Annotated in this window: 44 protein-coding genes; 23 read left to right on the top strand and 21 right to left on the bottom strand. The window is 68.4% G+C overall.

Annotation, left to right across the window (positions count from 1 at the left end):
- Positions 1-96: 96 nt before the first annotated feature.
- From aroC to fabI, 5 genes are all read left to right on the top strand, one after another.
- Complete coding sequence (gene aroC, locus KK7_RS0111570; protein ID WP_010544812.1) at positions 97-1167, top strand: chorismate synthase; 1071 nt, start codon at positions 97-99, stop codon at positions 1165-1167.
- Between the two features lie 124 nt (positions 1168-1291).
- On the top strand, positions 1292-1621 hold the full coding sequence (locus KK7_RS22570; protein ID WP_086011764.1) for a hypothetical protein: 330 nt from the start codon (positions 1292-1294) through the stop codon (positions 1619-1621).
- Positions 1622-1789: 168 nt separating this feature from the next.
- Complete coding sequence (locus KK7_RS0111560; RefSeq protein ID WP_029623201.1) at positions 1790-2731, top strand: DnaJ C-terminal domain-containing protein; 942 nt, start codon at positions 1790-1792, stop codon at positions 2729-2731.
- Positions 2732-2736: 5 nt separating this feature from the next.
- Positions 2737-3705 carry a YihY/virulence factor BrkB family protein gene (locus tag KK7_RS0111555; RefSeq protein WP_010544809.1) on the top strand — a complete coding sequence of 323 codons (969 nt, stop codon included), beginning with the start codon at positions 2737-2739 and terminating at the stop codon, positions 3703-3705.
- Positions 3702-4505 carry an enoyl-ACP reductase FabI gene (fabI, locus tag KK7_RS0111550; protein WP_010544808.1) on the top strand — a complete coding sequence of 268 codons (804 nt, stop codon included), beginning with the start codon at positions 3702-3704 and terminating at the stop codon, positions 4503-4505. The genes KK7_RS0111555 and fabI overlap by 4 nt, the downstream gene beginning before the upstream one ends.
- 42 nt (positions 4506-4547) lie before the next feature.
- On the opposite strand, the gene KK7_RS0111545 is transcribed toward fabI, so the two are convergent.
- The 3 genes from KK7_RS0111545 to sppA are packed head-to-tail and all read right to left on the bottom strand — an operon-like array spanning position 4548 to position 7419.
- A complete protein-coding gene (locus tag KK7_RS0111545; protein ID WP_010544807.1) occupies positions 4548-4910 on the bottom strand; it encodes a hypothetical protein in 363 nt (120 codons plus the stop codon).
- Between the two features lie 47 nt (positions 4911-4957).
- Positions 4958-5521 carry a GNAT family N-acetyltransferase gene (locus tag KK7_RS0111540; protein ID WP_010544806.1) on the bottom strand — a complete coding sequence of 188 codons (564 nt, stop codon included), beginning with the start codon at positions 5519-5521 and terminating at the stop codon, positions 4958-4960.
- Entirely contained in the window at positions 5518-7419 is a 1902-nt protein-coding gene (gene sppA, locus KK7_RS0111535; protein ID WP_010544805.1) for a signal peptide peptidase SppA, read from the bottom strand. The genes KK7_RS0111540 and sppA overlap by 4 nt, the downstream gene beginning before the upstream one ends.
- Before the next feature lie 205 nt (positions 7420-7624).
- Between sppA and groES the strand changes: the two genes are divergently transcribed.
- Both groES and groL read left to right on the top strand, forming a co-directional pair.
- Entirely contained in the window at positions 7625-7912 is a 288-nt protein-coding gene (groES, locus tag KK7_RS0111530; RefSeq protein ID WP_010544804.1) for a co-chaperone GroES, read from the top strand.
- 55 nt (positions 7913-7967) lie between these two features.
- Positions 7968-9602 (top strand): chaperonin GroEL, encoded by a 1635-nt coding sequence (groL, locus tag KK7_RS0111525; protein WP_010544803.1) that lies wholly within the window; start codon positions 7968-7970, stop codon positions 9600-9602.
- 75 nt (positions 9603-9677) lie between these two features.
- Here the strand turns inward: groL and KK7_RS20540 are convergent, their stop codons facing one another.
- Positions 9678-10793: an oleate hydratase gene (locus KK7_RS20540; RefSeq protein WP_010544802.1), complete on the bottom strand. Its 1116-nt coding sequence runs from the start codon at positions 10791-10793 to the stop codon at positions 9678-9680.
- Positions 10794-10919: 126 nt separating this feature from the next.
- A complete protein-coding gene (locus KK7_RS0111515) occupies positions 10920-12326 on the bottom strand; it encodes a M20/M25/M40 family metallo-hydrolase (protein WP_010544801.1) in 1407 nt (468 codons plus the stop codon).
- Positions 12327-12423: 97 nt separating this feature from the next.
- Between KK7_RS0111515 and KK7_RS0111510 the strand changes: the two genes are divergently transcribed.
- Genes KK7_RS0111510 through KK7_RS0111500 form a run of 3 tightly spaced genes read left to right on the top strand, consistent with a single transcriptional unit; the run spans position 12424 to position 17359 of the window.
- Entirely contained in the window at positions 12424-14835 is a 2412-nt protein-coding gene (locus KK7_RS0111510; protein ID WP_040598434.1) for a ligase-associated DNA damage response DEXH box helicase, read from the top strand.
- 53 nt (positions 14836-14888) lie between these two features.
- The gene (locus KK7_RS0111505) at positions 14889-15893 is read left to right on the top strand and encodes a retroviral-like aspartic protease family protein (RefSeq protein WP_029623200.1); all 1005 of its coding nucleotides are present in this window, start codon (positions 14889-14891) and stop codon (positions 15891-15893) included.
- A 32-nt stretch (positions 15894-15925) separates the two neighbouring features.
- Entirely contained in the window at positions 15926-17359 is a 1434-nt protein-coding gene (locus KK7_RS0111500; RefSeq protein WP_010544798.1) for a mannitol dehydrogenase family protein, read from the top strand.
- 62 nt (positions 17360-17421) lie between these two features.
- On the opposite strand, the gene KK7_RS0111495 is transcribed toward KK7_RS0111500, so the two are convergent.
- From KK7_RS0111495 to hflK, 5 genes are all read right to left on the bottom strand, one after another.
- Positions 17422-19368 (bottom strand): OPT family oligopeptide transporter, encoded by a 1947-nt coding sequence (locus KK7_RS0111495; protein WP_010544797.1) that lies wholly within the window; start codon positions 19366-19368, stop codon positions 17422-17424.
- A gap of 153 nt (positions 19369-19521) precedes the next feature.
- Positions 19522-21120 (bottom strand): helicase HerA-like domain-containing protein, encoded by a 1599-nt coding sequence (locus KK7_RS0111490; protein ID WP_010544796.1) that lies wholly within the window; start codon positions 21118-21120, stop codon positions 19522-19524.
- A gap of 66 nt (positions 21121-21186) precedes the next feature.
- Positions 21187-22701 carry a Do family serine endopeptidase gene (locus KK7_RS0111485; protein ID WP_010544795.1) on the bottom strand — a complete coding sequence of 505 codons (1515 nt, stop codon included), beginning with the start codon at positions 22699-22701 and terminating at the stop codon, positions 21187-21189.
- 96 nt (positions 22702-22797) lie between these two features.
- The gene (gene hflC / locus KK7_RS0111480; RefSeq protein ID WP_010544794.1) at positions 22798-23649 is read right to left on the bottom strand and encodes a protease modulator HflC; all 852 of its coding nucleotides are present in this window, start codon (positions 23647-23649) and stop codon (positions 22798-22800) included.
- Positions 23646-24722, bottom strand: coding sequence for a protease modulator HflK (hflK, locus tag KK7_RS0111475; RefSeq protein WP_010544793.1), 1077 nt, complete (start codon positions 24720-24722; stop codon positions 23646-23648). Before hflK ends, hflC begins: the two co-directional genes overlap by 4 nt.
- A 71-nt stretch (positions 24723-24793) precedes the next feature.
- On the opposite strand from hflK, the gene KK7_RS0111470 reads away from it, so the two are divergent.
- Both KK7_RS0111470 and KK7_RS0111465 read left to right on the top strand, forming a co-directional pair.
- Positions 24794-25750 (top strand): P-loop NTPase, encoded by a 957-nt coding sequence (locus KK7_RS0111470; protein ID WP_029623199.1) that lies wholly within the window; start codon positions 24794-24796, stop codon positions 25748-25750.
- Between the two features lie 3 nt (positions 25751-25753).
- On the top strand, positions 25754-26188 hold the full coding sequence (locus KK7_RS0111465) for a CoA-binding protein (protein ID WP_010544791.1): 435 nt from the start codon (positions 25754-25756) through the stop codon (positions 26186-26188).
- Here KK7_RS0111465 and KK7_RS0111460 read toward each other — a convergent pair whose 3' ends face one another.
- Both KK7_RS0111460 and KK7_RS0111455 read right to left on the bottom strand, forming a co-directional pair.
- Positions 26189-27313 carry an aminotransferase class V-fold PLP-dependent enzyme gene (locus KK7_RS0111460; protein WP_010544790.1) on the bottom strand — a complete coding sequence of 375 codons (1125 nt, stop codon included), beginning with the start codon at positions 27311-27313 and terminating at the stop codon, positions 26189-26191.
- Entirely contained in the window at positions 27310-28074 is a 765-nt protein-coding gene (locus tag KK7_RS0111455) for a tryptophan 2,3-dioxygenase (protein WP_010544789.1), read from the bottom strand. Before KK7_RS0111455 ends, KK7_RS0111460 begins: the two co-directional genes overlap by 4 nt.
- 167 nt (positions 28075-28241) lie before the next feature.
- Here KK7_RS0111455 and KK7_RS22565 point away from each other — a divergent pair, with 167 nt between their 5' ends.
- The 3 genes from KK7_RS22565 to KK7_RS0111445 all read left to right on the top strand — a co-directional run bounded on the left by KK7_RS22565 (position 28242) and on the right by KK7_RS0111445 (position 33162).
- Complete coding sequence (locus tag KK7_RS22565) at positions 28242-28826, top strand: hypothetical protein (RefSeq protein WP_138983950.1); 585 nt, start codon at positions 28242-28244, stop codon at positions 28824-28826.
- A gap of 243 nt (positions 28827-29069) precedes the next feature.
- A complete protein-coding gene (gene acnA, locus KK7_RS0111450; protein ID WP_010544788.1) occupies positions 29070-31742 on the top strand; it encodes an aconitate hydratase AcnA in 2673 nt (890 codons plus the stop codon).
- Between the two features lie 241 nt (positions 31743-31983).
- Entirely contained in the window at positions 31984-33162 is a 1179-nt protein-coding gene (locus KK7_RS0111445) for an NF038122 family metalloprotease (RefSeq protein WP_010544787.1), read from the top strand.
- Positions 33163-33221: 59 nt separating this feature from the next.
- Here the strand turns inward: KK7_RS0111445 and KK7_RS0111440 are convergent, their stop codons facing one another.
- The 6 genes from KK7_RS0111440 to KK7_RS0111415 form a co-directional block, all read right to left on the bottom strand.
- Positions 33222-33698: an FKBP-type peptidyl-prolyl cis-trans isomerase gene (locus KK7_RS0111440; protein WP_010544786.1), complete on the bottom strand. Its 477-nt coding sequence runs from the start codon at positions 33696-33698 to the stop codon at positions 33222-33224.
- Positions 33698-34564 carry an S-methyl-5'-thioadenosine phosphorylase gene (locus KK7_RS0111435; RefSeq protein ID WP_010544785.1) on the bottom strand — a complete coding sequence of 289 codons (867 nt, stop codon included), beginning with the start codon at positions 34562-34564 and terminating at the stop codon, positions 33698-33700. Before KK7_RS0111435 ends, KK7_RS0111440 begins: the two co-directional genes overlap by 1 nt.
- A complete protein-coding gene (locus tag KK7_RS0111430) occupies positions 34561-35979 on the bottom strand; it encodes an amino acid permease (protein ID WP_010544784.1) in 1419 nt (472 codons plus the stop codon). The genes KK7_RS0111435 and KK7_RS0111430 overlap by 4 nt, the downstream gene beginning before the upstream one ends.
- 188 nt (positions 35980-36167) lie before the next feature.
- Positions 36168-38201 carry a glycoside hydrolase family 97 protein gene (locus KK7_RS0111425; RefSeq protein ID WP_010544783.1) on the bottom strand — a complete coding sequence of 678 codons (2034 nt, stop codon included), beginning with the start codon at positions 38199-38201 and terminating at the stop codon, positions 36168-36170.
- 99 nt (positions 38202-38300) lie between these two features.
- Entirely contained in the window at positions 38301-39128 is an 828-nt protein-coding gene (locus KK7_RS0111420) for a glutaminyl-peptide cyclotransferase (protein WP_010544782.1), read from the bottom strand.
- Between the two features lie 61 nt (positions 39129-39189).
- The gene (locus tag KK7_RS0111415) at positions 39190-40635 is read right to left on the bottom strand and encodes a hypothetical protein (protein ID WP_010544781.1); all 1446 of its coding nucleotides are present in this window, start codon (positions 40633-40635) and stop codon (positions 39190-39192) included.
- Positions 40636-40957: 322 nt separating this feature from the next.
- On the opposite strand from KK7_RS0111415, the gene KK7_RS0111410 reads away from it, so the two are divergent.
- Genes KK7_RS0111410 through KK7_RS0111390 form a run of 5 tightly spaced genes read left to right on the top strand, consistent with a single transcriptional unit; the run spans position 40958 to position 46472 of the window.
- Positions 40958-41821 carry a glycosyltransferase family 2 protein gene (locus KK7_RS0111410; RefSeq protein WP_010544780.1) on the top strand — a complete coding sequence of 288 codons (864 nt, stop codon included), beginning with the start codon at positions 40958-40960 and terminating at the stop codon, positions 41819-41821.
- A complete protein-coding gene (locus KK7_RS0111405) occupies positions 41796-42599 on the top strand; it encodes a ChbG/HpnK family deacetylase (protein WP_010544779.1) in 804 nt (267 codons plus the stop codon). The genes KK7_RS0111410 and KK7_RS0111405 overlap by 26 nt, the downstream gene beginning before the upstream one ends.
- 22 nt (positions 42600-42621) lie before the next feature.
- Positions 42622-43179, top strand: a complete 558-nt coding sequence (locus tag KK7_RS0111400; protein WP_010544778.1) for an RNA polymerase sigma factor — start codon at positions 42622-42624, stop codon at positions 43177-43179.
- Positions 43169-44119 (top strand): FecR family protein, encoded by a 951-nt coding sequence (locus tag KK7_RS0111395; protein WP_010544777.1) that lies wholly within the window; start codon positions 43169-43171, stop codon positions 44117-44119. The genes KK7_RS0111400 and KK7_RS0111395 overlap by 11 nt, the downstream gene beginning before the upstream one ends.
- 40 nt (positions 44120-44159) lie before the next feature.
- Entirely contained in the window at positions 44160-46472 is a 2313-nt protein-coding gene (locus KK7_RS0111390; protein WP_010544776.1) for a TonB-dependent receptor, read from the top strand.
- Here the strand turns inward: KK7_RS0111390 and KK7_RS0111385 are convergent.
- Together KK7_RS0111385 and KK7_RS0111380 are read right to left on the bottom strand one after the other, a co-directional pair.
- On the bottom strand, positions 46456-47823 hold the full coding sequence (locus KK7_RS0111385; protein WP_040598447.1) for a sensor histidine kinase: 1368 nt from the start codon (positions 47821-47823) through the stop codon (positions 46456-46458). The genes KK7_RS0111390 and KK7_RS0111385 overlap by 17 nt on opposite strands.
- A gap of 48 nt (positions 47824-47871) precedes the next feature.
- Positions 47872-48552 (bottom strand): response regulator transcription factor, encoded by a 681-nt coding sequence (locus KK7_RS0111380; RefSeq protein WP_010544774.1) that lies wholly within the window; start codon positions 48550-48552, stop codon positions 47872-47874.
- Between the two features lie 179 nt (positions 48553-48731).
- On the opposite strand from KK7_RS0111380, the gene KK7_RS0111375 reads away from it, so the two are divergent.
- Genes KK7_RS0111375 through KK7_RS0111365 form a run of 3 tightly spaced genes read left to right on the top strand, consistent with a single transcriptional unit; the run spans position 48732 to position 54498 of the window.
- Positions 48732-49898, top strand: a complete 1167-nt coding sequence (locus KK7_RS0111375) for an efflux RND transporter periplasmic adaptor subunit (protein WP_010544773.1) — start codon at positions 48732-48734, stop codon at positions 49896-49898.
- Complete coding sequence (locus KK7_RS0111370) at positions 49895-53065, top strand: efflux RND transporter permease subunit (RefSeq protein ID WP_010544772.1); 3171 nt, start codon at positions 49895-49897, stop codon at positions 53063-53065. The genes KK7_RS0111375 and KK7_RS0111370 overlap by 4 nt, the downstream gene beginning before the upstream one ends.
- The gene (locus tag KK7_RS0111365; RefSeq protein ID WP_010544771.1) at positions 53065-54498 is read left to right on the top strand and encodes an efflux transporter outer membrane subunit; all 1434 of its coding nucleotides are present in this window, start codon (positions 53065-53067) and stop codon (positions 54496-54498) included. Before KK7_RS0111370 ends, KK7_RS0111365 begins: the two co-directional genes overlap by 1 nt.
- Before the next feature lie 134 nt (positions 54499-54632).
- Here KK7_RS0111365 and KK7_RS0111360 read toward each other — a convergent pair.
- The coding region (locus KK7_RS0111360; RefSeq protein ID WP_010544770.1) for a glycoside hydrolase family 2 protein at positions 54633-57671 on the bottom strand (3039 nt) is incomplete at its 5' end.

The raw sequence follows: 57671 nt of genomic DNA, 5'->3' as shown, positions 1-57671 counted from the left end.
CGCGTCGCTGGCCCCGCCTCCGCCGAACGGGTTGCAGCCGCGCGCGACACCTGCGAAACGGCCCGCGGTTTTCATCTGGGCAGGAGGCGTGCGCCGATGTCGTTCAACAGCTTCGGTCGCGTATTCCGCTTCACCACCTGGGGCGAAAGCCATGGCCCCGCGCTCGGCGCCGTGGTCGACGGCTGCCCGCCGGGGCTGAGCTTGAGCGAAGGCGACATCCAGCCCTTCCTCGATCGCCGCCGTCCCGGCCAGTCGCGCTTCACCACCCAGCGGCAGGAGCCGGACCAGGTCCGCATCCTCTCGGGCGTGTTCGAGGGCCGCACCACGGGCACGCCGATCGCGCTGCACATCGACAATGTCGACCAGCGCTCCAAGGACTATTCGGAGGTCGCCAAGGCCTATCGCCCCGGCCATGCCGATTACGCCTATGACCAGAAATACGGCTTTCGCGACTATCGCGGCGGCGGCCGTTCCTCGGCGCGCGAAACGGCGGCGCGGGTAGCCGCCGGTGCGGTCGCGCGGGCGGTGATCCCGGAAGTGACGATTACCGCCTGGGTGGAGGCGATCGGCGGCGACGCAATCGACTATACGAAGTTCAACGCGGCCGAGATCGGCAACAACCCCTTCTTCTGCCCCGACGCGGATGCCGCCCAGCGCTGGGAAGCGCTGGTCGACGCCGCGCGGAAGGATGGTTCCTCGCTCGGTGCCGTGGTCGCCTGCGAGGCGACCGGCGTCCCCGCCGGCTGGGGGGCGCCGCTCTACGCCAAGCTTGACAGCGAACTGGCTGCGGCCTGCATGTCGATCAACGCGGTCAAGGGCTTCGAGATCGGGGACGGTTTCGCGGCAGCTACCCTGCGCGGCGAAGAGAATGCCGATGCGATGCGCCCGCGCGGCGACGGCGGCGTCGATTTCCTCGCCAACCATGCCGGGGGCATCGCGGGCGGCATCGCGACGGGCCAGCCGGTGCGGATGCGGGTGGCGTTCAAGCCGACCAGCTCGATCCTGATCCCGGTCGAGACGGTCACCCGTGACGGTGAGGCAAGCGAGATCCGCACCAAGGGACGCCATGACCCCTGCGTGGGTATTCGCGGGGTGCCTGTCGTTGAAGCAATGGTCGCGCTGGTGCTTGCTGATCAGAAATTGCTGCATCGGGCACAGGTCGGCTGATCTTGCGCTCGACTCGACCCGGAGTCGTTCCTTTTAATCGTTTAATCGAAATCGGTCGGTGAGACTTCTGCGGCGCAGGGTGGTTATTCTTCCGTTGGCATGAACAACAGAAGGATGCCGTGTAATGTATATCAAGACCATTCTCGCCGCCGCCACGCTGATCGCTGCGCCGGCCGCCTTCGCCCAGCAGACGACTCCGGGTCAGACGACGCCGGGCGGATCGACGACGGACCAGAGTACGATGCCGGGCTCGACCACCCCGGGCCAGACGACGTCGCCTGCGGATCCGTCGATGAATCCGTCGACCACGACGACACCGGGCGGCACCACCGGCTCCGGCACGATGACCACGCCGGACTCGTCCTCGCCGAGCACGACCACGTCGCCGACCGAGCCGACCACGACGACGACCGAAGAATCCGGCGACAAGCCGAAGCACAAGCGTCCGCGCTAAGCTGCTGACGCCGTAGAATTCGCCCGGCCGCTCCCATCCCCTGGCGGCCGGGCGTCTTCGCGTGTGTGGCCCGACCCCTTGCACGATCCACTGCGCACGCCGATGTTTCGGCATTAACCAGCGTCCTGTAAGGGCGCCTGATCGACATTCGACGCATTGGGGAATTTGGTGGCAGATCCATACGTAACGCTCGGGGTGGCGCGCAGCGCGAGCGAGGACGAGATCAAGAAGGCCTATCGCAAGCTCGCCAAGGAGTTGCACCCCGATCGCAACAAGGACAATCCGAAGGCGTCCGAGAAGTTCAGCCAGGTCACCCAAGCCTATGACCTGCTGACCGACAAGGACAAGCGCGCCCGCTTCGACCGCGGCGAGATCGACGGCGACGGCAATCCGATCGCCCCGTTCGGCTTCGGAAGCGGCGGTGGCGGCGGCGGGTTCCAGCCGGGCGGCGGGCACTTTGATTTCAGCGGCAACGATGCCGATATCGGCGACCTGTTCGAGGGATTGTTCGGCGGCGGCAAGCGCGGCGGCGGTGGCGGCTTCAGCGGCGGGTTCGGCGGCTTTGGCGGGTTCGGGCGTCGCGCCCAGCCCAAGGGCGCCAACACCGCCTATCGGCTTGCCGTCTCGTTCGAGGATGCGGCCAAGCTGGCGCCTCAGCGCATCACCCTGCGCGACGGCAAGACCATCGATCTCAAGCTCCCCGCGGGCCTGGAGGATGGCACGCAGATGCGCCTGGCCGGCAAGGGCGAGGAAGGGCCGGGCGGCGCCGGCGACGCGATCGTCACCCTCGAGATCCAGCCGCATCGGTTCTACACCCGCGACGGCGACGACATCCGGCTCGACCTGCCGGTGACGCTGGCCGAGGCGGTGCTGGGCGCGCAGGTGCGCGTGCCGACGCCCGATGGGCCGGTGATGCTCACCGTGCCCAAGGGCTCCAGCTCCGGCAAGGTGCTGCGGCTCAAGGCGCGGGGATTTCACAAGAAAGGCGGCGGGCGCGGCGATCTGTTCGTCACGCTGATGGTGGAGCTGCCCGTCAACGACGACGCCCTTATCGAATTCGCGCAGGGATGGAAGAACGGCGGGAACCCCCGGGGGCGCATGGGCGTCTGACGCCCGTGGACGAACCGACGCGCGCCTCGATCTCGCCCCAATCGCCCGAAGGGCGCCGGCTGGGGGTCGGCGGCAAGGTGCCGCGTCGGCTGGCGGAGCTGGGCGTTACCGAGCGGATGCTCGAGATCGCCAAGCGCGTCGCGATCGGCACGTTCAACGAGGGGTTCACCTATGCCGGCAACCTCGCCTATCTCTCGCTGGTAACGCTGTTCCCCTTCTTCATCGTCGCCACCGCCCTTGCCAGCCTGGTGGGCCGCACCGGCACCGGCGTGCACGCGCTGGAGGCGTTCCTCCAGACCGTGCCGCCCGACGTCGCCAAGCTGCTGCGCGATCCGGTGATCGAGGTGCTGCAGACCCGCAGCACCGGTGGCCTGCTCTGGTTCGGCGCGCTGGTGGGCCTGTGGACCACCGCCGGCTTCATCGAGACGATCCGCGGCATCGTCCGCCAGGCGTACGGCGTTTCCCTGGACAAGCCGTTCTGGCGCTACCGGCTGGGCGCGATCGGGATGATCGTCGCAGCGGTGCTGATGGTGATGCTCGCCTTCGCCTTCCAGGTGATCCTGACCGGTGTGGAGCAGTTCCTCTACCGCATCCTGCCCTGGGCGACGGAGGCGCAGCGCTTCGCCTCGGCCGGCAAGGCGGTGCCGGCCTTCGCGCTGTTCGGCGCGCTGTATGTATTGTTCTTCGCGCTCACGCCCTCGCGCTATCGCTCGCGCCGCTATCCCAAATGGCCGGGCGCGCTGTGCACCACGACCTGGTGGCTCACCGTCACCGGCGTGCTGCCCTGGGTGCTCTCCGCCATGGGCGGCTACGGCGCCACCTATGGCAGCCTGGCGGGCGTGATGGTGTCGCTGATCTTCTTTTTCCTGGTGGGCCTTGGCCTTGTCGTAGGGGCGGAACTCAACGCCGCTCTGGCGGAAGTGCCCGATCCCGGTCTAGAGGGGGAGCAAGGACAGGAGATTCAGAAGACGTGACCGGATTGATGCAAGGGAAGCGTGGGCTCATCATGGGCCTCGCCAACGACAAGTCGCTGGCCTGGGGCATCGCCAAGGCGCTGCACGCCCAGGGCGCGGAGATGGCATTTTCCTATCAGGGCGATGCCCTGCTCAAGCGGGTGAAGCCGCTGGCCGAGCAGGTCGGCTCGGACTTCCTCATCGATTGCGACGTATCCGACATGGCGGCGCTCGACACCACGTTCGAGACGCTAGCGGCGCGCTGGCCGACGATCGACTTCGTCGTTCACGCGATCGGCTTTTCGGACAAGAGCCAGCTGCGGGGCCATTATTACGACACCACGCTCGAAAACTTCCTGATGACGATGAACATCTCGGTGTACAGCTTCACCGCGGTGGCCCAGCGTGCGCAGAAGATGATGCCGAACGGCGGCAGCCTGCTGACGCTCAGCTATTACGGCGCCGAGAAGGTGGTGCCGCACTATAACGTGATGGGCGTGGCGAAGTCTGCGCTGGAAACCTCGGTCAAGTATCTCGCGATGGACCTCGGCCCGGAGAATATCCGCGTCAACGCCATCTCGGCCGGCCCGATCCAGACGCTGGCGGCGCGCGGCATCGGCGACTTCAACTATATCCTGAAGTGGAACCAGCTGAACTCGCCGCTCCGCCGCAACGTAACGATCGAGGATGTCGGCGGCGCCGGGCTCTATCTGCTGTCGGACCTCGCCTCGGGGGTTACCGGCGAGACGCACCATGTCGATGCCGGCTACAATGTGATCGGCATGAAGGCCGAGGACGCGCCGGACATCGCGCTGGCCTGACCGGGAAGGGGCGGCCCCGCGCCGCCCGTTTCCTGGCGATCGTCACGGCGCGCCCAGCAACCAGGCGCGCGCCTCCTCTACCGTCTCGAACAGCATCGCGCCGGGCCGTACCTCCACGATCCGGCGGATCTGCATCCGTGTCAGCATGGTCGAGGCGACAAAGGCGAGCCGTCGCGCCCAGACCGACATTTCCGTATCGGCGAAGTTCTTCAGCACGAAGTCGGCCGTGGCCTGGGGCAGCACGTGCACGCCGCGCACGTCGTACAAGGTACGATGCCGGCCCGCATCCGGACCCAGCACGAGGATCGCCGCGCGCACCTCTTCGGCGATCCAGCCGACATCTTCCGGCGACGGCACGCCGGATAGCGTGACCGTCACCAGCCGCTGCGACCGGTCGACGTGCACCTCGAAGCCGACCTGGAACGGCGAGGTCGGCCCTTCCTCGCGCTGGCTCAGGCGCGCACCACGCCGATGTCGCGGAACGGGCGCGGATCGATCGGCGGACGCGCCGGCTCGTTCAGTTCGCACTGCCAGATGCCGACGTCGATCCACTGGCCGTGCTTGTAGCCTGCCTCGCGGAAGACGCCGGTGCGGCGGAACCCCACCGCTTCGTGCAGCGCGATCGAATTGTCGTTGGGCAGCGTGATCATCCCGAAGGCATGGACGAAGCCCTGCGCGCGCAGCGTATCGACCAGCGCCTCGTAGAGCAGCCGGCCGGCGCCGCGCCGCTGCGCGGTATCGGCCATGTAGATCGAGCTTTCGACGACATAGCGATAGGCCGGGCGATCGCGGAACTTGCTGGCATAGGCATAGCCGATCACGCCGCCATCGGCGCCGTCGCCATTGGTGGCGACCAGCCAGGGATAATAGCCCTCGCTCGCCCCCATCCGCGCGGCCATCGCGGCCGCATCGGGTGGCTCGATCTCGAACGAGGCGGTGCCGGTGAGCACATTGGGCGCATAGATGGCGGCGATCGCCGCGGCATCCTGGGGGGTGGCGGCACGAATACCGATCATTTTGCGGCTCCCATCACCAGCTGGAGCAGGGCGAGGTCGGCATCGCGTGCGCCGGGGACGCCCAGCGCCATGCATTCGAGGCAGCGTGCCTGCACCGATCCGGCCTGCGTCAGCCGCCTGGCATCGCCCAGCGCCTGGGCCAGCAGCACCCGACGCTCGTCGGCGATGCGGGCATAGCTGTCCTTGCCGGCGGCGGTGGTTGCCCAGTTGCCGTCGTCCTCCTCGTCGTCGCCGAACGAGGAGAGCGCCGCGGCGATCGCCGCCGCGGTGGCGTTGGGCTTCTTGGCGAGATAGACCGGGCGTACCTTGGCGGGATCGAGCCCCGCGCGCTTCGCCGCTTCGGCGATCGCGTCGTCCAGCCCGCCGAAGCGATCGACCAGGCCGATCTGGCGCGCGACGCCGCCGATCCACACCCGGCCCTGGGCGATCTCGTCCACCCGCTGCGGCGTCAGCTTGCGCGACGCGGCGACTAGCCCGACGAAGCGGCCATAGCCTGCCTCGATCGCCGATTGCAGGATCGTATCGACGGTGGCGTTGGTGCCGCCATAGATGCTCGGCTGGCCGGTGAGCGGCGTGCTCTGCACGCCGTCGGTCGTCACGCCGATCTTGGCGAGGCTGTTCTCGAAGGTCGGGATGATGCCGAAGATGCCGATCGATCCGGTGATCGTGTTGGGTTCGGCGAAGATCACGTCACCCGCGGTCGACACCCAATAGCCGCCGCTGGCCGCCAGGCCGCCCATCGAGACGACGATCGGCAGCTTCTGCGCCTTGGCCTGCAGGATCGCCTGGCGCATCTGCTCCGACGCCATCGCCGAGCCGCCGGGGGAGTCGACGCGGACGACCAGCGCCTTGAGCTTGCCGTCCTTCAGCCCGTCGAGCACCAGCTTGGCCACGGTATCGCCGCCCGCGCTGCCCGCGCCGCCCTTGCCGTCGACGATATCGCCGGCGATGGTGATCACGCCGATCGGATCGCCGCTGGTCGGAAGCGGGTGCGCCTGCAGCCAGTCTGCCAGCTTGATCGTGTTGAAATTGCCCGCCCGCGCGCCGCTCGGCGTGCCGACCATCCGGGCGACGTGCGCGCCGAAGGCGATCCGGTCGCCGAGCTGGTCGACCAGGCCATAGGCACGGTTGGCGGCGGCGATGTCGCCCCTGGCGGCGGTGATCGCCACGTCCGGCTTCATCAGGAATTCGGCGATGCGCGCCTTGGGCCGCGCCTTCTGGATGCCCTCGCGCCACTGGTCGAGCAGGCCGCTGTAGAGCGCGGTGCTGGCCTCGCGCGCCTCGGGCGACATGTCGGCGCGGATATAGGGCTCGACCGCCGACTTGAACTTGCCGACCTTGTAGACATGGACGTTGACGCCGAGCTTGTCGACCAGGCCCTTGTAATAGAGCTGGCGGCCGCCCGGCCCCATGAAGATCGATCCGCCCATCGGATGCACCCAGATCTCGCTGGCATTGGCCGCGATCTGGTAGCCGCTGTCGGTATAGGCGGTGGCATAGGCGAGCACCGGCTTGCCGGCGGCGCGGACGCGGCCGACGGCGGCGGCCACCTCGCTCACCGTCGCGGGATAGCCGCCCATGAAGCTGTCGAGATCGAGCACCACCGCCTTCACCCGCGCGTCGCCCTTTGCCGCATCGAGTGCGCGGATCACGTCGCGGGCGCTCACTTCGCGGGCGGCGCGGGCGCCGCTGAGTCCCGACAGCGGATCGGCCTCGCTCGGCTGATCGACCAGCGTGCCGTTCAGCGCCACGACCAGCGCGCCGTCGCGAATCGTCGCCGGAGTCGGCCGGTGGGAAAGCGCCGCGAACAGGACGGAGAAGAACAGGAGCAGCAGGATCAGGACGAGCAGGTCCTTGATTCCGACGAGTATCTTCCAGGCAGTACGGACCAGCTTCACCGGCGGCTCCTCAAAGCGTATTCAGCATCCGGTGCTACCGGATGCGCGGGGAGGAGGCAACGACCCGTCTTATCGGCCCAACACGCCGAAAAAAGTTCCGGTCGCACCCGTTGACGCTGCCCCCGGCGCTTCACATATGTCGACTGTTAGCACTCCGGGGGACCGAGTGCTAAACACCGAAATCCACCTGAAAGAGGATCAGGCAATGAACTTCCGTCCGTTGCACGACCGCGTGCTCGTCCGCCGCGTCGAAGCCGAGGAAAAGACCGCCGGCGGGATCATCATCCCCGACACCGCCAAGGAAAAGCCGCAGGAAGGCGAAGTCGTCGCCGTCGGCACCGGCACCAAGGCCGAAGATGGCAAGGTAACCCCGCTCGACGTGAAGTCGGGGGATCGCATCCTGTTCGGCAAGTGGTCCGGCACCGAAGTGAAGGTGAACGGCGAAGACCTGCTGATCATGAAGGAAAGCGACATCCTCGGCATCGTCGGCTGAGCACGTCGTTTTACCCTAAACTTCCTAAACTTCCGCAGATTGAAAGGGCAGTCCCATGGCAGCCAAGGACGTAAAGTTTTCGCGCGACGCACGTGAGCGCATCCTGCGCGGCGTCGACATCCTCGCCGATGCGGTGAAGGTCACGCTGGGGCCGAAGGGCCGCAACGTCGTGATCGAGAAGAGCTTCGGCGCGCCCCGCATCACCAAGGACGGTGTGTCGGTCGCCAAGGAAATCGAGCTCAAGGACAAGTTCGAGAACATGGGCGCGCAGATGGTGCGCGAAGTGGCCTCGAAGACCAACGACGCCGCCGGTGACGGCACCACCACCGCGACCGTGCTCGCCCAGGCGATCGTTCGCGAGGGCATGAAGTCGGTCGCCGCCGGCATGAACCCGATGGACCTGAAGCGCGGTATCGACCTCGCCGTCACCAAGGTCGTCGAGGACGTCAAGGCCCGCTCGAAGCCCGTCTCGGGCAGCCAGGAAGTCGCCCAGGTCGGCATCATCTCGGCCAATGGCGACCGTGAAGTCGGCGAGAAGATCGCCGAGGCGATGGAGAAGGTCGGCAAGGAAGGCGTGATCACCGTCGAAGAGGCGAAGGGTCTCGAATTCGAGCTCGACGTCGTCGAAGGCATGCAGTTCGATCGCGGCTATCTCTCGCCCTACTTCATCACCAACCCGGAGAAGATGGCGGTCGAGCTCGCGGATCCGTACATCCTGATCCACGAGAAGAAGCTGTCGAACCTGCAGTCGATGCTGCCGATCCTCGAGGCGGTCGTGCAGTCGGGTCGTCCGCTGCTGATCATCGCCGAGGACATCGAAGGCGAAGCGCTGGCGACCCTGGTCGTCAACAAGCTGCGCGGCGGCCTGAAGGTCGCAGCGGTCAAGGCACCGGGCTTCGGCGATCGTCGCAAGGCGATGCTGGAAGACATCGCCGTCCTCACCAAGGGTGAAGTGATCAGCGAAGACCTCGGCATCAAGCTCGAGACCGTCACGCTCGGCATGCTCGGCACCGCCAAGCGCGTCACCATCGACAAGGACAACACCACCATCGTCGATGGCGCCGGTGAAGCCGAGTCGATCAAGGCTCGCACCGAGCAGATCCGCCAGCAGATCGACGTCACCACCAGCGATTACGACCGTGAGAAGCTCCAGGAGCGTCTCGCCAAGCTCGCCGGCGGCGTGGCCGTGATCAAGGTCGGCGGTGCGACCGAAGTTGAGGTCAAGGAGCGCAAGGACCGCGTTGACGACGCGCTGCACGCGACCCGCGCGGCCGTTGAAGAAGGCATCGTCCCCGGCGGCGGCACGGCCCTCCTCTATGCCACGAAGGCTCTCGAAGGCCTGACCGGCGCGAACGAGGACCAGACCCGCGGCATCGACATCGTCCGCAAGTCGCTGACCGCGCTGGTTCGCCAGATCGCCAGCAACGCGGGCCAGGACGGCGCCGTCGTCTCGGGCAAGCTGCTCGACCAGAACGACACCTCGTTCGGCTTCAACGCCGCGACCGACACCTACGAGAACCTCGTGGCTGCCGGCGTGATCGACCCGACCAAGGTGGTGCGCACCGCGCTGCAGAACGCGGCTTCGGTCGCCGGCCTGCTGATCACCACCGAAGCCACCATTGCCGAGCTGCCGGACGACAAGCCCGCAGCCCCGGCGATGCCGGGCGGCATGGGCGGCATGGACTTCTAAGTCCGCGCCCGACGCGAAAAGAGGGGCCGGCGGAGCGATCCGCCGGCCCTTTTTTGTTGGTGCGGGATCGAGGCCTCAGCGCTCCTTCAGCCCGGCCATCCAGCCGCGCACGGTGTCCGCAGCTTCGCCCACCCACTGGCCGCCGCGCGCCAGCACCGGCGCCTGGTCCATGTCGCCATAGGCGGTGCCCTCGGTCATCGAGCCCGGCAGCACGAAGACGAGGTCCTCGGCCGCCACCGGCAGCACCGTCGCTTCGCCGCCGACCATCGCCCGGATGCCGGTGACGGTGCGCTGTTCGCCCGCCAGGGCGAAATCGAGATCATAGGCACGGGTGTCGAACTGGAAACGCACGCCCTGCTCGCGCAGCATCCTGGTGAGGGGGCGGACGAAGGTGTCGAACTGGTCGTATTTGGGGAACAGGACGACCGACATGTCGGCAAAGCCGTCCACCGAATCGAGGAAGCGGTGCAGGTACAGCTTCATCTCGAGCAGGCTGTGCCATTCCTGAAAGGCGAACATGGTGCGGAACAGCGCCCAGAAGTTCGTCTCGAAGAAGCCCTTGTTGAAATATTGCGCGATCGTGGTGTCGCCCACCTCGTCCTTGCGCTTGAGCAGCAGCCGGACGATCTCCCACTGGTCCTTGCGCGACAGGCCGAAGGTGCTGAAGTCCTTGATCGCGCCCTGCCGGTGCATCAGCCGCGCCCTGGAATAATTGGGATCGCGATCGTTCACCCAGCGATATTCGTCGAGCACGCTGTAGCCGGCGGGCAGCTCCAGCGCCGGCACATCCTGGAACAGATCCCACAGATTGTCGTAGTTCCAGTTCATCTCGCGGCCGCCGCGGATCAGATAGCCGCGCTCCGCATCGCCCGCGCCGTCGAGCGAGCCGCCCTCGACATGCGCGGCATCGAGGATGGTGATGTTGGCGGGCGGCATATGGCCGTCGCGGATCAGATAGAAGGCGGCGGCGAGACCGGCGATCCCGCTGCCGACGATCCACGCCTTGCGCGCTTCCACCCCCGGCGTCGGCAGCGGCCGGTTGCGGGCATAGGGACTCCAGAAATCGGGCGGCGGCAGCGTGTTCTCGGGCCGCTGGTACCAATAGCCGGCGGTGGTATCCGGCGCGTGGACGAAGCCTTGCGGCGCGGCATTGGCCGGCCCGGCGAGCCAGGCCGGGGTGGAATGGGCCATGGTGCGATCCTCCTCGAATGCAGCGGGGTTTCCCCCGCTGGATCCAGCAGATCGCCGCAAAGGCGTATCCGTAATGTTGGCAGGCGTGCGCGCCGCTGCCGCCGCCGTCAGTTCGAACCCTGGTGCCTATTCCTGTTCGGCATAGGCCTTCACCAGATCGAACAGATAGTCGCGCCCGGTGTAGAGCGAGCGCATCTCCACCCGCTCGTTCAGCCCGTGAACGCCGTTGCCGTCCGGATCGCCCCAGCCGCCGGGCACGCCATAGGTGGGGATGCCGACGGCGGCGAGGAAGATGGCGTCGGTCGCGCCGGTCGACATGGTCGGCACCAGCGGCACGCCGGGGAAATATTTCGCGACCAGCTTCTCCGCGGGCCCCACGACCTTCGGGTCGAGTGCGGGCGGCTTCGCGATCGGCCGCACCGGCGGGACCATCGTGACCGTCACCTTCGCGTCGCCGATCGCGGCGACCAGCGCCTTCTGGACTTCCTCGCTGCTGTGCCCTGGGAAGATGCGGCAGTTGACGTTCGCCGCCGCGCGCTGCGGCAGCGCGTTGTTGGCGTGGCCGCCCTCCAGCAAGGTCGCGACGCAGGTGGTGCGCAGCATCGAATGGAAGATCCGATCGGTGTTGAGCAGCGTCTCGGCCGCCTTGTCGGCCGGGTTGGCCGCGATCGCCACCATCGCCTTGCCCATCGCGTCCGTCCGCGCCGCGCCCGCCTTGGCGAAATAGGCGCGGGTGGTGTCCGAAAGCTCCAGCGGGAAGTCGTGGGCGCGGATCTTCACCAGCGCATCGGCCAGCTGGTAGATCGCGTTCTCCGGCACCGGAATCGAACTGTGGCCGCCGGGATTGCTGGTTTCCAGCCGATAATTCTGCACCGCCTTCTCGCCGACCTGCATCTGCTGGACCAGCACCTTGCCGTGCCCGTCCGACTTGCCGCCGCCGCCTTCGTTGAGCGCGAATTCGGCGTCGATCAGGTCGCGCCTGTTCTTCGAGAGCCATTCGGCGCCGTTGAACGCCCAGGTCGTCTCCTCGCCGCAGGTCAGCGCCAGCTTCACGGTGCGCCTGGGCTTGTACCCGGCCTGCTGGAAGCGGATCAGCGTGTCCGCCCAGGTTGCCGCCATCGCCTTGTCGTCCACGGCGCCGCGGGCATAATAATAGCCGTTTTCCTCGACCAGCTTGAACGGATCGCGGGTCCAGTCCTCGCGCTTGGCGGCGACCACGTCGATATGCGCGAGCAGCAGGATCGGCTTCGCCTTTTTCGAGGTGCCCGGATAGACCGCGACCAGCCCGCCGTCCCTGGGATGCTCGGGGGTGGCGAACAGGGTGAGCTGCTCGTCCTTGAAGCCGGCCGCCTTCATCCGCGCGGCAATCTGTTCGGCCGCCTGGGTGCAGCTGCCGACATTGACGACCGTGTTGGTCTCGACCAGCTCCTTGTAGAGCTCGAAGAACTTCGCCTGATCGGGCCGCGTCTGCGCGGCGGCCGGCGCGGCGATGGCGAGCGCGAGCAGCGCGCTGGTGGCAAGAAGCGACTTCATCCGGTTTCCCCTGTTTTGCCCTGCCCGCAATGGAGCATGCAAACGGCCGGATGGGAAGCGCCTCCCCAGCAGCGCATGCGCTCCCTACATAGGGGGCGTGCCGATCGATCTCCCCACAGCTTTGGCAGACTGGTTCGCCGCGCGCGGATGGGCGCCGCGCCGGCACCAGCGCGACATGCTCGCGGCGGCGCGGGCGGGCAGCCATGCGCTGCTCGTCGCCCCCACCGGCGCGGGCAAGACGCTGTCCGGCTTCCTGCCGACGCTCGCCGACCTGATCGCGGCGCCGGGCGAGGGGTTGCACACGCTCTACATCTCGCCCTTGAAGGCGCTGGCGGTGGACGTGCAGCGCAACCTGCTGACGCCGATCGAGGAGATGGGGCTGCCCATCCGGGTGGAGACGCGCACCGGCGACACCCCGCACGAGAAGAAGGTTCGCCAGCGCGCCCGCCCGCCCCAGGTGCTGATGACCACCCCCGAATCGCTCAGCCTGCTGCTCTCCTACGAGGACAGCCTGACGATGTTCGCCGGGCTGAGGACGGTGGTGATCGACGAGATCCACGCCTTCGCCACCGGCAAGCGCGGCGACCTGCTGGCGCTGGCGCTCGCCCGGCTGGAGCGGCTGGCGCCGGGCTTCCGCCGCGTCGGGCTCTCCGCCACCGTCGCCGATCCGGACGGCTATCGCGCCTGGCTCGCGCCCTATGGGGACATCGATTCGGTGACGCTGGTGCAGGGCGAAAAGGGCGCCGATCCCGATATCGCCATCCTGCTGCCCGAGGGCCGCGTGCCCTGGGCCGGGCATTCGGGCATCTATGCCATCCCGCAGGTGATGGCGGAGATCGAGACGCACAAGACGACGATCGTCTTCTGCAACACCCGTGGCCTGGCCGAACTCGTCTTCCAGCAGCTGTGGAAGGTGAACGAGCGCAAGCTGCCGATCGGCGTGCATCATGGCAGCCTCAGCCTGGAGGCGCGGCAGAAGGCGGAGCAGGCGATGGCCGAGGGGCGATTGCGCGCGCTCGTCGCCACCGCGAGCCTCGATCTCGGCGTCGACTGGGGCGATGTCGATTGCGTGATCCAGATGGGAGCGCCCAAGGGCTCGTCGCGGCTGCTCCAGCGGATCGGGCGGGCCAACCACCGGCTCGACGAGGCGAGCGAGGCGGTGCTGATCCCCGGCAACCGCTTCGAATATCTGGAGGCGCGCGCCGCACTCGATGCGGTGGCGGCGGGCGAGCTGGATCCCGATCTTTTCCGCCCCGGCGCGCTCGACGTGCTGGCCCAGCATGTGATGGGCTGCGCCTGCGCCGCGCCTTTCCGGGCGGAGGACATGCTGCAGGAAGTGCGTGCAGCATTGCCCTATTCGGCGCTGACCGAGGATGTGTTCGATCGCGTCCTCAACTTCATCGCGGACGGCGGCTACAGCTTGCGCGCCTATGACAAGTTCAAGCGGCTGACCCGGGGGCGCGACGGCCTGTGGCGCGTCACCCAGCCCGCCTTTATTGCGCAGCATCGGCTCAACGCCGGCATCATCGTCGAATCGCCGATGCTCGAGGTGCGCTTCAAGAACGGCAGGCGGCTGGGCAAGGTGGAAGAGGGGTTCGCCGCCGCGCTCTCGCCCGGCGACACCTTCTTCTTCGGCGGCCTGGCGTTGGAAGTGGAGCGGGTGGAGGCGACCGATCTGATCGTCCGCGCGACGTCCAGGCAGGCGCGCGTGCCGAGCTATATGGGCGCGCGGCTGGCGATCACCGCAAACCTTGCCGATCGCGTCCGCGCCTTTCTGTTCGATCGGCGCCAATGGGCGCGCTTTCCGGCGGACGTCGCCGAATGGCTGGAGACGCAGGCGCGCCGATCGGCGCTGCCCGCGCCGGGGCAATTGCTGGTCGAGACCTTCCCGCATGAAGGCCGGCACCACCTGGTCGTCTACAGCTTCGAAGGCTGGAACGCGCACCAGTCGCTGGGCATGCTGGTCACGCGGCGGATGGAGGCACTGGGGCTGAAGCCTTTGGGCTTCGTCGCCAATGATTATGCGCTGGCGGTCTATGGGCTGGAGAAGATCGCCGATCCGCGGCCGCTCTTCTCGCCGGACATTCTCGAGCATGAGTTCGTCGAGTGGGTGCAGGGCTCGGCGCTGCTCAAGCGGGCGTTCCGCGAGGTGGCGATCATCGGCGGGCTGGTCGAGCGCCAGCATCCGGGCAAGAAGAAGACCGGGCGGCAGGTCACCTTCTCGACCGACCTGATCTACGACGTGCTGCGCAAGTACGAGCCCGACCATCTGCTGCTGCGCGCCGCCTGGGAAGATGCACGGGCGAAGATGACCGATGTCGGACGGCTCGCCCGGCTGCTCGACGAGGCCGGTGAGCGAATGCTCCATGTCGACCTGGCGCGGGTCAGTCCCATGGCAGTTCCGGTGCTGATCATGATCGGTCGCGAATCGGTGGCGCAGGGCACCACCGAAGATGCGCTGCTCGAAGAGGCGGAGGCGATTGCTGCCGAGGCGATGCGGCTCGACTGACCCCGTTCTTTTGCGGGATTGCTGCGCAACATGGGAGCAGGTAAATTGCGGTCATGGTTGGAGTCCCGTCTGCGTTGATCCTCTGGGGATTGCCCCTCGGCCTGCTTGCCGGCGGGCCGGTGGCGGTGCGGACCGATCCCGAAACCGCGCCCGCCGCCGGCGCGCCGGACGCGATCCAGCTGGCACTCGGCGAGACCAGTGCCCGCCTGACCGTGCCGGTCGCGATCCTGCGGCAGGGGCCGTACAACTTCATCATCGATACCGGTGCCGAGCGTACCGTCGTCTCGCGCGAGCTGGCGGGCCGGCTGGGGCTGGCGGCGGGGACCGAGGTGACCGTGACCTCGATGACCGGGCGCAGCCGGGTCGGCACCGTGATCGTCCCCGATCTCGCCATCGAGTCGATCGGCAGGTCGCACCAGATCGTCGCGCCGGCGTTCGAGGCGCGCAATATCGGGGCAGCCGGGCTGCTCGGCATCGACACGCTGCGCGATCACCAGGTGACGATCGACTTCGACACCGGCACCATGGCGGTGCGGCCGAGCGTGAAGCGCAAGCGCAACCACAAGCATGCACCGGACGAGATCGTCGTTTCCGCCAAGGATCAGTTCGGCCAGCTGATCGTGACCGACGCCTATTATGCCAATACGCGCGTGCAGGTGGTGCTCGATACCGGATCGCAGGTGACGATGGGCAACGAGGCGCTGCGCCGCAAGGTCGGCCGCAACGTCGGGGCATTGCAGACGATCGAGCTGACCAGCGTCGATGGCGGCACCACCCAGGCGCAATATGGCCATGTGCCGGCAATGCGGGTGAGCAACGTCGCGTTCGACGTGCTGCCGGTCGCCTTTGCCGAGGCCGAGCCGTTCAAGCGCTTCGGCCTCACCAGGCGGCCGGCGATCATGCTCGGCATGGATGCGATGCGCAGCTTCCGCCGGGTGGAGATCGACTTTCCCAACCGGCAGGTGCGCTTCTTCCTGCCGCGGGGCACGCGGGAGCGCCGGCCCGATCTGGGCAGGCCGCTGCTGCCCCCGGCGCTGGGCGGCAGCGCGCGCGATTGACTTTACCCGGCAGGTCTGATTGGCCTGACCATATGACTATCCTTTCGCGCGCGTCGCTCGCCGGGCTTCCTGCCGGCATCCTCCGCCCCGGCCATGACCCGGCCGCGATCCGCACCGGAATCGTCCATTTCGGCCCCGGCGCCTTCCACCGCGCCCACCAGGCGGCGTTCATCGACAGGGTGCTCGACAGCGATCCGCGCTGGGGCATCGCCGCGGTGTCGTTGCGCAGCGGCACCACCACCGACGCGCTGAAGGCGCAGGACGGGCTGTACACGCTGGCGGTGATTGATCGCGAACCTTCCACCCGGATCATCGCCGCGCATTCGGACGCGATCGGCCCCGGCGAGGGCGCCCGCCTGCGCGTGCTGCTGGCCAGCCCCGAGGTGCGGATCGCCACCAGCACGGTGACCGAGAAGGGCTATTGCCTGGGCGGCGACGGCACGCTGGACATGGGCCATCCCGATATCGTCCACGACCTTGCACGGCCCGAGGAGCCCGCGAGCGTGATCGGCTGGATCGTGACCGGTCTCGCCGATCGCCGCGCCGCGGGCGTGGCGCCGTTCGCGATGCTGTGTTGCGACAACATGACCGGCAATGGCGGCAAGCTCCGCGCCGCCTGCGTCGCGCTGGCGCGCATATGGGATGCGGATCTCGCCGACTGGATCGCGGCGGAAGTGGCCTTCCCTGATTCGATGGTCGATTCGATCACGCCGGCGAGCGACCCGGCCTTCCTTGCAAAGGTGGCGGGCGACCTGGGCGCCGAGGACAAGGGCGCGGTGCAGCGCGAATCCTTCACCCAATGGGTGCTGCAGCGCTTCGACATGGAAGACGGCCCGGACCTCGCATCGGCGGGCGTGACGCTGACCAGCGACGTGCGCGGCTATGAGCAGGCCAAGCTGCGGGTGCTCAACGGCAGCCATTCGAGCCTCGCCTATATCGGCCTGGTGCTGGGGCATGAGACGGTGTTCGAGGCGATGTCCGATGCCGCGCTCGGCGGCTTCGTGACGCGGCTGGCGCATCAGGACATCGCGGCGTCGCTGGGGCCGGTCGATGGGCTGGACGTGCCCGGCTATGTCGATGCGGTGCTCGACCGGTTCCGCAACCCGGCGATCCGCCACCTGCTCTCCCAGATCGCCTTGGACGGCTCGCAGAAGCTGCCCTACCGCCTGCTGGATACGACGGCGGCGGCGCTCGATGCCGGGAGGCCGGTCGCGCGGCTGGCGGTGCCGGTGGCGGCGTGGATCGCGTTCTTAGCGGCGAAGGCCAAGGTGGGCGACAAGATCACCGATCCCTTGGCCGATACGCTCGCAGCGGCCGCAACCGATGCCGCGCCGGTCGAGGCAGTCCTCGCGCTGCGGCAGGTGTTCCCGGCGCGGGTGGCCGGGGACGCGCAATATCGCGCGGCAGTGGCGGATGCCTATGCGGCGATCCAGGCCGGCAAGCTGGGCGAGCTGCTCGCGGGCTGAGTCCTTCCTTTGAACCCCCCTCCCGCGAGCGGGAGGGGGGTGCAAGGGCCGGGAGGTTCCGCTTACCGCGCCTGCCGCTTCGTGTAGAGATACAGTCCCGCGGTAATCGCCAGGAACAGCGCCGTGCCCCCCGCGAGCGCCACGCCCGCAAAGCCCGGACCGACCAGCGCGAGCGGGGCTTCGCTGCCGGTTTCGTAGACGATGCCCGCATAGAGCACTCCGAACAGGCTGTCGCCGACGATCATGCCGGTGGCCATCAGCACGCCCATGCGCTTGACGAATTCGGGGTCCCGTGCGCGCTCGGCAGCGCGGTCGTAGAACCAGCCGATCACCGCGCCGACCACCACGGTCAGCGTCACGCCCATCGGCAGGTAGATGCCGAGGCCGACCGCCAGCGGCGGCAGCCGCAGCTTGCTGGTGCGGGCCAGCACCTCGTCGACCAGGATCACGCCCGCGCCGATCAGCGCACCCACGCCGATCAGGTCCCAGCGCAGATCGCCGCCCAGCACGCCCTTGGCGAGCGAGGAGATCAGCGCCGCCTGCGGCGCGGGCAGCGCATCGGCGCTGGCGCCCGGCACCCCGGCGAAGCCGAACGAGGCGTTGAGCACGCTCAGCACCGGCGGGATGACGAGGCTGCCGAAGATCACGCCGAAGATCAGCGCGACCTGCTGCTTCCACGGCGTCGCGCCGACCAGCTGGCCGGTCTTGAGGTCCTGGAGATTGTCGTTGGAGATGGTCGCCACGCCGAACACGATGCCGGTGACGATGAGGGCGTAGGCGATCAGCGCCTGGGTGGTGCCGGGATCGAGATCGCGCCCGAACAGGCCGACCAGCATCAGCGAGGCCGCGACGACCGAGAGGATGCCGATGCCAGATACCGGGCTGTTCGACGCGCCGATCAGGCCGGCCATATAGCCGCACACCGAGGCGATCACGAGCCCGACGACGAGCACGAAGGCGAGCGAACCCGCGACCAGCAGCCCGGCCGAGGCGGAGAGCGGGCCGGCCGCCAGCACGCTCCACAACAGCCAGCCGATCGGCAGCAGCATGCCCAGCGTTACCACCGCGACGATGGTGATCGGCAGGTCCCGCTCGCCGATCGGCACCTCCGCGCCGCTGCGTGCGGCGGCCGAGGCGGCGAGCGAGGAGCGGATGCCGCCGATGACGGGGCCGATGATCTTGAGCAGCGTCCAGATCGCCGCGACGCCGATGGTGCCGGCGCCGAGGAAGCGCACGTCGCTGCGGAACACGGTGCTCGCCACCGCCTCCGCCGTGCCGGGAAGCCCCGCGCTGAGGATCGGCAGCGCGATCCACCAGCCGATCGCCACGCCGACGAGGATGGCGATGCCGACGGTGAGGCCGATCAGGTGCCCCGCGCCGATCAGCGCGAACTGCAGCCCGCCGATGATGCCGGTCGAGCCCGCGCCCGCCTTGAAGAAGACCGCGCCTTCCTCGGCCGCCAGCTTCATCCGGGTGACCAGCGCGAAGCCGGCCGAGGCGACCGCGTTGACCACGATCACCTTGAGCCCGCGTGCGCTTTCCTCGGCGCCCTCGCGGCTGCCGGCGCCGACCTGCAGCACCTCCGCGGCGGCGCGGCCCTCGGGATAGGGCAGATCGGGCGAATCGACGACGAGCGCCCGGCGCAGCGGCACCGAGAACATCACGCCGAGGATGCCGCCGAACATCGTGATCGCGGCGGTTTCGATATAGGGAAAGCCGTTCCACCAGCCGATCATCACGAGGCCCGGCAGCACGAAGATGATCGCCGCCAGCGTGCCCGCCGCGCTGGCGACGGTCTGGACGATGTTGTTCTCGAGGATGGTCGAGCCGGGGAAGAAGCGCAGGATCGCCATCGAGATCACCGCGGCGGGGATCGAGGTGGCGAAGGTGAGGCCGATCTTGAGGCCGAGATAGACGTTGGCGGCGGTGAACAGCAGTGTGATCGCACCGCCGAGCAGCACGCCGCGAAGCGTGAGTTCAAGCGGGGCGCGGGCAGGGGCAATGGCCATGCGCTAGAGGCTCCGAAGGGGGGGGGGGCGGGGCGCGCGAAACCGCGCCACTGCTGCACGCAGTGGTCCATCCGGATCAGCATGGGCACCCTCGCCGTCGCATTGCCGGTACCGTGGCACCGGCGGGCGCGAAAGGACAGGCCTTTCGGGCATTCAGCCGCGGAACAGCCCGCCCAGCACGCCGCGCACCACCTGACCGAGCATGCCGCCGCCGCCCTTGCTGCCGAACACGGCCTTGCTGACCTCGTTCGCCACCGCGCGGCCCGCGGCCGACGATGCCGAGCGGGTGGCGGAGCGGATCGCGCGATTGAGCGGGTTGTTCGCCGCCTCGCGCTCGGCGGCGATGCGGGCGCGCTCCGCCTCCTTGGCGCGGCGGGCATCTTCCTTGGCCTGGGCGGCGGCGGCCTTTTCGGCGGCGTCGCGGGCCTGGGCCTCGGCGGCGGCGGCGCTCGCCTCGGCGCGCTTGGCGGCGATCAGCTCGTCGGCGGACTCGCGGTCGATCGCCGCATCGTAGCGGGTGCCGACCGCGTCGGTCTCGACCAGGATCTTGCGCTCGTCCGCCGCCAGCGGCCCGACGCGGGAAGCTGGCGGGCGGACCAGCGTGCGCGCGACCGGCGCCGGCGAGCCATCCGCCTGGAGCAGCGAGACGAGCGCCTCGCCCACCGCCAGCTCGGTGATCGCGGTGGCCACGTCGAGCCCGGGGCTGGCCCGGAAGGTCTCGGCGGCGGCGCGGATCGCCTTCTGGTCGCGGGGCGTGAAGGCGCGCAGCGCGTGCTGGATGCGGTTGCCGAGCTGGGCGGCGACATCCTCGGGAATGTCGATCGGGTTCTGCGTGACGAAATAGACGCCGACGCCCTTGGAGCGGATCAGGCGGACGACCTGCTCGATCTTCTCCAGCAGCGCCCTGGGCGCGTCGTCGAACAGCAGGTGCGCCTCGTCGAAGAAGAAGACCAGCACCGGCTTGTCGGGATCGCCGATTTCGGGGAGCGTCTCGAACAGTTCGGACAGCAGCCAGAGCAGGAAGCTGGCATAGAGGCGCGGACTGGCCATCAGCCGGTCGGCGGCGAGGATGTTGACCACGCCGCGGCCACTGTCGTCGGTGGCCAGGAAGTCCTGGATGCTGAGCGCCGGCTCGCCGAAGAAATGGGCGGCGCCCTGGGTGCGCAGCTGGAGCAGCTGGCGCTGGATCGCGCCGACGCTCTGCTTCGAGACGTTGCCATAGGTGGTCGAGAGTTCCTCGGCACGCTCGGCGCAGTGGGCGAGCATGGCCTGGAGGTCGTCGAGGTCGAGCAGCAGCAGCCCTTCGGCATCGGCGACGTGGAAGGCGATGGTGAGCACACCCTCCTGCACCTCGTTCAGGTCCATCAGCCGGGCGAGCAGCAGCGGGCCCATTTCGGAAACGGTGGCGCGGATCGGGTGGCCGGCCTCGCCGAACAGGTCCCACAGCTGCACCGGCATGGCGCGGTACTGCCAGCCGCCGTCGCCGATGGCCTGGGCGCGCGCGGCGAAGGCGGCATGGGGCTTGGCGAGCGGCGATCCGGCCATGCCGAGCCCGCCCAGGTCGCCCTTCACGTCCGCCACGAACACCGGCACCCCGGCGGCCGAGAAGCCTTCCGCCAGGCCCTGCAGCGTCACCGTCTTGCCGGTACCGGTCGCCCCTGCGATCAACCCGTGGCGATTGGCGCGACGCAGGTTGAGTTCGATCCGCTCGGTACCGGCTGCGCCAACGAAAAGGCCCGTCTCTTCCGCCATTTCCTGCTCCTTTTGGGAGCAGGCATAGGGAAGAAACGGGCCCTGGTCAGCCGCTTTTAGCTGCGATCAGTTGCCGGCGATGCCGACGGGAATGTAGTTGCCGACGTTGCGGCGCTGGACGAACAGCACCACCTGCTTGCGGCCTGCCGCCTTCGCGGCGGCGACGATCTTGCTGAGATCGGCACCGGTGCGCACCGGCTGCTGGTTGGCGGAGACGATCACGTCGCCCCGCTGCAGGCCCTTGCCCGCCGCATCGCTGCTCGGGTTCACGCCCAGGATCACCACGCCGCCCAGCGAGGGATCGACGCCGATCTGGCGCGCGATCTGCGCGGTGAGCGGGGTGACGCCTACGCCGAGCGTCGCGGTGGGGCCCGTCGGCGAGCTGCCGTCGTCGCCGTCATCGCCCTGCGCGCCGTCCTGGTCGTTCGGGTCGAACTGGGCGAGCTGCTCGTCCGGCGGACGGGTGCCGACGGTGACGTTGACGGTCTGCCGCTTGCCGTCGCGGATCAGCTCCACCGGGATGCGAGTGCCCGGGCTGACGTTCGCGACGATGTAGGACAGCGTCTGCTCGGGCGTGATGTCCTTGCCGTTGACCTTCACGATCACGTCGCCCTGGCGGATGCCCGCCTTCTCGGCGGGCTGGCCTGGCTCGACGCGGGCGACCAGCGTGCCGCGGTCGGACGGCAGGCCGAAACCGGCGGCGAGGTCCTTGGTCAGGTCCTGCATCGCGATGCCGAGATAGCCGCGGGTGATCGCCTTGCCCTGCATCAGCTTGTCGATGATCGGCTTGGCTTCCTCTGCGGGAATTGCGAAGCCGATGCCGACATTGCCGCCGGTGGGCGACAGGATCTGCGAGTTGATGCCGATCACGTTGCCGTTGAGATCGAACATCGGGCCGCCGGAGTTGCCGCGGTTGATCGACGCGTCGGTCTGGATGAAGCGGTCATAGGCGCCGGCGCCGGTCACGCGGTGGGTAGCCGAGATGATGCCGGCGGTGACGGTGCCGCCCAGGCCGAACGGGTTGCCGATCGCCACGATCCAGTCACCGACGCGGGCGCGGCCCGAATCGCCGAACTTGACGAAGGGCAGCGCGGTGCCGTCGATCTTGAGCACCGCCAGGTCCGACTGCGCGTCATGGCCGATCAGCTTGGCCTTGAAATCGCGGCCATCGGCCAGGGTGACGGTGATCGTCTCCACCACCGCGCCCTGCGCGCCGGCCGAGATCACATGGTTGTTGGTGACGACATAGCCGTCGGCCGAGATGATGAAGCCCGAGCCCAGCGACTGCGCTTCGCGGGTCACAGGCTGGCCCTGGCCGCCGCCGAACATCTCGAACGGCGTGCCGGCGAACGGATTGGCGTTCACCTTCACGCGCTGCGTGGTCGAGATGTTCACCACGGCGGGCTGGAGGCGGGCGACGAGGTCGGCGAAGCTCATCGGCGCGCCGGCCTTGGGCGCCACTGCCTGAATGGTGCCGGGCTCGTTCTGCGCGGTCTGCGCGCCGGCCGGCTGGTTGAGCGAGAGTGCGGTGGCGGCGCCACCCAGCAGAATCGCGGTAGTCAAGGCGTAGGCGTAACGCACGGGGTCATTTCCTCTCGAAAGGAATGGTATTCGTCTCAAGCCGCGCTTCTAGCCGGCGCGGCTGAACCTGATTTGAATATGAACGGCCGGACAGCTTCATCGTTGCCCGGTGAACTCCCGAAGATACGCATTGTTCGGCGACAGGATGATCTGGCTGTCGCCCTTGGCGTCCGGGCTCAGGAAGGTCGTGCGGTAGGACTGCATCGCCCGGTAGAAATCGTAGAATTTCGGGTCCTTGTTGAACGCCGCGGCATAGATCTGCGCCGCCTGGGCCTGGGCGTCGGCGCGGATGATCTGCGCGTCCTTCAGCCCCTGCGCCTTGATCGTCTCCGCTTCCTGACTGCGCGCGGTGGCCATGCGGGTGAGCGCGCTGGTCAGCGGCGAGCCCGAAGGCAGCTCGGTCTGCTTGATGCGGACATCGACGATCTGCACGCCATACTGGCTGGCGAGCTTCTGCAGCGAGGCCTGCACGTTATCCATCACCTGCCCGCGTTCCGGGCTGAGCAGGGTGCTCGAGCGGCGCTTGCCGAGCTCGTTGCGCAGCGACGAGCGCAGCAGCGGCTGGAGCTGATCGCGGAGACGCTCCTCGGTGCCGACGGTCACCACCATCCGCAGCGGATCGGTGATGCGATAGCGGGCATAGGCGTCGATCTCGAGGCGGAGCTGGTCGGTCGACAGCACCGGCTCGTCCGGCAGGTCGACATCGAGCACGCGCTTGTCCACCCATACCAGCCGGTCGACGAACGGAATGCGGAACACCGGGCCGGCATTGGTACGGCCGAAGCCCTCGCCGGTGCGATAGGCGTTCACCGTGCGGTACGGCTTCTCCAGCCGCAGCACGACGACCTGCTTGGTCTCCGGCACGATCGCCACCGTGCTCATCAGCACGATGAGCAGGACGATGACGGCGACGACCAGCGCGATCGGGTTGCGTGCCCAGGCGATCACTTGGCGCCTCCCTTGGTGTCGCCTTCGATCGTGGCGGTCCCCCGGCGCAGTTGCGGCAGCGGCAGATAGCTGTTCACGCCGGGTGCCTCGATCACGGTCTTATTGGTGTTGGCCAGCACGGCCTCCATGGTTTCGTAATAGAGCCGGCGCTTCGTCACTTCGGGCGCGAGCTTGTACTGTTCGTAGATCTTGTCGAACTCGGCCGCCTCGCCCTGGGCCGCGGCGATCACGCGCTGGGCATAGGCATTGGCGTTGTTGCGGTTCGATTCGGCTTCCTGCTGCGCGGCGGTGACGGCCTTGAAGGCGTCGTCCACCTGGCTCGGCGCGGCGGCCTTCTGGATGGCGACGCCCTGGATGCGGATGCCCGAGCCATATTCGTCGAGGATCTGCTGCATCGCGACCTGCGCCTCGGCCTCGATCTTCGAGCGGCCCTCGCCGATCGCCTCGTTGAGCGTGGTGTTGGCGATGACGTTGCGCATCGCGCTCTCGGCGGTGGCACGCACCGTCTCGCGCGGGTCGGCGATCTGGAACACATAGTCGGAGGCGCTGCGGATATCCCAGCGCACCGAATAGGCGAGGTCGACGATGTTCTGATCGCCGGTCAGCATCAGATTCTCGCCGCTGTTGGGAAAGTTCTCGGTCCGGATATTGCCGACATCGACCACGTCGACCAGCTGGAACGGCGCGGGCAGGGTGAACTGGATGCCGGGATCCAGCGTACCGGAATAGCGGCCGAGGAAGGTGACGACGCCCTTCTCGCGCGGGCCGATCGGGTGGACCGAGGTGTAGACGATCCACACGCCGATCAGACCGGCGAGGATCAGCAGCCACAGCCGCGCGCCGCTGGGCATACCGGGCAGGCCGCCGCCGCCGCCGCGGGCGCGACGCCACAGCTCGTCCAGCGCGCTCGCGGACGCAGCGCGGCTGCGGCGGCCCTCGGGCGGCACGGACCACGGGTTGCGCGGGCCACTGCCATTGCCGTCGCCCTTATCCGAGCCGCCGCCCCAGGGGCTTTTCGGCGCCTCGTTGTGGAAGGTGCCGGACAGCGCGTCGCGGCCAGAACTATTCACCATGCTGACCTTTATAAGCAGGGCGACGCGGATTTACAGTGGCGTCGGACGATTGTGTACCTATGTGCCGCGGCATGACTGAACCGCAGGACCTTACCGCCGCCCTCGCCCCCGTCTCCGCCGGCCGCGCCACGGTGCGCCTGGAAGGCGGCCGTGCCAATGTCGTGCTCGACGTGACCGGCCTCGCGCCCGAGACCCGCGACGCGCTGGAAGCCGAGGTGCGCAGCGCCGCCGCCGCGCTGCCGGGCGTGGCGGAAGTGCGCATTCTTCTCACCAGCGAGCGCCGCACCCGCCGCATCCTCGCCGTTGCCAGCGGCAAGGGCGGGGTGGGCAAGTCCACCGTCGCCGCCAATCTCGCGATCGCGCTCGCCCGGCGGGGCATCAAGGTCGGGCTGGTCGATGCCGATATCTACGGCCCCTCGCAGCCCAAGTTGCTGGGCGTCGAGGGTGTGAAGCCGCAGGCGCGTGACAAAGTATTGCTGCCGATCGATACCCCGTTCGGGCTCAAGATGCTGTCGATGGGCGGCCTGGTAGCCGAAGGCCAGGCGATCGCCTGGCGCGGGCCGATGGCGGGCGGGGCGCTCGGCCAGCTGGTCGATGCCGCCTGGGGCGATACCGAACTGCTGGTGCTCGATCTGCCGCCGGGAACCGGCGACGTGCAGCTGACGATGATCCAGAAGCACAAGCCGGCGGGTGCGGTGATCGTCTCCACCCCGCAGGATCTGGCGCTGATCGATGCGACGCGGGCGATCGACCTGTTCAACAAGGCCGGGGTGCCGATCGTCGGGCTGGTCGAGAACATGGCCGGCTATTGCTGCCCGCATTGCGGCGGCGTCTCCGATCCGTTCGGCAGCGGCGGGGCGGAGAAGGCCGCGGGCACGCTGGGCATCCCGTTCCTGGGCCGAATCCCGCTCGCCATGGCGATCCGCGCGGCTTCGGATGCGGGAATGCCGCCCGCGGCCGGGGATACGGAGTCTTCCGCAGTATTTGGTGCCTTGGCGGAATCCGTATATGAATGGCTAAAGAGGTGATGCATGCCGCTGACGCGTGACGAAGACATCCGCACCCTGCTCGAGGAATCGCGCACCATCGCGATGGTCGGTGCATCCGACCGTCCCAATCGACCCAGCAATGGCGTCATGCTGCTGTTGCAGCGGCATGGGTATCGGGTGATTCCGGTCAATCCGCGCATTACCGGCGAGCATATCTACGGCGAATTCGTCTTTCGCGATCTCGACCAGATCGGCGTGCCGATCGACATCGTCGATGTCTTCCGCAAGTCGGAAGATGCCGGCGCGGTGGTCGATGCCGCGATCGCGGCGGGTGCCAAGGCGGTGTGGATGCAGCTCGACGTGGTCGACCACGCGGCGGCCGCGCGCGCCGAGGCGGCCGGGCTCAAGGTGGTGATGGACCGCTGCCCGGCGATCGAGATCCGCCGCCTGGGCCTGGCGCCGCTCGCCGCCGCCTGATCAGAGCGCGGCGAGCGCCGCGCGCAGCTTCGCCACGTCGCGCGCGTCCTGGTAGAGGCCGAGCCCGATCCGCAGCACGTCGCCGCGCACGTCGGTGACGATACCGTCCTCCAGCAGCGCCTTCTGCCAATTGGCGGCGTGCGGGCTGCGCAGCGCGACGAACCGGGCCTGGGGCGCATCCGGGGCGGCGGGGTTGATCCGTTCCGCGTCGAGGGGGAAGCCGTCGAGCAACTGCGCCCGGAGCGGTGCGACATGGGCGTTGATCGCCGCGGTGGTCAGCCCCTCGCGCGCCAGCATCTCGCGCACCGCGACGAAGCGATAGAGCCCGGAGGGATCGAAGGTCGCGCCGAGGAAGCGGCGGGCGTCGGGCGCATAGCCGATCTGCCCCGGCGGCAGGGCGAGGTCCTCGAACTCGGCATACCAGCCGGTGATCTCCGGCCGCGGGCCGAAGCCGGGGGGTGCGTGGAGGAAGCCGACGCCCTCGCCCGCCATCGCATATTTGTACCCGCCGGCGACGTAGAACACCCGGTCCGCCACTGCCGACAGATCGGTCTCGACGGCCATGAAGCCGTGATAGCCGTCGATCAGCACCCAAGGCCCCTCGGGCCGCGCCAGCGCCGCGAGATCGGCAAGCCCAGCGAAGATACGGCCGGTGCCGAACTGGACATGGCTCGCCACGATCAGGTCGAACCCGCCGCCCTGCGCCGTCGCGACGATATCCCCCATCGGCACCCGCGTGACCACCGCCGTGCCCGCCTCCTCCCAGCGCAGCGACTGGCGGCGGAAGCTGTGGAACTCGCCGTCGGTGGCGAGGATGCGCAATGGCCGGCGAGGGCCCATCGCCGAGACGATCCGCAGCAGCAGTTCGTGCGTGTTGGAGGCGAACACCACGGTCGACGGATCGGGCAGGTGCAGCTCGGCCGCGACCTGCGCCTGGGCGGCGGGCCAGATTGCGTCCATCACCCGGCCCCATTTGCGGTCGGCGAGCCGCGCAGCGTCGTCCCACGCCGCCTGCTGGCCGAGCCACGAGGCGTCGGGCCAGAGGTGATGGCTATGCGCGGCGAAGTGCAGCCGGTCGGGCGCGGCGGCCAGCGCGCGCTGGAACAAATGCTTGAAGCTGCTCACAGATCGGTCCGGAGCGACCAGAGCTCGGGGAAGGCGCGCTTGGCGAGCGTCGATTCGAGATAGGACACGCCTGGCGTGCCCCCGGTCCCCGGCTTGCCGCCGATCACCCGGCTGACGGTGAGCACATGCTTGTGCCGCCAGGTCGCCATCGCGTCGTCGATGTCGACCAGCTTTTCGGCCAGCTGGTACAGGTCCCAATAGCGATTGGTATCGCGGTACACCTGGCCCCAGGCGGCGCGCACGGCGTCGTTCGGCTGATAGGGCGTCGGCCAGTCGCGCTGCAGCACGGCCTCGGGCAAGACGAAGCCGGCGGCGGCGAGCGCGGCATTGGCATCGTCCCACAGGCTCGGCAGCGCGGCGGCCGCGTCGGTCAGCGGCCCCGGCGCCCCGCCGCCGCGCAGGCCCAGCATCGTCTCGACCGCGCGGAACTGGTCCGACTGGAAGCCCGAGCTGCCGCCGAGCACCGAGCGGAAGCGGGTATAGTCGCTGGGCGTCATCGTCGCGAGCACGTCCCAGCTCAGCGTCATCACCGCCTGGATGCGGCTCACCCGCGCCAGGCCCTTGTACGCCTCGATCAGCTTGCCCGCGCGCACCAGCCCCTTGGCGAGGTGCAGCTCGGCGAGGATCTGCTTGAGCCACAGCTCCTTGGTCTGGTGGATTATGATGAAAAGCAGCTCGTCATGCCGGTCCGACAGCGGATGCTGGGCGGCGAGCAGCTGGTCGAGGGCGAGATAGCGCCCATAGGTCATGCCTTCGGTCATGGCCGCGACGCTAGCAGCGGGGCGGGAAACGGCAATGGGGATGGGGTCTCCACAGCAACTAGCTGCATGATCAAGCTTTTCCTGCGCCGACTGAACCGGCTTATCTACGCGGAATGCAGGCATCACCAAGGGCTTTCAACTTTCAAATCCGCCACTACCCTTGGACTATGGCGAACCAAGCTAAAAAGCGCGCACGGCGTCGTACAAAGGCGCTGCCGCCGACCCCCGCTTTCAAACGTATCAATTCTCTCAAAAGAGTGCCGGACCTAACCGCCGCAATTACTGCCGCAACTTTGCTTGAAGGCGCGCTTGAGCGTGCACTGACGAAGCGCATGGCTCGTATGACAGCAGCTGAGCACAATCAGCTTTTCCATTCCGGCCCACTTCGGAATTTTCAACCGAAGATAGATATGGGCCGCGCGCTTGCTCTGTTCGGTGCTGAGACAGAAGCCGATCTTAGAGCTGTTGCCCAAGTCCGCAACGAGTTCGCGCACAGTTTCTCGAACGTTTCGTTTGCCACGCCCAAAATAAGCGAAATCTGTTTTGCCATGAAGCGCCCTGAGAAACGCGCTGCCGATTTATTTTCGGGTTCGTGGGGAGGTGATGATCACGTTCTAACCGATATGGAAGTGCTATCATCGCCAAAGTTCAGGTACTTGAAGACGGTTACGATGTTGCTGTTACTATTGGAAGGTGCTTCCGTGCAGCGTCCAAAACGAGATCGAGCAATTTGGCCAAGGTTCAACTCTTAGGATCGATATTCGCAGGTGCCGTATGAGCCGGCGAATGGCTTTCGCATCGACCGCTCAATATCGTTACCGCTACCACCACCCATCCCCCTACCAACGTCCCCTTTCCCTCCCCGCCGCACCGCGCTAAGGCCCCTCGCGAATCTTCGCATTCGCAGCACCCCGACGGTGCGCCCGCGCGGCCTATAATGGGCTGCGTCCACCGAGCGCCCGGCGGACCAGATCAGGGAAAGGACCCCGCGCCTCATGACCGCCATCGGCAACGATACGCTCGGCACGCGTGACTCGCTCACCGTCTCCGGCAAGACCTACAGCTTCTACTCGCTCCCCAAGGCGGCGGCGAAGCTCGGCGACATCAGCCGCCTGCCCTTCTCGATGAAGGTGCTGCTGGAGAACATGCTCCGCTTCGACGACGGCGTGACCGTCACGCCCGAGGATGCCCAGGCGATCGTCGACTGGCAGCAGAACCCCAAGGCCCCCAGCCGAGAGATCCAGTATCGCCCCGCGCGCGTGCTGATGCAGGATTTCACCGGCGTGCCCTGCGTGGTCGATCTCGCCGCGATGCGCGACGCGATCACCAAGCTCGGCGGCGATGCGGCCAAGATCAACCCGCTGGTGCCGGTGCACCTGGTGATCGACCACTCGGTGATGGTCGACGAGTTCGGCACGCCCCAGGCGTTCGACGACAACGTCAAGCTCGAGTACGAGCGCAATGCCGAGCGCTATGAGTTCCTGAAGTGGGGCTCCAAGGCGCTCAACAATTTCTCGGTGGTCCCGCCGGGCACCGGCATCTGCCACCAGGTGAACCTGGAATATATCGCCCAGTCGATCTGGTCGTCGGTCGCGCCTGACGGCGAGACGATCGCCTATCCGGACACGCTGGTCGGCACCGACAGCCACACCACCATGGTCAACGGCCTGGGCGTGCTCGGCTGGGGCGTGGGCGGCATCGAGGCGGAAGCCGCGATGCTCGGCCAGCCGGTGTCGATGCTGATCCCGGAAGTCGTCGGCTTCAAGCTCACCGGCAAGCTGCCCGAAGGCATCACCGCGACCGATCTGGTGCTCACCGTCACCCAGATGCTGCGCGCCAAGGGCGTGGTCGGCCGCTTCGTCGAGTTCTACGGCCCCGGCCTGCATTCGATGACGCTCGCCGATCGTGCGACCATCGCCAACATGGCGCCGGAATATGGCGCGACCTGCGGCTTCTTCCCGATCGACGACAAGACGCTCGATTACATGCGCCTCACCGGCCGCAGCGACGAGAATGTCGCGCTGGTCGAAGCCTATGCCAAGGCGCAGGGCATGTGGCACGACGTCAGCGGCCCCGAGCCGATCTTCACCGACACGCTCGAGCTCGACATGTCGACGGTCCGTCCGTCACTCGCCGGCCCGAAGCGCCCGCAGGACCGCGTCAGCCTCGACAGCGTCGACGACGTGTTCAACGGCGACCTGACCAAGGTGTACAAGAAGGCGCAGCCCGCGCGCGTGAGCGTCGAGGGTCGCGACCATGACATCGGCGACGGCGACGTCGTGATCGCCGCGATCACCAGCTGCACCAACACCTCGAACCCGTCGGTGCTGATCGCCGCCGGCCTCGTCGCCCGCAAGGCGCGCGCGCTGGGCCTCACCCGCAAGCCGTGGGTGAAGACCTCGCTGGCCCCCGGCTCGCAGGTGGTCACCGATTACCTCAACAAGGCAGGCCTCACCGAGGATCTCGACGCGATCGGCTTCAACCTGGTCGGCTATGGCTGCACCACCTGCATCGGCAATTCGGGTCCGCTCGCCGAGCCGATCAGCCAGGCGATCAACGGCAACGACATCGTCGCCGCCTCGGTGCTGTCGGGCAACCGCAACTTCGAGGGCCGCGTCTCGCCGGACGTCCGCGCCAACTTCCTCGCCTCGCCGCCGCTCGTCGTCGCCTATGCGCTGAAGGGCACGGTGACCGAGGACATGTACGAGACGCCGATCGGCCAGGGCACCAACGGCCCGGTCTTCCTCAAGGACATCTGGCCCTCGAACGAGGAAATCCAGGGCCTGATCAGCGCCAACATCGACGACGAGATGTTCCGTTCGCGCTACGGCAACGTCTATCTGGGCGACAGCCACTGGCAGGGCATCAGCGTCACCGTGTCGGACACCTATGCCTGGCCGACCGGCTCGACCTATATCCACAACCCGCCCTATTTCGAGGGCATGTCGATGACCCCGGCGCCGGTGCAGGACATCGTCGACGCCAAGCCGCTGGCGATCCTGGGCGATTCGATCACCACCGACCACATCTCGCCCGCCGGCAGCATCAAGGCGGACAGCCCCGCGGGCGCGTTCCTCCAGTCGCACCAGGTCGCCAAGAAGGACTTCAACAGCTACGGCGCGCGCCGCGGCAACGATGAAGTCATGGTCCGCGGCACCTTCGCCAACATCCGCATCAAGAACGAGATGGTGCCGGGCATCGAAGGCGGCATGACCAAATATGCCGGCGAGGTGATGCCGATCTACGACGCCGCGATGCGCCACAAGGCCGACGGCACCGCGCTCGTCATCGTCGCGGGCAAGGAATATGGCACCGGCTCGTCGCGCGACTGGGCGGCGAAGGGCACCAACCTGCTCGGCGTCCGCGCGGTGATCACCGAGAGCTTCGAGCGCATCCACCGCTCGAACCTGGTCGGCATGGGCGTGCTGCCGCTGCAGTTCGCCGAGGGCGTGACCCGCGAGACGCTGAAGCTGGACGGCTCGGAAACCTTCACCATCACCGGCGTCGCGGGCCTGCGCCCGCGCCAGGACGTGGAAGTGAAGCTGACGCGCGCCGATGGCTCGTCGGAAACCTTCCTCACCCGCTGCCGGATCGATACCGTCAACGAGCTGGAATATTTCCTCAACGGCGGCATCCTCCACTACGTGCTGCGCAAGCTCGCCGCCTGATCCAGCGCCATCGTCGCGATGAAGGCCGGCGTTCTCCCATGGGAGAACGCCGGCTTTTTTCATGGCCGGAATACGCTCTGGGCAGCGCCTGTTGCGCCGGCCTGGCACACAAGATTTCAATCGCCCGTAGAGGCACCATGTTTTCGGCTTGACCTCGGCCCGGAGGCACGATCAGTTTCGTTAACGGGGGATTAACCGAATCCTACCGGATCGTGACGTATCTACAAAAGGGGGAGATGAAATGAAGAAGGGGACGAATGCACTGCTCGCGACGGCGGCGCTCAGCATTGCGATCGCCGCATCGGCGCCTGCCGCAGCACAGACCAAGATCATCCTCAACGATATCGGCGGCGTTACCGGCACCAAAGCCGAATTAGGCTTCAAGATCGCGGCAAGTTACTGGGAAAGCGTCCTCACCAGCAATGTGACGCTGAAATTCAACGTCGGCTATGCGCCGCTGGGTCCCGGCATCCTCGGCGGGACCAACAGCAATCTCATAACCTATGTGCCGATCAGCGACTATTATAACGCCCTGGCGGCGACCGGGAACAGCGCGCTGGACAGCACGGCGCTGGCCCATCTCGCGCCGCTCTCGGCGACGGGCAGCGTTACGGCCATCGTGCCGGCCTATGCGATTCCCGCCACGCAGAACGGGGTCGCGGCGAACGGGACGCGGGTAACACCGGACGACACGGCGATCAGCAGCACCATCGCCCTCTCGACCGCGAATGCACAGGCGCTGGGCCTCACCACCGCGAGCATCGATGGCCAGATCCTGTTCTCGAGCAACTTTGCCTTCGATTTCGACCCCACCGACGGGATCGCCAACAACAGCTACGACTTCATCGGCGTGGCGATCCACGAGATGGGCCACGCGCTCGGTTTTCTGAGCGCGGCCGACGACTTCAACTACTCCGTCGGCACCGGTTTCAAGACCGATGATTTCTGGTGGGGCTATGCGCTCGACATGTTCCGCTACACCGGCAAGGACGAGCTGAACTGGGCGTTCGACGAACCCGCCTATTTCTCGATCGACGGCGGCGCCACGGTGTTCCAGGGCGATGCCTATTTCTCGACCGGCGAGGATTATGGCGATGGCTGGCAGGCATCGCACTGGAAGGCGCCCGGCAGCTGCACCGGCTATGTCGGGGTGATGAACCCGTATACCTGTGACGGCTTCGTCGACGAGATCAGCGCGGCCGACCTGGCCCTGCTGGACGCCATCGGCTGGAACGTGAACGTCGATGTGCTTGCCAATGGTGGCTACAAGGTCACCACGACGGATGTGTTCAAGGCCTATGCCGCCGCCGGCAACCCGGTGCCGGAGCCGTCGAGCTGGGCGATGCTCATCCTCGGCATGGGCATGCTGGGCGGAGCGATGCGCTATCGCACGCGCAAGCTGCAGGTCCGCTTCGCCTGATCGGCATGCGATCGTGAAACGGCGGCCCCGCTTCGATGCGAAGCGGGGCCGTTTTCGTGTCAGCCGCCGATGCCGAGCAGCTCGATCTTGAAGAGCAGCGTAGCGCCACCTGGGATCGGGCCCTTGCCGCGGAAGCCGTAGCCGAGCTCGGCCGGCACCGCGATCTCGATCGTGTCGCCCACGCCCATCAGCGGCACGGCGAGCTGCCAGGCCGGGATCAGGCGATCGAGCGGGAACTGGGCGGGCGGGCCGCCATAGGAGCTGTCGAACTCGGTCCCGTCGACGAAGCTGCCGGCATAATGCAGCGTCACCATGTCGGTTACCCTGGGGTGCGCGCCCGATCCGTCGCCCTTCACCCGGCGCCAGCGCAGGCCGCCTTCGAGCTGGCGCCAGCCCTGCGCCGAGCCGCGGCTGGCCAGCGCGAGCGACTGGGCGCTCTGCCACGCCAGGTCCTGCGAGCGCTCGACCGGGGTCTCCTGCGCGAGGGCAGGCGCGGCGACGAGCAGTGCGGCTGCCATGAGCATTGCGCGCGCCATCAGCCGAGCACCCGGCCGGCAACGGCGTCGAGCTTCGCCAGCAGCTCCGGATCGCGCGCCGAGGGCGCGGTGATCAGTGCGGTATCGAGGCAGGTATCGATCGGCGACGGCGCGCGTTCCGTCGGCAGGGCGCGGAGCAGGTGCATCACCATCCGCCGCGCCTTCTCGGCATTGCTGGAGAGCTGGGCGATCACCTGCGCCACGTCCACCGCCTCCTCGCCTTCGCGCCAGCAGTCATAATCGGTGACCATGCCGACCAGCGCATAGGGCAGCTCCGCCTCGCGGGCGAGCTTGGCCTCGGGCATCGCGGTCATGCCGATGATGTCGCAGCCCCAGCTGCGATAGAGGTTGCTCTCGGCGCGGGTCGAGAATTGCGGGCCTTCCATCGCCAGATAGGTGCCGCCGACATGGGTGGTAGCGCCCGCCGCCTGTGCAGCTTCGGCCGCCAGCGCGGAGAGGCGCGGGCAGACCGGATCGGCCACCGAGACATGCGCGACCATGCCGGTGCCGAAGAAGCTGGAGGGGCGGCCCTTGGTGCGATCGATGAACTGGTCGGCGATGGTGAAGGTGCCGGGCGCACGCTCCTCCGCCAACGAGCCGACCGAGGAGACGGCGATCACGTCGGTCACGCCCAGTCGCTTCAGCACGTCGATATTGGCGCGCACGTTGAGGTCCGAGGGGCTGATGCGGTGGCCCCGCCCATGGCGCGGCAGGAACACCACCTTCACATGGCCGACATGCCCGACGAAGCAGGCATCGGACGGCTGCCCCCAGGGGCTCGCCACTTCCACCCATGCGCCGCCCTCGATGCCCTCGACATCGTAGAGGCCCGAACCGCCGATGATTCCGATCGTCCAACCGCTCATGCGTCACCCTTTGCTGCGTTGCGGCGGGCATAGGCGAAATAGACGACGAGACCCAAGAGGTTCCAGCCGCCGAACCAGAGTTGCGTCTTGGTCGGCAGGCTGAGGAACAGATAGAGGCAGCCGAAGATCGCGCCGAGGCCGACGACCCAGGCGGCGGGCGTGCGGAACGGGCGGGCAAGCTCAGGCGCGCGGCGGCGCAGCACCAGCAGGCACAGGCCGACCGCGGCGAAGGCGGTGAGCGTGCCGGCATTGGCGAGGGCGGCGATCTCGTCGATCGGCAGGAACGCCGCGAAGACGCTGACGATCGCCGCCGTGAACAGCGTGATCCGCACCGGCGAGCCGCGCCGCGAGACCTTGGCGAGGGATTTGGGCAGCAGCCCGTCGCGCGCCATCACGAAGAAGATGCGGCTCTGCCCGAACAGGAAGCCGAGGATCACCGTGGGCAGCGCGATGATCGCGCTCAGCGCGAGGAACTTGGCGACGCCGGGCTGGCCGATCTCGCGCAGGATCAGCGCCAGCGGCTCGGGGCTGTCGGCGAAGCGGGTATAGTGGAGCGCGCCCACGGCGGTGAGCGCTACGATCATGTAGATGGCGACGCAGGCGACCATCGATCCGACGATGCCGATCGCGAGGTCGCGGCCGGGGTTCTTGGCTTCCTCGGCGGCGGTGGAGATCGCGTCGAAGCCGTAGAAGGCGAAGAAGATGATCGCGGCGGCGGCCATCATGCCCCGCTCCACCCCGCCGCTGGCATGCTTGGCATAGCCGAACGGCGCGAAGGGATCGAAATTGGCGGCGTCGAAATAGGGCAAAGCGACTGCGACGAACACCGCAAGCGCGATCAGCTTCACGACGACGAGGATGGCGTTGAGCGTGGCGCTCTCGCGGGTGCCGAGGATCAGCAGCCCGGCGACGAGCCAGACCACGAACAGCGCGGGCACGTTGACGCCCCAGTGCGCGACATGGCCGGCGACCATCTGCGGGCCATGGGTGAGCTCGGGGGGCACGCCGAGCCCGAGCAGGAAGGGCGTGGCATAGCCCGACCAGCCGACCGCGACGGTGGCGACGACCAGCGTGTATTCGGCGAGCAGGCTCCAGCCGACGACCCAGGCGACGATCTCGCCCAGCGCCACATAGCTGTAGGTATAGGCGCTGCCCGAGGCGGGGATGCTGGTCGCCAGCTCGGCATAGGCGAGCGCGGCGCAGGCGCAGATCGCGCCCGCCACCACGAAGGAGAGGATCACCGCCGGCCCCGCGCGATCCGCGCCGACGCCGATCAGGGTGAGGATGCCCGTCCCGACGATCGCGCCGACGCCCAGCGCGACCAGATGATACCAGCTGAGCGTGCGGGCGAGCTGATGCCCGTGCGGCTGGTCCGCCGCGGCGTGGATGGGTTTGAGACGGAACAGACTGGCCATTGGATCCTCCCCTATGTTCTTGGCGCGCCGGTGATAGCGCGGTGGGGGGAGGGGGCAAGGGTGTGCGACCGGCCAACATCACCCTCACCCTTCCGCCGCTTCGCGGCTCCCTCCCTCTCCCTTGGAAGGGAGAGGGAGAGGACCCGCCGCCGAAGGCGGTGGGGAGGGTGAGGGTGATCTAACCGCCCTTACTTCACCACCTTGAACCGGATCGCCTGGCCACCGCCCGGCGCGAGCTTCACCGTCAGCGTGTCGCCCGCGGTCACCGCGCGCTTCTCGATCACGATCGAATGGCGCTTGTCGGTGCGGTAATCGGCATCGTCGCCGTCGCGGTAGATCTGCGCCTCGTAGCGCTTGCCCGCATCGAGGAAGGACAGCGGGACCGTCAGGGTGCGCGGCTTGTCGTCGCCCACCGCGCCCAGGAACCAGTCGCTGCCGCCGCGTGCCTTGCGGGCGACGGTCACATACTCGCCGACCGACCCGTTGAGCACCCGCGTCTCGTCCCAGTCGACCGCGACGTCGCGGATGAACTGGAAGGCGGCGAGGTGCTTTTCGTAATTCTCGGGCAGGTCCGCCGCCATCTGCACCGGCGAATAGAGCACCACATAGAGCGCGAGCTGCTTCGCCTCGGTCGACAGCAACGGTGTGCCGCCCTTGCCGGTGAGGCTGAGCACGCCCGGGGTGAAATCCATCGGCCCGGCGAGCATCCGGGTGAAGAACAGGTTGGATTCGTGGTTGGGCAGGTTCTTCGGCTCGCCCCAGGCATTGTACTCCATGCCGCGCGCGCCCTCGCGGCTCACCCAGTTGGGATAGGTGCGGCGGAGGCCGGTGTCCTTGATCGGCTCATGCGCGTCGATCGCGACCTGGTAGCGATGCGCCATCTCCAGCACGCGGAGATGGTGGTTGGCCGAGAACTGGCCGTCATGCCATTCGCGCATCGGCTCGCCATTCGGGCCGACCCGCTCGATCTGCCCGGCATCGGCGACATAGCCGGTCTTCACGACATGCTCGCCATGATCGTGCGCGAACGTCATCGCGCGTTCGAGCTGGCTTTCGTAATGGCTCATCGATCCGCCGGTCTCGTTATGGCCGATCAGCGCGACGCCCCTTTTCTTCGCATAGTCGGCGAGCAGCCTGGCGTCGAAATCGGGGGTCGGCCTGTCGAAGTCGAAGCCCTTGCCGTCGCCGAACCAGGCGGTGTCCCAGCCGACATTCCAGCCTTCCACCAGCACGCCGGGGAAGCCGTACTTGGCCGCGAAATCGATATGGCGCCGGACGTTGGCGGTGGTGGCGCCGTGCACCGGCTTGGAGCCCCATCCCGACTTGTCGAGGTGCATCTCCCACCACACGCCGACATATTTGCTCGGCTTGAAATAGCTGACATCGCCCAGCTTGTTGGGCGCGTTCAGGTTCAGCTCGATATGCGACATGTAGAGCCCGGGGGCGTCCTTGGCGATGATCATCGTCCGCCACGGGGTGACGAACGGCGCGTCGCGGGTCACCTTGGCGGCGCCCGCACCGGGGATCAGCACGGTCTTGAAGCGGGTGCCCTCGACGCGCTGCAGCCAGGTGCCCGCATAGTCGACCAGCGCCGCCTCATGGATGGCGATATGGGTGCCGTCGGCCAGCTTCATCGTCAGCGGCGTGTGGGCGAGGGGCACGCTGGAGAGGGGCGTGCGGTTGTAGAGATATTCGTCGCGATTCCATTCGGAGCCGGGGATCCACCATGCCTCGCCATCCTCGGCGATCGAGAATTCGGTCATCTCGTCGAGGATGTGCGCGGTCTTGAGGTTGGGCTGGCCGGGCAGTTCGTAGCGGAAGCCGACGCCGTCGTCGAAGACGCGGAACACCAGCTCCATCACCCGGCCGAGCGCGGTGGTCTCCCTCAGGCGGACGCGGAGTTCCTTGTGGTTGTCGCGGATCGTCTTCCACTCGCCCCAGGGCTGGTCCCAGCTGGTGTCGCTGGCGGAGGTGCTGCTGCCCTCGATGCGGAAGTTGCGCTGGAGCTTGGGCGCGTCGGTGAACAGGAAGCCGAGCATCGACGGGTTGACGAGCGGCTTGCCGTCGCGGGCGACGGTGTAGAAGGGGCGGCCGTCATTGTCGGTGGCAACGCTGACCTGCAGATGCCCGTCCGGCGAGGTGACGGTAGCGGGGGCGGTCTGCGCCATCGCAGGGGCGGCAAGCGCGAGCGCGCCGAGCGCGGCCAGGGTTCGCAACATCATTCTCTCCCAGGATCGTTGTCGCCCAGCGGGCTTCTGGCGACCGGGAGTAGAGCGGCACGCGGGCGGCGCAATCCGCCCGCGGCCATTGCATTCGTATTCTTAGTTCTGGCCGCTGCAGCTGGTCAGCTTCGATGCCTCGGCCGACTTGGGCAGCGCATCGCCTTCCTTGACCTGATAGAGCTGCGGCCAGCGCTTGCCGGTGACGAACAGCCGCTTGGTCGGCGCATCATAGGCGATGCCGTTGGCGACATTGTCGGTGCCGCGGTCCTTCGGCCCCAGGTCGCTCACGTCGAGAAAGCCGGTGACCTTGCCGGTGGCCGGATCGATCTTGGCGATCAGGTTGGTCTGCCAGATGTTCGCGTAGATCTGCCCGTCGACCCATTCCAGCTCGTTGAGATTGGCGAGCGGGCAGCCATTGGCGGTCACCCGCAGCGTGGAGGTGACCTGCATCGTGTTCGGATCGAGGAAGCGCAGCACGGGCGTGCCGTCGCTCATGATGATGCCCTTGTCGTTGCGGGTCAGGCTCCAGCCCTCGCCGGTATAGGAGAAGGTGCCGCGCGGCTCGAACGTGTCGAGGCCGTAGACGAAGCCGGTCTTGTCCTGCCAGGTCAGCTGGAACAGCTTGTCGCCCCATGCGACGATGCCCTCGCCGAAATAGGGGGCGGGGAGCGAGGTTTCCTGCTGCACCTTGCCGGTGGCGGGATCGACCTTGCGGATGACCGATTCGCCCACCTGGCCGGTGCTCTCGTACATCGCGCCCTTCTCGAAGAAGAGGCCTTCGGTGAAGGCGCCGCTATCGTGCGGCAGCGTGGCGACGGCGACGGCGCGCGTGACGGGAATGCCGCTCGCCTTGCCCCGGGTGAAGGCGAAGGCGGCGCCTCCGACCAGCACGATCGCGGCCAAGACCACCAACAGGATGCGCTTCATCGGAACCTCTTCGCTTCTACGTGCGCCTACCCAAGCCGAAGCCGAGCCTCCGTGTAAACCCCTAGCGCGCCAGATCGCGGCGGACATAGACGAGTTCGTGGCTGTCCTCGCGCGGCTCGATCAGCGCCAGGCGGTAGTCGCGGGCGAGCAGCGGCGCCATCACCGTCAGGCTCTCGCGGTTCCAGGGGGCGAGCGGCTGGTCCATCGTCACGACGACCGGCGGGCGGGTGCCCATGATCCGCCGGACCTCGGCCGCTTCGTCGATGCCGGTCGCACCCTGCTCGGCCGCATAAGCCAGCGTCGAGGGGAAGGCATAGGCGGTCGGCACGCAGCTGCCGGACAGATGGTAGAGGATCGAGTCGCCGGCAAAGACATAGGCGCAGCCCTGGCCGGCATGATCGGCCATGACCGCCGCCACCGCCTGTGCCGAGCGGCGATCGTCGGGCTCGCTGCCCCAGTGGAAGGCGAACAGGATCGCCGCGGCGAGGGCGCTGCCGGTCCGCGCGGTGCGGCTGCGGCCGAGCGCGGGGGCGGCGATGATCGCCAGCGGCACCAGCAGCGGCAGCGCGTAGTGATCGAAGAAGGCGCCGATCATCGCATAGCCGACCAGCGCGGCGGCGAGCCAGCCAAAGGCCAGCGCATGCTCGCCGTTCCGCCCGGCAGGACGCGTGCGCCAGCCGAGCGCCGCGCAGACGAGGAACGGGGAAAGCTGAGCCGCCGTTCCCGCCAGCCGCCCGGCGATCTTGGCGGCGGGATAGCCGCGGCGAAGCGCCACCGAGGCGAAGTTGGAGAACCAGAACTGCGCGAACGCCTCGGCACCCAGCGCATGGTACCAGGCGATGGCGGCGAGGGTCGGCACCAGCCCCAGCAGCGCCCAGCCGAGCGCCGCGGCGCCGAGCAGCGGCAGGCGCGCGCCGGCGCGGTGGAGGTAGCGGAGATGGGCGAGTCCGAAGAACGCCCCCTCCACCGCCGGCGTATATTTGGTCTGGATCGCTAGGCCGGCGAGCAGGCACACGGCCATCCCCTGCCGCACGATCGCGCGGCGGTCGCCCCGTCCTGCCAGGTCGGGCAGGCGCAGCATCGCCCAGCCGGCGGCCGCCATGAACAGGTTGTAGAAGACCGGCGACTGGCCACCTCGCCCGCTCAGGAACCCCAGCCACAGCAGATAGGCGCTCGCCGCCGCCCCGGCGCCGAGCGGGCGGGCGCCCAGCCGGCGGGCGGAAAGCGCGATCAGCCCGGCGGTCGCGGCGGCGAACAGCGTCGCGGTCCATTGATAGGCGAGGATGCCGTCGCCGGGCAGCAGCCGCATGCCCTCGAACAGCAGGAACAATCCCAGCGGCTTGCGGTCCCAGAAATCGATATAGGGCCGCGCGCCGTGCAGCATCCGGTCGCCGACCAGCAGATAATATTGCTCGTCGACATGGATGACCGGGTTGCCGAAATCATGCGCGCGCAGCGCGATCGCCAGCAGCACGAGCAGCAGCAGGGCAAGAGCGTCGCGACGCACGGGCGAACCCCTGCCCGGCGCGGATATGGCATCCCGATCTTCCACGGGGGGCCATCTAGCCAGCGCTAGGTGCCTAGTCATGCAGGATATTTTCGCGATGCGCGGTGCGGATCGGCAGATCCGCATCGTCCGTCGAACGCCCGGTAAGCTTTCGGAAAATTTTGCGAAATCGAGGTGCGGGTCAGGCGCCGATGCGTCGTCATTGGAACGGGTGGGGAGGAACGGTTGGGCCCGGGGCCAGCCGGCGGCAGGGTAGTGCCGCCAGGCGCGGTTCCGGCATCGACCCCCCGCACCCATTCGACTCGATGGGATGTCCGCAGCCATGTTTCTCGACCTTTCGAAAGACCCGTTCGACCAGGGCCCGCAGGGCGCAAGTCCGGGCTGGACGGTGGTGATCCCGTTCTTCAACGAGCGCGACTATGTCGCCGCGACGATCGAGAGCCTGGCCTGCCAGACGGTGCGCTTCACGCTGGTGCTGGTCGACAATGGCTCGACCGACGACAGCGCGGCGGTCGCCGAGGCGGCGGCGCGCGCGTACAAGCTCGACTATCTGCTGCTGACCGAACGGACGCCCGGAAAGGTCGCCGCGCTGCGCACCGGGCTCGCCTGGGTCCGGACCCGCTGGACCGCGACCTGCGACGCCGATACGCTTTACCCCCCGCACTATCTGGCGGCGGCGCAGGCGATCCTGTCGCGCCCGGGGCATGTGGTGGCGGGCGCCTATTTCGTGCCCGACGGCATCAGCGAGCCCGCCCGGGTGACGGAGGCCGCGCGCTTCCTCGCCGCCGCCCGGCTGCTGCCGCGCCAGTGCCATGCCGGCGGCGCGGGCCAGGCCTTTTGCACCCGCGCACTCCGCGCAGCCGGCGGCTTCGACGCCGCGCGATGGAACTTCGTGCTGGAGGATCACGAGGTGATCCACCGGGTCATGCGCCAGGGGCGGATGGGCTATTCCAGCGCGATGTGGTGCATGCCGTCGCTCCGCGAGCGCGACCGGGATTCGATCCGCTGGACGCTGCTGGAGCGGCTGCTCTACTCGGCCGCCGCGCCCATCGCCGGCGACTGGTTCTTCTATCGTTTTCTCGCGCGGCGGCTGCAGCGTCGCCGGTTGCTCAGCAACCGCATCCGCGAGCGTCAGTATCAGCATCTCGAAGGACCTGTTCTTGTCCCGTCTCATTCTCTGCTCTGACGACTTCGCCTATTCCCCCGCGATCAGCGAGGTGATCGTCGGGCTGGCCCATGCCGGAAAGATCAACGCGATCAGCTGCATGACCGTGATGCCGGGGTGGGCGCTGGATGCAAGGCTGCTCGCCGATCTGCCCGCCCATGTCGAGGTGGGTCTGCACGTCACGCTGACCGAAGAGCGGCCGCGCACCACGATGCGCCGCTTCGCGCCGGACGGCCGGATGCCGCGGATTGATCCGCTGGCGCGCGCCGCCACCAAGTGGCGCGTGCCCCTGGACGAGATCGCGATCGAGATCGTCGCGCAGTTCGATGCGTTCTTCTCGGCGCTCCGCCGTCCGCCGGACTTTGTCGACGGGCACCAGCATGCCCATGCCCTGCCGGGTATCCGCGACCTGGTGCTGGCGGAGACCGCGGGTCGTGCGCCGCGTGCCTGGGTGCGGGACTGTGTCGACGCGCCGGGCGCGCTGCTGCGCCGGCCGTTCGTCGGCAAGGCGATCGGCAGCGCCTGGCACTGTCGCGGCCTGCGGGGGGCCGCCGCGGCGCTCGGCCTGCGGACCAACAATGGCTTTGCCGGCCATTATGATTTCCGTCGCGAGTACGAAGGCCTGTTTCGGCATTTCCTGCGCCGGCCGGGCATCGCCCATCTGGTGATGTGCCATCCCGGCGCCGGCGAACGCGTTGGCGACGCCATTGCCGAAGCGCGCATTCGTGAAGCTAAAGCCTTGCACCGACTGCCGATCGCCGACATGGCTGCTGCCGAGGGGCTGGCATTTCCCGCCTGACTCCGCAGGAGAACGGACGGCAGTGAGCGAGGGCGGGCTGAAGGCGGTGTTCCTGGCGCAGCGGCCCATGCTGCTGCGGCTGCTCGTCGCGCGGCTCGGCAGTCGCGACGATGCCGAGGATGCGCTGCAGGACATGTGGCTGCGCATCGACCAGCTCGCCGAGCAGCCGATCGCCCAGCCGGCGGCCTTTCTCTACCGGGTGGCCGCCAATCTGGCGACGGACCGGCGGATCGCTACCGGCCGGCGCGGCGCGCGCGATGCCGGGTGGGTGGAAATCCAGCCGCGTGCGGAGGATCTGCCCGATGCCGAGCGCACCATGGCGGCGCGCAGCGAATGGCAGGCAGTGGAAACGGCCATCGCCGAGATGCCGGAGCGCATGGCCACCGCTCTCCGGATGTTCCGGCTGGAGGAGCGCCCGCAGCGCGCCATCGCCGAGCATCTGGGCATCAGCGTGAGCGGCGTCGAGAAGCTGCTGCAACGCGCCTACCGAAAAATTCAGGACCGGCTCGATTCCGAAGGTGGGGATTCTACGGGGCCGCGTCGTCTGGATAGGGAAAGGGGTTCCGACCGTGCAGGTTGAAACGGCAGACGCGACCGAGATGGCGATTGCCTGGCAGCTGCGGCTGGCGGAGGGCGATGAGTCCAGCTGGGTCGACTTCATCGGATGGCTCGAGGCGAGCCCTGCCCATGCCGCGGCCTATGATCGCGTCGCGACAGCCGATCGCCTGCTGGACGAGGTGCGCTTTCCCGAGCCGGTCGCGGCGGCGGGCAACGACAATCAGCCTGCGCCGCGCCGCATGCGCTGGTGGATCGGCGGCGGCGCGTCGGCGGCGGCGGCGGTCGCACTGGCGCTGCTTCCCGCGATCCAGCCTCGCGGCCAGGCCTATGAGGTCGCGACCCGCGACGGCGAGCGCCGCACCGTCGCGCTCGGCGACGGTACCCGCATCGAGCTGAGCGGCGGCACCCGGCTGACGCTCGATCGCGCCAATCCGCGCGTCGCCACGCTCGATCGCGGCGAGGCGCTGTTCCACGTCCGCCACGATGCCGCGCAGGCTTTCACGCTGCGCGTCGGCGGCGTGGCGGTGCGTGATCTGGGTACCGTGTTCAATGTGGCGCATGGCGAGGGGCGGCTCTCGGTCGCCGTTTCCGAAGGGGCCGTGGCGTTCGAGCCCGGCGGCACCTCCGTCACGCTCCGCCCCGGCGATGCGCTCTCCGCCCGCGAGGATGGCAGCGCGCTCGTGCGCAGCCGGATCGCGCCGGGGCTGGTCGGCGGATGGCGTTCCGGGCATCTCAGCTTCACGGGGCAACCCTTGGGTGAGGTTGCGAGCACGCTGAAACGGCTTTACGGCACGCAGATCGCCCTGGAGGGCGGTTTGTCGGAAAGGCCATTTACCGGCGTCGTCCATCTGACGGGCGTTGCCGACCGCGATGTTCCTCGCCTGGCCGAATTGATCGGGGCGCACTGGCGACGTGAAGCGGGACGGTGGATTTTGGCGGAGCAGGGGGACAGCGCGCGCTAGCGTCGCGCTCGCGCTTCTTCTCGTCCTGCCTGCCACCCCGTTGTGCGCCCAACGCGCGTCCCTCCGCATCCCGGCCGCCACGCTCGACCAGGCGATCGGCCTGCTCGCGCGACAAGCGAGTGTCGACATCGTCAGCACCGATTCCGGCCTGCGATCGATCCGCACGCCGGCCATCGAGGGCCGGCTGGATGTCGCCTCGGCGCTCGCCCGCCTGCTGCGCGGATCGGGCTATCGGGCCCGCCGGCTGAGCGGCGGCGGCTACCGGATCGAGCGGGCGAAGGCGGCGCCGGTGGCGCGTCCCGCCCCGCGACCGGCGCCGGCTGCGATCGACCCGCGAGCGCCGGTGGAGGGCCCGGAGATCATCGTCACGGCCAGCAAGCAGCGCATCACCCTTCTGCGCTATCCGGGCAGCATCACCAGCCTGCCCGGCGCGACCGCGACGCCCGCATCCGCCACCGGCACGCTGAGCGACGTGGCGCATCAGGTGCCGATCCTCCAGAGCACCCAGCTCGGCGCGGGACGCAACAAGGTCTTCATCCGCGGCATCGCCGACAGCAGCTTCAACGGCAGCACCCAGTCGCCGACCAGCGTCTATCTCGACGACGTGCAGCTCAACTATTCGGGCCCCGAACCGGGGCTGCGGCTGTACGACATGGCGAGCGTGGAAGTGCTCGAAGGGCCGCAGGGCACGCTGTACGGATCGGGCGCGATCGGCGGGGTGATCCGGCTGACCTCCAACCCCGTCGACCTGCAGCATGTCGCCACCGCGGCGACGGCGGGCGTCACGGCCACCAGCGGTGCGGAGCCCGGCTTCGACCTGGCGGGCATGGTCAATCTGCCGCTGCTGCGCGATCGGGCGGGGTTGCGAGTGGTGGGATATAGCATCCGCGACGGCGGTTATCTGCGCGACGTCGACCGCGGCCGCGCGAACGTCAACCGCAGCGACACCGCCGGCGCCCGCGCGGCCCTGCGGATCGCGCCGGGGGACGGCTGGCAGGTCGAGGCGAGCGGCGCCGGCCAGTGGATCCAGGCGCGCGACGGCCAATATGCCGAGCGGATCGAGGGCGTGCTCGCCCGGCGCACGCTCGCCGCGCAGCCATTCGAGAACACGCTGCTGTTCGGCCGCCTGGTGGTGACCAAGGACTGGGACAGCGGCCTGCGCTTCGTCTCGGCGAGCGGCATCACCGGCTACACGACTCGCGAGACCTTCGACGCGACGCCGCGCAACGCGCGCGGAAGGGTAATCGGCCCGCTGACCCTGTACCGCGCGAATCACGACAAGGAACTGGTGACGACGGAATCGCGGCTGTCGCGCTCGCTGCCCAACGGCAACAGCTGGGTGGCGGGCTTCACCGTGATCAGCGACCGCGACATCCTCGCGCGCAGTTACAGCCAGCCGGGCATCGACGTGAGCGTGATCGGCGTCACCAACGTGACCAACGCCGCCTCGGCCTTCGGCGAGGGGACCTTCGCGCTGGCGAGCAACTTCTCGGTGACGGCGGGCGGGCGCTACACCTCGGCGCGTACGGATGGCGATCCTTCCGCCACCCCGCGCGCGTCGAACTTCGTGCGTGGCCGGCTGACCCGCCGCTTCGACCCGACCATCGCCGCCTCGTGGCGGATCGCGAGCGAGGTGGCGCTGTTCGCCCGGTTCCAGACCGGGTACCGCACGGGCGGTCTCGCCGTCGCGCCGGGCATCGGCCGGGTCGCCGACTACAAGCCGGACGCGATCACCGTCGTCGAGGCGGGGATCCGCAAGCTCCGAAGCGGCGAAACCGGCCTGGCTGCGTCCGGCAGCGTCTCCGGCGCGCGCTGGGAGGATGTGCAGGCGGACCTGATCACCCAGCGCGGCCAGCCCTACACCGCCAATATCGGCAGCGCGAACCTGCTCGCGGTGGAGGGGAATCTGGACTGGATTCCGCTGCGCGGCCTGCGCGCGCAGGCATCGTTCCTGTTCACCGCCAATCGCGTGCGCGGCCCCATTGCCGATCTCTCCCGGCGCAACAACCGGCGCCTGCCGGAGACGCCGCCCTTCGCTGCCCATGCCGGGCTCGCCTATGCCTGGGAGCATGCCGCGCTCCAGCCCCGCATCGGTGTCTCGGCCGATTACATCGGCCGGTCGGTACTCGGCACGGGCGACTTCCTCGACGTCAGCCAGGGGCGCTACTGGACCGCCGATGCCTTCGCCGCGCTGCGGATCGGCAAGGCGGAACTGAGCGTGACGCTCGCCAACCTGACCGACCGGCGCGCCAACCAGTTCGCCTATGGCAACCCGTTCAGCCTCGGTCTGCGCGACCAGCTGACGCCGCTGCGGCCGCGCAACCTGCGGATCGGCATCACGACCGGCTGGTAGGCGCCGCATCGCCCACGAGCGGAAAGCGCAGCGAGACGCAGGTGCCTTCCCCCGCGCGGCTCTGCACGGTCAGCCGGCCCTGGTGCACCTCCATGATCCGGCGGACGATGGCGAGGCCCAGCCCGGCACCGTCGGCACGCTGGTGGTCCGCGCGCCAATAGCGCTGGGTCGCCGCCTGCGGGTCGGTGCCGGCAATGCCGGGTCCGTTGTCCCGCACCAGCAGCACGCCATCGGCGGCGACCAGCACCTCGATCGCGGTGCCCGGCGGCGTGTGGCGGCTGGCGTTGGTGATCAGGTTGGCGAGGGCGAGCCCGGCCAGCACCCGGTTGCCGCGGACCAGGACCGGATCGGGGGCGGCGTCGAGCGCGATGTCGTCCCCCGCCGTGAGGATCTGGGGGGCGTGCAGCCCGATCGTTTCCTGCGCCAGCAGACGGGCGTCGAAGGTCTCGAACCGGTCCTCCGCAATCACCTCCAACGTGGCGAGGTCCTGCAGCTGCGCGATGACATGGCCGAGCCGGTCGGCCGACTCGCGCAGCCGGGCGCGCACGACCGGATCCTCGACGGCCTCGAGTTCGACCCGGTGCACCGCCAGCGGCGTGCGCAGCTCGTGCGCGACATCGGCGACGAAGGCGGCCTGGTTGCGGAAGCTCGTCTGCAGCCGCACCAGCAGCTCGTTGGTCGCGCGCGCGAGGGGGGCGACCTCCAGCGGCAGCCCGGCTTCCTCCAACCGTAGGTCGAGATTGTGCGAGCCGATCCCGGCCGCCTGCTGTGAGGCGGCGCGCACCGCGAACACCAGCCGGGCGATCAGCGCGCTGTTGATCAGCGGCAGCAGCAGGAGGATCGAGACGAGCACCGGATCGTAGCGCCGGATGAAGCCGCGCACCACGTCGTCGAGGATCGCACCCGGGCCGGTGCGATCCTGGGTGACGATCACCCAGACGCGGTGGGCGCCAGCCCGCACCGGCAAGCTGACGCCGACAAAGGCGCCGGCGCGGAAGGAGGCGCGGTGCGTGGTACGCGGTGCCTGGCGCCAGGGGACGAGATCCGCCTCCGGGCTGCCTGCAAGCGTGCGCCCCGCGGCATCGGCGACGACGAAGGCGCGCCCGTCATAGGGGGAGGCGTAGATGCCGGCGATGCCCGGATCCAGCCGGACAATCGGCCCCGCCGATCCGGCGCGGATACTGCCAGCGATCGCCTGCGCTTGGCTTTCCAGCGTGCGTTGCTCGTAGCGGCTCGCCTCGGTGCGCAGGAAGGACGTCAGCAGCATCGGCAGGGCGATGGCGGCGACCGCGATCGCGCCGAGTTCGATCAGCAGGATGCGGGCGATCAGCGAGCGCGGCCAGAATTTCATGAAGTGGGTGTAGCCGAGCGGCGTCGCCCTCGCCATGCCCGGCCGGGATCAGGCGGCGGCGCCCTCGCGCAGGATGTAGCCGACGCCCCGGATCGTCTCGATCCGGACGGTCGCGCCGGCCGCCTCCAGCTTGCGGCGGAGGCGATAGGCCTGCACTTCGAGCGCGTTCGACCCGACCGGCTCGCTCAGGCCGTATAGCTGGTCCTCCGCCAACTGCTTGCTCACCACCTGGCCGAAACGGCGGAGCAACAGCGCGGCAAACTGGCGCTCGCGGGCGGTAAGCACCACCGGCGCATCGCCGACCACGAGGTCGCCCGAGACGGTGTCGAAGCGCAGGTTGCCGAAGCGCAGCTCGGCCCCGGCGAGCGTACCCTGCCGACGCATCACCGCGTTCAGACGCGCGGCCAGCTCGTCGACGTCGAACGGCTTGACGACATAGTCGTCCGCGCCCGCGTTGAGACCGGCGATCTTGGCCTCCTGCGCACTGCGTGCCGTCACAGCGATGACCGGGATCGGATTGTTCTTCCCCCGCAGCCACCGCACCAGGCTGAGGCCGTCGCCATCGGGCAGGCCCAGATCGAGCAGGATCGCGGCATAGTGCGCAGTCTCGATCATCTGCCGCGCATCGTCGATGCGCCCCGTCAGGTCGCTGAGGATGCCGCGGCGCTTCAGCGCTTCGCCGAGCGCCTGCGCCAGTGGCAGGTCGTCCTCGACCATCAGCACGCGCATGAAAAGGGCATCCCGTAAGCTTCCTGTCAGCCGCCGTCGTTAGTGGCGCACTGCAGCATAGACCGCAACGCAATGTGTGTCTGCTATATTGCACCCGTGAAGGGAAAAGCGTGACTGGACACTCGGAACAAGCCCCCAGCCTCCCTGAAGCCCGACGGCTCCTGCCGCGCGCGCAAGCGATGCTGCTCGGCCTCGTCGTCATCGCGGTACTCGCGATCCTGATTCTCGGTTACGCGGTGCAGGCGATGCTCGCACCCAAGCCGGTGCAGGAGACGCCGCTGCCGCCGGGCGCCTTCCGCCCCACCCAGCAGCAGCTGGCGCAGCTCCAGTTCGTGACCGTGCAGGGGGGCAGCAATGTCGAGCTGGTCCGCGCGAGCGGTTCGATCCAGGCGGACGGCGACCACAGCACCCCGATCGTGCTGCCCTTTTCCGGCCAGGTGCTGCAGGTGCTGGTCGAGCCCGGCCAGCGCGTGACGCGCGGCCAGCCGCTGCTCCGCATCGCCTCGCCCGAGCTGATCGACGCGCGCAACACCCTGCTCGCCGCGAGCGCCCAGCGCGCCAGCGCCGCCGAGGCGCTGCGCATCGCGCAGGGCAATCTCGCCCGCCAGAAGGCGATCACCGAGACCGCCGGCGGCGCGATGAAGGACTATCTCCAGGCCCAGGCCGATTTCGTTGCCGCCCAGTCCGCGGCCCGCCAGGCCGACTCCGCCCAGCGCGCCGCGCAGGATCGGCTGCAGCTGTTCGGCCGGACCGAGGGCGCCGGCACGTCCGCCTATACCGTCTATCGCGCGCCGGTTTCGGGCATCATCGCCGATCGCAACGTCGCGCCGGGCCAGTTCCTGAGCAGCGGCAGCGCGACGCCGCTGATGACGATCACCGATCCCGCCCGCGTCTGGCTGGTCGCCCAGCTCGCCGAGAGCGAGGCGGCGAGCATCCGCGTCGGCGACCAGGTCGTCGTCACCACGCCGGCGCTGCCCGGCCAGGAATTCACCGCGACGATCGACAATGTCGCCGCCGGGCTCGATCCCGCCACGCACCGCCTGCCGGTGCGCGCGACGATCGCCAATCCGGGCGGGCTGCTCAAGCCGCAGATGTTCGCCGCCTTCACGATCCGCCGTCCGGTCGACAACGGCCAGGGCGTGCTGGTGCCCGCGGTGTCGGTGATCCATGAGGGCGATACCGCGCGCGTCTGGGTCCGCGCCAGCGACGGCCTGCTCTATGGGCGCACCGTCCAGATCGGCCAGACCGATAGCGGCCTGACGCGCGTGCTGAGCGGCCTGAAGCCCGGCGACCGGATCGTCGCCAAGGGGGCGCTGTTCGTCAACGAGGCGGGACTCGGCGAATGAACCGCCTCGTCGAAATGGCGCTGCGCCAGCGGATGCTGGTGCTAACCCTGCTGATCGGCATGATCGCGGCGGGCGTGCTCGGCTTCCTCAACCTCAACATCGAGGCCTATCCCGATCCGGTGCCGCCGATGGTGGAGCTGGTGACGCAGAGCGACGGCATCTCCGCCGAGGAGATGGAGCGCAACGTCACCACCCCGATCGAGGTGGCGATCGCCGGCCTGCCGCACCTGACGGCGGTGCGCTCGATCTCGCTGTTCGGCCTGTCCGACGTGAAGATCCAGTTCAGCTACGACGTGACGCACGAACAGGCCCAGCAGATGGTGCTCGGCCGCCTGTCGCAGCTCGGCACCCTGCCCAACAACGCCCAGCCGCTGATCTCGCCGACCAGCCCGATCGGCGAAATCTATCGCTACCGGCTGAGCGGCCCCAGCGGCTATTCGGTGATGGACCTCAAGACCATCCAGGACTGGGTGCTCCAGCGCCGCTTCAAGCGCATCCCCGGCGTGATCGACGTGACCGGCTGGGGCGGCAAGCTGCGCTCCTACGAGGTCCAGCTCGATCGCGACAAGCTGACCGCGCACGGCATCACCGTGCCGCAGGTGCTGGCCGCCATCGGCAAGAGCGATTCGAACGTCGGCGGCCAGACGGTCAATTTCGGCGAGCAGGCGGCGATCGTCCGCGGCGTCGGCCTGATCCAGTCGGTCGACGCGATCAACAACGTGCTGGTCGGCACCGCCGGCACCACGCCGGTGCTGCTGCGCGACGTGGGGCAAGTGAAGATCGGCAATCTCCCGCGCCTGGGCGTGGCGGGCGAGGGCCAGGACGACGACATCGTCATGGGCATCGTGCTGATGCAGCGCGGCGCCCAGTCGCTGCCGACGATCAACCGCGTCAAGGAAGAGATCGAGACGATTAACACCAGCGGCATCCTGCCGCCGGGGGTGAAGATCGAGCGGATCTACGACCGTTCGGACCTGATTTCGGTCACTACCCATACGGTGATGGATAACCTGCTGGTCGGCGTCGTCCTGATCTTCGCGCTGCAATATCTGTTCCTCGGCGACCTGCGCAGCGCGCTGATCGTGGCGATCACGATTCCCTTCGCCCTCTCGGTCGCGGTGCTGATCCTGGTGATCCAGGGCGAATCGGCGAACCTCTTGTCGCTGGGCGCGCTCGATTTCGGCCTCGTCGTCGACGCGGCGGTGATCATGGTGGAGGCGATCTACCGGCGGCTCGCCGATCGTTCGCAGGCGATCAGCGAGGGGCGGATCCATGCCACCCCCGCCAATCGCTTCTCGGCGATCCTGCATGCGTCCAGCGACGTCAGCCGCGGCATCTTCTTCGCCGCCGCGATCATCATCGCCAGCTTCCTGCCGCTGTTCACGCTGACCGGCGTGGAGGGGCATATCTTCGGCCCGATGGCGAAGACCTATGCCTATGCCATCGCCGGCGGCCTGCTCGCGGCGTTCACCGTCTCGCCGGTCCTCGCCGCGCTGCTGCTGCCGGACAAGCTCAAGGAGGTCGATACCTGGGTGGTGCGCCAGATCCGCCGCGTGCTGGAGCCGGCGATTTCCTTCACCATGGCCAACCGGCTGCTCACCTTCGGGCTCGCCGGGCTGCTGGTGATCGGTTCCTTCGCCACCATCCGCGTGCTGGGCGTCGAGTTCCTGCCGCATCTGGAGGAGGGCAATCTCTACATCCGCGCCAGCCTGCCCGCGTCGATCTCGCTCGAGGCGGGCGAGGATGCGGTGAACGGCATCCGCAAGATCATCGCCGGCTATCCGGAGGTGGACCGCGTCGTCTCGACCCATGGCCGGCCGGACGATGGCACCGATCCCACCGGCTTCTTCAACGCCGAGTTCTACACGCCGCTGAAGCCCGCCAAGGAATGGCCCGCGGGGGTGACCAAGGAGAAGCTCACCGCCGAGCTGCAGGCCAAGCTCCAGGCGAAATATCCGGGCGTCGAGTTCGAATTCTCGCAATACATCCAGGACAATGTCGAAGAGGCATCGTCGGGGGTGAAGAGCTCCAACTCGCTCAAGATCTATGGCAGCGATCTCGAGACGCTCGAATCGATCGCCAACCAGATCAAGGGGCAGATGGCGCAGGTGAAGGGCGTCGCCGATCTCGGCATTTCCGATTCGCTCGGTCAGCCGACGGTGCGGATCGACGTCGATCGCGCCGCCGCCGCCCGCTACGGCCTGACGCCGGACGACATCAATTCGACCGTCGCCGCGGCGATCGGCGGCCAGTCGAGCGGCGACCTGTACGAGAAGTCGACCGACCGGCACTTCCCGATCGTGGTGCGGCTGGACAAGGCGCAGCGCGACGACATCGAATCGATCCGCCGCATCCAGATCGGCGCGCCGTCGCCGACCGGGAACGGCCTGATCCAGGTGCCGCTGTCCGAAGTGGCGCAGGTGAAGCTCACCTCCGGCGCCTCGTTCATCTATCGCGAGCATCAGGAACGCTATGTGCCGATCAAGTTCAGCGTCCGCGGGCGCGATCTTGGCAGCACCATCGCCGAGGCGCAGGCGCGCATCGCCCAGCATGTCCAGCTGCCGCCGGGCTATCATCTCGAATGGGCGGGCGAGCTGGGCAACCTGACCAACGCTGTCAACCGGCTGGAAGTGGTGGTGCCGATCAGCCTGGTGCTGATCCTGGTGCTGCTGTTCGCCAATTTCGGCTCGATCCGCGACACGCTGCTGGCGTTCAGCGTCATCCCGATGGCGCTGGTGGGCGGCGTGCTGGCGCTGGCGCTGACCGGCACCCCGTTCAGCATTTCCGCGGCGATCGGCTTCGTCGCCCTGTTCGGCATCGCGGTGATGGACGGGATCCTCGTCGTCAGCACGTTCAACCAGAACGTCAACGAGGACATGGATCGCGAAACCGCGATGGCGGCGACGGTGCAGCATTCGCTGCGGCCGGTGATCATGACCTGCCTGGTCGCGGCGATCGGCCTGCTGCCCGCGGCGATCTCCACCGGCATCGGCAGCCAGGTGCAGAAGCCGCTGGCGCTGGTGGTGGTGGGCGGCATGACGCTCGCCCCGCTCCTGATCCTGTTGGTGCTGCCGCCGCTGATCCTGAAGTTCTCGCGCCACCGCGGCGCGCATGGCCACACCGTCCGTCGCCACCACGCCGACGGCACCCCGATGGAGCAGGCATGATGCGCCGGTATTCGCTGATCCCGCTCGTCCTGCTGGCCGGCTGCACGGTCGGCCCGCACGACCTTTCCAACCCCGTGCCCCTGCCCCCCGCCCAGGCGCCGGGAACGATCGCCCCGGCCAGCGGCGGGGCGCAGCAGCTGGTCGCCGGCGCGGCGCTGGTGCCGAACTGGTGGCAGGGCTTCGGCAGCGCGCAGCTCGATGCGCTGGTCACGCAGGCGCTCGCCCACAACAACGATCTCGCCGCCGCCGAAGCGAACCTGCGCCAGGCGCAGGAACTGTCGCGGGCGGCCTCGGGCAGCATCGGGCCGCAGGTGGATGCGAACTATCAGGCGCAGCGCACGCGGATTTCCAAGGCGCTGTCCGGCCCGCTCGCCGACCAGAACGACTATCTCTACACGCTGCACACCGCGCAGCTGACCGTCGCCTATCCGCTCGACCTGTTCGGCGCGGGTCGCAACAAGCTGCGCTCGGCGCGGGCGGCGGCGGCGGTGGCGGCGCACCGGCTGCACGCGGCGCAGGCGACCGTCATCGCCAATCTGGTGCTGGCGGTGATCCAGCATGCCGCGCTCCAGGCCGAGATCGACGCGACCCAGGCGGCGATCCGCGACAATCGCGACCTGGTGACGCTGCTCGAAAAGCGCCGTGCGCTCGGCGACATCGGCGAGGCCGATGTGGGCGCGCAGCAGACCGTCCTCGCCACCATCGAGGCGACGCTGCCGCCGCTGGAGCGCCAGGCACGGCACCAGGCCGGGCTGATCGCGACGCTCACCGGCCAGGCGCCGGGCACCGCCGCCGATCTGCCGAGCCTCGCCGAGCTGCAGCTGCCGGCCAGCCTGCCGCTCGCGCTGCCGGCGGACATCGTGGCCGCCCGTCCGGACGTGCGTGCGGCGGAAGCGCAGGTGCAGGGGGCGGCGGCGGACGTCGGTTCGGCGATCGCCGCCCGGCTGCCCTCGGTCACGCTCACCGGCAATGCCGGCGGATCGGCGACGCGCTTCCTCGACATGTTCAAGGACGGCAATCCGTTCTTCTCGATCCTGGGCGGGGTGACCCAGCCGATCTTCCATGCCGGCCAGCTGAAGCACCAGCAGCGCGCGGCGGAAGCGGCGCTGGACGAGGCCAAGGCGCAGTACCGCGCGACGGCGCTGCAGGCGTTCCTCGACGTCGACGATGCGATTGCGGGGCTGCGCACCGATGCCGAGGCGCTCGATGCCGCCGCGCGCGCCGATGCGGCGGCGAGCCGCACGCTGGCGATGACGCGCCGGCAGGTGGAGCTGGGTGCGCTGGGCACGCTGCAGCTGCTCAACGCGGCCTCGGCGGCGTCGCAGGCCTCGGTGCAGCTGGTCCAGGCCAAGGGCGCGCGGCTGGCCGACAGCGTCGCGCTGTTCCTCGCCTCGGGCAGCACGCCGGCGGACCTGCGGTCAGCGGGGCGTTAGGGCCCGCCGACCGCAGCCGTCATTCCGGCGAAAGCCGGAATCCATTGGGGGCACCGTATCGCCTTCTGCCGATCGCGAGAGGCGAATGGATCCCGGCTTTCGCCGGGATGACGGTTCGGGGGAAGCGCGCCGCGCTACTTCCCCGTCGCCGCCACTGTGGCGGCGTTGACGTTCCAGCCGCGCACCGTGAGGTGCGGCGCCGCCGTGACTCCCGCCGGGTAGCGCACGCTCAGCACGCGGTGCTGGCCGGGGAGCAGCGAGATATAATTGTCGCTGTAATAGGCCGGCAGGATGCGCTTGCCCTCGGCATCGACCAGCGTGAACTTGGCGTTCAGCACCGGCACCGTGCCCTTGTTGGCGACGGTCACGCTGATCGCCTTGTCCTCGCCCTCGACCTTGGGGCTGCTCGCCTGCACGTCGAGCGGCACCGAGGCCAGGCTTTCCAGCGCGCGATAGGCGGTGTCGTCGCGGCCGCGCCAGTAGAAGTTGCGCGAGACCACCGCGCCCTTGGCGTCGCTCAGCGTCAGCTCGACGAGCAGCATCGGGCTGGCCGCATAGAGCCGGTCCAGCGGCACGGCATCGAGGGTGGTGACGCGATTGGCCTTGGCATCCACCTTGTCGGTGCGCGCGAACAGCTGGACATTGTCGAGGCTGACGACACGGGTCTTGGCGGTCAGGCCGCGCTGGTCGTCGCGCGTGGTGTTGAGCACCACCAGCTGGTTGTCCGGCAGGTTGAGCTGGATGTGCACCGGCTCCACGGCGTTCTTGGCGCCGTAATAGGAGGCCTGGGTGTCATAGTCCCAGCTGTAGATCTGCCAGGTGTTCGACGGCCAGGCCGGATGCGTCATCCACAGCAGGCGGCCGCTGTTCTTGGTCCAGAGATGGCCCAGGAACCCCTCGAACATCGCCTTGTGCGTCTCGAGGTTCATCATCTGCGCCTTGCGCTCGAAATCCTCGAAGCTGAGCGGCTGGCCGAACATCGTGGTCAGCGCGGCCATGAACGTCTTGCTGTCGCCGTTCCCACCGAAATGCCAGTCGTGATAGGCCAGCGTGTCGGAGAGCGGCCAGCGATCCTTGGCCGGCATGGTCGCCGCCACCGATTCCAGCGTGGAGAGCGACGGCGTGCCGGTCTCCACCGAGAAGCCGGTGGCGAGATCGGTGAAATAGCCGACCGGCGCGCGGTAGTTGTACGGCCCCGAGCCTTGCAGGTTCACCACGTTCGAGCTGCCGGTGTACCAGCGGGTGCCGTCCAGCTCGCGGATCAGCTGGTCCAGCCCCTCGTTGAGGGTGGGGTAGGGCACGCCCTCGTTGCGACCGAACCACACCACGATCGAGGGGTGGTTGCGATAGCGCGCCACCGTGTCGCGGGCGTTCGCCAGGAACAATGCGGCATCGTCCGGCTCTACCTGGAAATTCTGGGTCGACTGCCAGAAATCGTTGAGCACCATCATGCCGTTCTCGTCGGCGAGCTCGAAGAATTCCTCTTCGTCGTTGTTGCCCATCCAGTTGCGGATGATGTTCATGTGCGCCTCGCGCTGGAGGCGAAAATAGGGGGCGAGCCGCTCGCGGCTGACCTGCTTCATCGCATCGTCCATGCCCCAGTTGCCGCCGCGCGCGGCGATCTTCACGCCGTTGACGCGGATCACCAGATGCGGCTCGGGCAGCGTCTCCTCGGGGATGGCGGTGACCGCCTTGGAGGTCTCGCCCGCGGGGGTGAGCGATTCCGCCCAGCCGGTGGGGCTCTGCTTGAGCGCCTCGTGGCGCACGTCGATCAGCTGCTGGCCGGCGAGCGATCCGTCGGTGAGCTGCAGGTTCACCCGGCGCAGTTGGCCGACATGGTCGAACAGCGACAGGTCGTAGCTCACCTCGCGGATGCCGAAGCGGAGCGCCCTGGTGTCGCTCGGCTGGCCGTTCGCGGCGAGCTCGATCTTCAGGTCGTGCAGCGCCGGATCGCCATAGCCGTTCGGCCACCACAGCTTCGGGTCGCGCACGGTGAGCTGGCGGAATTCGGTGGGCGTGAAGCGCACCTCGCCCTTGCCCGGCGCCGCGGTGACGGTCTTCTCGACCACGACATCGTCGAACGCGGCGCGGATCGTCACCGGCTGGGCGGTGGCGGCGCGGTTCTCGAACGGCACGGTGATGTACACGTCCGCGCTGTCGGTGCGCGGCAGCGGCAGGTCGGTCACGACGTGCGGGTCGCCGATCTTGACGTCGCCAGTCGCGACCAGCTCGACCGGGCGCCAGATGCCGGTGTTGCGATCGCGGATGCCGGGGATCCAGTCCCAGCCCTCGGTCGCGACGAAAGTGGGGCCGTCGATGGCGAGCTGGCCGCCATTCTCGCCGACGCCGGCCTTGATCGACTGTTCGTGCGGGATGCCCGGATGCGGCGGCGGCGAGACACGGACGGCAATGACATTCTCGCCGGCGGCAGGCACGATCTCGAACTGGCCGCGGATGAAGGCGCCGCGCGTCCCCCCCTGGCGCTGGCCGTTGACCCACACTTCCGAGGCATAGTTGATGCCGCCGAACACCAGCGTCAGCCGCTTGCCCGCGGCCTCGGCCGGCACGGTGAAGCTGGTGCGGTACCAATAGTCCTGCCGGGCCAGGCTCTCGGGGATCTTGAGGTTGTTGAGGCCGTAATAGGGATCGGGGTACACGCCGCGATCGACCAGCGTGGTCAGCACCGTGCCCGGCACGGTCGCGGCATACCAGGTGCCTTCGGGCTTGCCGGGGCGCGAGAGCGTGCCGCCATCGGCGGGCACGCCGGGGGCGGCGGCGAGCTGCCAGCCGTTGATCTGCCAGCGCAGCGGACCTGCGGGCGCGAGGCTCGGCAGCGCCGGCACCGGCTTGGCGACCGGCGGGGTGTAGGCAGTGGCGCTCTGCGGCAGCGTCCAGGGATCCTGCTGGCGCGTCATACCGATATTGGCGGTCTTCTGCAGGTCCCAGCCCACGCCGACGCGCCACATCTGGACCAGCTCGAACGCCGGCGGGCTGGCCGCCTCGCCCTGTACTTCGGTCGCACCCAGCGCCACGCCGCGCAGCTGCGCCTGCACCAGCGAGCCGCCGAAATGCGCCTGGCCGGCCACGACGGGCGCCAGCGCCAGCCGCGCGTCCACCGCCTCGCCGTTCAGCGCGCCCTCGCCGACCTGCTTGCCGTCGAGATAGAGCCGGAC

This window comes from Sphingomonas elodea ATCC 31461 (assembly GCF_000226955.1).
Classification (GTDB): domain Bacteria; phylum Pseudomonadota; class Alphaproteobacteria; order Sphingomonadales; family Sphingomonadaceae; genus Sphingomonas; species Sphingomonas elodea.
This window is presented reverse-complemented; position numbering and strand designations above follow the sequence as displayed.

What these genes read in the sequence shown, in the direction of transcription:
- aroC (WP_010544812.1), top strand. Translation starts at nt 97, where the DNA reads ATGTCGTTCAACAGCTTCGGTCGCGTATTCCGCTTCACCACCTGGGGC.
- KK7_RS22570 (WP_086011764.1), top strand. Translation starts at nt 1,292, where the DNA reads ATGTATATCAAGACCATTCTCGCCGCCGCCACGCTGATCGCTGCGCCG.
- KK7_RS0111540 (WP_010544806.1), bottom strand. Translation starts at nt 5,521, where the DNA reads ATGATCGGTATTCGTGCCGCCACCCCCCAGGATGCCGCGGCGATCGCC.
- groES (WP_010544804.1), top strand. Translation starts at nt 7,625, where the DNA reads ATGAACTTCCGTCCGTTGCACGACCGCGTGCTCGTCCGCCGCGTCGAA.
- groL (WP_010544803.1), top strand. Translation starts at nt 7,968, where the DNA reads ATGGCAGCCAAGGACGTAAAGTTTTCGCGCGACGCACGTGAGCGCATC.
- KK7_RS20540 (WP_010544802.1), bottom strand. Translation starts at nt 10,793, where the DNA reads ATGGCCCATTCCACCCCGGCCTGGCTCGCCGGGCCGGCCAATGCCGCG.
- KK7_RS0111515 (WP_010544801.1), bottom strand. Translation starts at nt 12,326, where the DNA reads ATGAAGTCGCTTCTTGCCACCAGCGCGCTGCTCGCGCTCGCCATCGCC.
- KK7_RS0111505 (WP_029623200.1), top strand. Translation starts at nt 14,889, where the DNA reads ATGGTTGGAGTCCCGTCTGCGTTGATCCTCTGGGGATTGCCCCTCGGC.
- KK7_RS0111500 (WP_010544798.1), top strand. Translation starts at nt 15,926, where the DNA reads ATGACTATCCTTTCGCGCGCGTCGCTCGCCGGGCTTCCTGCCGGCATC.
- KK7_RS0111495 (WP_010544797.1), bottom strand. Translation starts at nt 19,368, where the DNA reads ATGGCCATTGCCCCTGCCCGCGCCCCGCTTGAACTCACGCTTCGCGGC.
- KK7_RS0111490 (WP_010544796.1), bottom strand. Translation starts at nt 21,120, where the DNA reads ATGGCGGAAGAGACGGGCCTTTTCGTTGGCGCAGCCGGTACCGAGCGG.
- hflK (WP_010544793.1), bottom strand. Translation starts at nt 24,722, where the DNA reads ATGGTGAATAGTTCTGGCCGCGACGCGCTGTCCGGCACCTTCCACAAC.
- KK7_RS0111470 (WP_029623199.1), top strand. Translation starts at nt 24,794, where the DNA reads ATGACTGAACCGCAGGACCTTACCGCCGCCCTCGCCCCCGTCTCCGCC.
- KK7_RS0111465 (WP_010544791.1), top strand. Translation starts at nt 25,754, where the DNA reads ATGCCGCTGACGCGTGACGAAGACATCCGCACCCTGCTCGAGGAATCG.
- KK7_RS0111455 (WP_010544789.1), bottom strand. Translation starts at nt 28,074, where the DNA reads ATGACCGAAGGCATGACCTATGGGCGCTATCTCGCCCTCGACCAGCTG.
- KK7_RS22565 (WP_138983950.1), top strand. Translation starts at nt 28,242, where the DNA reads ATGGCGAACCAAGCTAAAAAGCGCGCACGGCGTCGTACAAAGGCGCTG.
- acnA (WP_010544788.1), top strand. Translation starts at nt 29,070, where the DNA reads ATGACCGCCATCGGCAACGATACGCTCGGCACGCGTGACTCGCTCACC.
- KK7_RS0111445 (WP_010544787.1), top strand. Translation starts at nt 31,984, where the DNA reads ATGAAGAAGGGGACGAATGCACTGCTCGCGACGGCGGCGCTCAGCATT.
- KK7_RS0111440 (WP_010544786.1), bottom strand. Translation starts at nt 33,698, where the DNA reads ATGGCGCGCGCAATGCTCATGGCAGCCGCACTGCTCGTCGCCGCGCCT.
- KK7_RS0111435 (WP_010544785.1), bottom strand. Translation starts at nt 34,564, where the DNA reads ATGAGCGGTTGGACGATCGGAATCATCGGCGGTTCGGGCCTCTACGAT.
- KK7_RS0111430 (WP_010544784.1), bottom strand. Translation starts at nt 35,979, where the DNA reads ATGGCCAGTCTGTTCCGTCTCAAACCCATCCACGCCGCGGCGGACCAG.
- KK7_RS0111425 (WP_010544783.1), bottom strand. Translation starts at nt 38,201, where the DNA reads ATGATGTTGCGAACCCTGGCCGCGCTCGGCGCGCTCGCGCTTGCCGCC.
- KK7_RS0111420 (WP_010544782.1), bottom strand. Translation starts at nt 39,128, where the DNA reads ATGAAGCGCATCCTGTTGGTGGTCTTGGCCGCGATCGTGCTGGTCGGA.
- KK7_RS0111410 (WP_010544780.1), top strand. Translation starts at nt 40,958, where the DNA reads ATGTTTCTCGACCTTTCGAAAGACCCGTTCGACCAGGGCCCGCAGGGC.
- KK7_RS0111385 (WP_040598447.1), bottom strand. Translation starts at nt 47,823, where the DNA reads ATGAAATTCTGGCCGCGCTCGCTGATCGCCCGCATCCTGCTGATCGAA.
- KK7_RS0111380 (WP_010544774.1), bottom strand. Translation starts at nt 48,552, where the DNA reads ATGCGCGTGCTGATGGTCGAGGACGACCTGCCACTGGCGCAGGCGCTC.
- KK7_RS0111375 (WP_010544773.1), top strand. Translation starts at nt 48,732, where the DNA reads ATGCTGCTCGGCCTCGTCGTCATCGCGGTACTCGCGATCCTGATTCTC.
- KK7_RS0111370 (WP_010544772.1), top strand. Translation starts at nt 49,895, where the DNA reads ATGAACCGCCTCGTCGAAATGGCGCTGCGCCAGCGGATGCTGGTGCTA.
- KK7_RS0111365 (WP_010544771.1), top strand. Translation starts at nt 53,065, where the DNA reads ATGCGCCGGTATTCGCTGATCCCGCTCGTCCTGCTGGCCGGCTGCACG.